Source organism: Duganella sp. CF458, assembly GCF_900113115.1.
Taxonomy (GTDB): Bacteria; Pseudomonadota; Gammaproteobacteria; order Burkholderiales; family Burkholderiaceae_D; genus Rugamonas.
In genome coordinates this window covers 57,672-115,342 of the sequence record NZ_FOOF01000012.1, presented here as the reverse complement: position 1 = coordinate 115,342, position 57,671 = coordinate 57,672, and the positions used below count along the sequence as shown (strand labels likewise).

Here is a 57,671-nt window from a genome sequence, read left to right as displayed (position 1 = left end):
GCGCCGGCCTGGCGCTGGGCGCGCGTGGCGGCAGCGTCCTTGTTGCACTGATATTGATGCCCCTGTATATTCCCTTGTTAATTCTCGGTAGCTCGTCAGTTGTAGCCGCCAGCGATGGTACCGGCAGTGCGCCCCACCTGATGTTGCTGGGGGCCCTGCTGGCAGGTTCGCTGGCCGCCGCACCATGGGCCACCGCCGCAGCGCTGCGGATCGCACACGAGTAGGACGGAGTTCATCTTATGAATCAACCATATTATTCCACCGCAAACGGCGCCAGGCGCCTCACGGTGTTCACCTTCGCCTCCCCGCGCAACTTCTATCACCTGGCCGGACACCTGATCCCCTGGTTCGCCGCGCTCGGCGTCTTAACAGGCTTGGCCGGCCTTGCTATTGGATTGCTGGTAGCGCCGGCGGACTTCCAGCAAGGCGACGCTTACCGCATCATCTTTGTCCACGTGCCGGCGGCGTGGATGTCGATGCTGATCTATATCGCGATGGCGGGATGGGCCGGCTTCGGCCTGGCCTACCGCACCGGAGTGTCTTCTATCATGGCCAGCGCACTGGCACCCACCGGCGCCCTGTTCACCTTCCTCACGCTGTGGACCGGTGCCTTGTGGGGCAAGCCGACCTGGGGCGCCTGGTGGGTATGGGATGCGCGCCTGACGTCGGAACTGATCCTGCTGTTTCTTTACCTTGGCTATATGGGCCTGCACGCGTCGATCGCCGACCCGCGGCGGGCCGACCGCGCGGCAGCAGTCCTGGCCCTGGTCGGCGCGGTGAACATCCCGATCATCTATTTCTCGGTTTATTGGTGGAACACCCTGCACCAGGGGCCATCCGTCACGCTTGGCAACGCACCCACCATGGCGACCGCCATGCTGGCAGCCATGCTATTGATGGTGGCGGCGTTCTGGTGTTACGGGATCGCGGTAGCGCTGCGCCGCGCACGCTGCATCGTGCTGGAGCGGCACGGCAGCGCTGCGTGGCTGCGCCGGAGGACAAAATGAATTGGCATGGTTTGCAGGACTTCCTGGCCATGGGCGGCTACGGCTCTTATGTATGGGGTTCATTCAGCGTGGTGTTCGGACTGATGATTCTTGAAGTGTGGGCGCTGGGACGGCGCGAACGCGCGACGCAGGCCGCTGTCGCCAACCATGGCGACGAGGGTGCGCCATGAAGCCGCGCCACCAACGCCTTGCCCTGATCGGCGCCAGCCTGGCTGCATGCGGCATCGCGGCGGCGCTGGTACTGTCGGCCTTCCGCGACAACCTGGTGTTCTTCTTCACGCCCTCGCAAGTGGTAGCGGGCAGCGCTCCGCGCAACGGCATCTTCCGCATCGGCGGCCTGGTGGAACAAGGCAGCGTGCGGCGCCTGGAGGACGGCCTGACTGTGAGCTTCGTCATCACCGACAACGTGCGGAAAGTGCCGGTGCATTACCAGGGCACCCTGCCCGACCTGTTCAAGGAAGGCAAAGGGGCCGTGGCACAAGGCCGCCTGGGCCAGGGCGCGCTGTTCCTGGCACAGGAGGTGCTGGCGAAGCACGATGAGAACTATATGCCGAAAGAAGCCGCGCACGCGCTGGAACAAGGGCGCGCGCCGGCATCCCTGAAAGGCTCGCAATGATCGCCGAAACAGGCAATTTCGCGCTGATACTGGCTTTGCTGCTGGCTGCCGTGCAGGGTTTCCTGCCGCTGGCCGGCGCACAGCGCGGCGACGTGCGTTGGATGGCGCTGGCGCGCCCGGCGGCCACAGGGCAATTCATTTTCAGCACGCTGGCGTTCGGCTGCCTGTTCTATGCCCTGTACGCCAACGATTTCTCGCTGCGCTATGTGGCGCAGCATTCCAATTCCCTGCTGCCCTGGCAGTACCGCCTGAGCGCGGCCTGGGGCGGACATGAAGGTTCGCTGTTGCTGTGGACCTGGCTGCTCTCTGCCTGGACCTTTGCCGCCGCCGGCCTGTCGCGACAACTGCCGAGCGAGGTGCAGGCGCGCCTGGTCGGCGTGCTTGGACTGGTGGCGCTTGGCTTCCTGCTGTTCCTGGTGCTGACCTCCAATCCCTTCCTGCGCGTGCTGCCGGCAGCGCCGGACGGCAATGACCTCAATCCTCTGCTGCAGGACGCGGGCATGATCGCGCACCCGCCCTTGCTGTATATGGGCTACGTCGGCTTCTCGGTGACATTTGCGTTCGCCATCGCAGCGCTGCTGGGCGGCCGGCTCGATGCCTCCTGGGCGCGCTGGTCGCGGCCCTGGGCCCTGGCCGCATGGAGCTTCCTCACGCTGGGCATCGCCATGGGCAGCTTCTGGGCCTATTACGAATTGGGCTGGGGCGGCTGGTGGTTCTGGGATGCGGTGGAGAACGCGTCCTTCATGCCGTGGCTGGTCGGCACCGCGCTGCTGCATTCGCTGACCGTGACGGAAAAGCGCGGCATCTTCCGTAGTTGGACCGCACTGCTGGCCATCCTGGCGTTTTCACTGTCGCTGCTGGGCACCTTCCTGGTGCGCTCCGGCGTACTGACGTCGGTGCATGCCTTCGCCACCGATCCGCGCCGCGGCGCCTTTATCCTGGCCTACCTGGCCGTGGTGGTCGGCGGCTCGCTGCTGCTGTATGCATGGCGTGCGCCGCGGCTGCGCCAGCGCACCGTATTCCCGCCGCTGTCGCGCGAATCGCTGCTGTTGTTGCAGAACGTCGTCATGCTGGCAGCAATGGGAACCGTACTGCTTGGCACGCTGTATCCGCTGATGCTGGACGCACTCGGCGCGGGCAAGATTTCCGTCGGACCGCCCTACTTTGAAAAAGTCTTTGCACCGATGATGTTGCCGGTGTTGCTACTGGTCGCCGCCGGTCCTTTCGCCAGCTGGCGTAACGGCACCTTGACCCAGTTGGCGCGACGGCTGCGCTGGCCGGCCGCCATTGCGCTTGGCGCCGGCACTGGCGCAGCGCTGCTGGTGCGCGGCTCGCTCATGTCCTCGCTCGGCCTGCTGCTCGCCACCTGGATCCTGCTCGGCACCGGCTGGCAGTTGCTGCAGCAACGCGGCAAGCTGGCGCGCCAGCCACGTTCGTGGTGGGGCATGCTGGCGGCGCACGCCGGCCTGGGCGTGTTCGTGATCGGCGTCACCATGGTCAAGGGCCATGAGCTGGTGCAGGACGTCGTACTGGCACCCGGCCAGCAAGCCTCGCTCGGGGAGTACAGCTTCACTTTGCAAAAGCTGGAAGATGCGCGCGGGCCGAACTACACCGCATTGCGCGCCAGCGTGAGCGTAGCGCGCGACGGGCAGGCATTGGCGCTTCTTCATCCCGAACAGCGCCGCTATACCGTGGCACAAGACACCATGACCGAGGCCGCCATCGACCGCAGCCTGCTGCGCGACCTGTATGTATCGCTTGGCGACTCGGCCGGCGACGGCAGGTGGCTGCTGCGCATACAGCTCAAGCCATTCGTCGGGTGGATCTGGGGTGGCTGCCTGCTATTCGCCATCGGTGGCCTGCTGGCGGCGTCCGACCGCCGCTATCGCAGTCCCCGCCAGGCGCGGCATGTTGCGGCCCCGCATGCGCCTTCTCTGGCGGGCATGCCCTTGCTCCAGGAGCCACAATGAAGCGCTTCATCCTTCCCATCGGCCTGTTCGCGGTGCTGCTGGCCTTCCTTGGCATCGGCTTGCAGCGCAACCCGCGCGAGCTGCCGTCTCCCTTGATCGGCAAGCCCGTGCCGCAGTTCTCGGCGCAGATGTTGGACAACCCTGCCGACACCATCTCTCCCGCCAAGATGCAAGGGAAAGTGTGGGTACTGAACGTCTGGGCCTCCTGGTGCGAAGGCTGCCGCATCGAGCACAAGGACCTGATGGACCTGTCGCGCGCCGTTGACGCGCCCGTGATCGGCTTGAACTACAAGGACCAGCGCGACGACGCCCTGCGCTGGCTGCAGAACAATGGCAACCCCTATCGCCAGATCGCTTTCGACCATGATGGCCGCATCGGCATTGATTTCGGCGTGTACGGCGTGCCGGAGACTTTCGTGATCGACCGCCACGGCATCATCCGCATGAAGCATATCGGCCCGTTGTCGGCGCCCGCAGCGCGCGAACGCGTTGCCCGCATGGTGAAGGAACTGGCCAATGGCTGATACCGCAAGCACCACCGCGCTGGAGGCACGTACCATGGCGCTCGCCGGTGAACTGCGCTGCCTGGTGTGCCAGAACCAGAGCCTGGCCGATTCGCACGCCCCGCTGGCTCTCGACCTGCGCGACCAGATCCAGCGGCAATTGGCCCAGGGCCGCAGCGAACAGCAAGTGGTGGACTTCATGGTACAGCGCTATGGCGACTTCGTTTTATATGAACCGCCGCTGAACCCCAGCACCGCCCTGCTGTGGTTCGGGCCCCTGCTGCTGCTCGCAGCCGGTGTCGTGGCGCTGCGAGGCTTCTGGAGGAGCAAGCAATGAGCATGTTCATCGCCATCATCGCGGTCATGTCCGCCATCGCGCTGGCTTGCATTGTGCCGGCGCTGCTGCGCCGCATCGAAGTCGCCGATCCGGCCCCGGCATCGGGCGACTTGATTGTCCGGCGCCCGCAAACCCGGCTTGCCTTGCTGATCTCCGTGCTGCTGCCGGTGGCGGCCGTCGCGATCTACATGCAGGTCGGCCGGCCCGACACACTGAATATGCCGCCCGAACTGATGGCAGCAGCGGCGACGCCAAGCGACCATGGCCCGTCGGAAGAAGACATTCCCGCCATGGTTGAACGCCTGGCCGAACGACTCCGCACACAACCCGGGGACATCGACGGCTGGCACATGCTGGCACGTTCCTACAGTGCGATGAACCGCTATTCCGATGCTGCCAAAGCCTACGGCCATCTCGCGACGCTCTTGCCGCAGGACGCCGGCGTGCTGGCCGACTATGCCGACGCGCTGGCCACGGCGCAAGACGGCGCCTTGAACGGTGAACCTGAACGCCTGATCGAACGCTCCCTCGCCATCGACCCGCAGCAACCGAAGGCGCTCGCCCTTTCAGGCAGTGCCGCCTTCGCTCGCGGCGACTTCGCACGCGCAGAGAAGCAGTGGCAAGCAGTCCTGCCGCTGATTCCAGGTGACTCGGAGTTCGCCCGCTCAACGCAGGCGGGAATCGCCGAAGCGCGAGCGCGCCAGGGTATCCCCGCAGCGACAGGCGAGGCGGCACCCGCACGTCTTTCAGGCACCATTCGCCTGGCCGCCGGCAACACTCCGCCGCATCCGGGCCAGACGCTGTTCATCTACGCCCGCGCAGCCGACGGCTCACCGATACCACTGGCCGCAATCAAGCGCCCGGTTGGCGACTTGCCGCTCCAGTTTGTGCTGGACGACAGCAACGCACTGGCAGCGGGAACGCGCCTTGCCGGGGCGGGTCAGTTGATCGTAGGGGCCCGCATCTCCGCCAGCGGCAGCGCAACGCCGCAAGAGGGAGACCTCGAGGGGCAAGCCGCGCCGGTTAGCGCGGGCAGCAGCGGATTGGTGATCGAGCTGGCCCCTCGCGCCACGGCGGCCAAATAGTTTCATGTCAGGCAAAGCGCTTAACCTGCGCTAATTTTTTGAAGCATCTTTCTCCGTAAAATGGTGAACAAAATGGAAAACAAAGAACCAGTCGCCACCAAGGCGCAAGAATTGAAGGTCTTCCTGTTCATGACGGTGGTCCTTGCCCCGATCCTCGCGGTAGCAACCGTAGGCGGCTACGGCTTCATCGTCTGGATGTACCAGATGCTGACCGGCCACCTGCCAGGCGCGTGACCATGGCTACAGAAATCCACATCGCCGGCATCATCGTCCACGTCACTCCCGCACAAGTTGCGGAGGTGCGCGGCCAGCTTGCCATCCTGCCCCGCTGCATCGTGCACGCCGCTGAAGCGGACGGTCGACTGATCGTCACCGTCGAAGCGGAAAGCGCGCCCCGCACACTCGACGCGATGGACGCCATCCGGGCCCTGCCCGGCGTCCTCAATGTCGCCCTGGTTTACCAGCATGCCGAACCGGCCAACTCAATGGACGAGGAAATACAATGAAACAAACTCGCCGTGATTTCATCACACAGACTGCCGCGATGACGGCAGCCGCCACCGCCGGCATCCAGCTACCGGCCGCCGCCTCCAATGTCGTCACCGATGCAGCCAAGACCCAGCTCAAATGGAGCAAGGCGCCCTGCCGCTTCTGCGGCGTGGGCTGCGGAGTCAACGTCGGCGTCAAGGATGGGCGCGTGGTCGCGACGCATGGCGACATCAACGCCGAAGTCAATCGCGGCGTCAACTGCGTCAAGGGCTACTTCCTGTCGAAGATTATGTACGGAGCCGACCGCCTGACCCAGCCCCTGATGCGCATGAAGAACGGGAAATACGCGAAAGACGGCGAATTCCAGCCGGTGTCGTGGAATGCCGCTTTCGACGAAATGGCGAAGCAGTTCAAGAAGGTGCTGAACGAGAAGGGCCCGACTGCTGTCGGCATGTTCGGTTCCGGCCAATGGACGATCTGGGAAGGCTATGCCGCCTCCAAGCTGATGAAGGCCGGCTTTCGCACCAATAACCTCGACCCGAACGCGCGCCACTGCATGGCGTCCGCCGTGGCGGGCTTCATGCGAACATTCGGCATGGACGAACCGATGGGCTGCTACGACGACATCGAAGTGGCCGATGCCTTCGTGCTGTGGGGCTCCAATATGGCCGAGATGCACCCGATCCTGTGGACCCGCATTACTGACCGCCGCCTGTCCAACCCGCACGTAAAAGTGGCCGTGCTGTCGACCTACGAGCACCGCAGCTTCGAGTTGGCCGACCAGCCGATTGTCTTCACGCCGCAGACCGACCTGGCAATCCTGAACTACATTGCCAATTACATCATCAAGAACAACCGCGTGCACAAGGACTTCGTCAACAAGCACACCCGCTTCGTGATGGGCAACAAAGACATAGGCTACGGCCTGCGCCCGGATCATCCGCTGCAAAAGGCCGCCGCCAATGCCGGCGACGTCGGCGGCGGCAAGCCAAGCACGTTCGAAGAATTCGCGAAGTTCGTCAGCGCCTATGATGTCGAATCCGTCTCGAAACTGAGCGGCGTTTCGCGCGACCGCCTGGAACGGCTGGCCGAACTGTATGCCGATCCGAAAACCAAAGTGACCTCGTTCTTCACCATGGGCTTCAACCAGCATACGCGGGGCACCTGGTGCAGCAACCTGCTGTACAACATCCATCTGCTGACAGGCAAGATCTCCTCGCCAGGCAACAGCCCGTTCTCGCTGACCGGCCAGCCTTCCGCCTGCGGTACCGCACGCGAAGTCGGCACCTTCTCGCATCGCTTGCCGGCCGATATGCTGGTCACGAATCCCAAGCACCGCGAGATCGCCGAAAAGATCTGGAAGCTGCCGCCCGGGACCATCCCCGACAAGCCAGGCTTCCATGCGGTGCTGCAAAGCCGCATGCTCAAGGACGGCAAGCTGAATGCCTATTGGGTCATGTGCAACAACAATATGCAGGCAGGACCGAACGTGATGGGCGAGATCTTGCCCGGCTGGCGCAATCCGGACACGTTTGTCGTGGTCTCCGACCCCTACCCGACCGCCAGCACCACCGCGGCCGACGTGATCCTGCCAACCGCCATGTGGGTGGAAAAGGAAGGCGCTTACGGTAACGCGGAACGCCGCACCCAATTCTGGCACCAGTTGGTGAGCGCACCGGGCGATGCACGCTCCGACCTGTGGCAGCTCATGGAATTCTCGAAGCGCTTCAAGATGGAAGAAGTGTGGCCGGCGCCACTGTTGGCCGCCATGCCCGCCTACAAAGGCAAGACGTTGTTCGATGTCCTGTACCGCAACGGCCAGGTCGACAAGTTCCCAGTTTCTCAGATCGAGGCCGGCTACCAGAACGATGAAGCCAAGGCCTTCGGCTTCTATCCGCAGAAGGGCCTGTTCGAGGAATACGCTAGCTTTGGCCGCGGGCATGGCCACGACCTGGCACCGTTCGACTCCTACCACCAGGCGCGCGGACTGCGTTGGCCGGTGGTCGACGGCAAGGAGACCCGCTGGCGCTATCGCGAAGGGCTCGACCCCTACGTCAGGAAGGGCGAAGATGTGCGCTTCTATGGCCACCCGGACGGCAAGGCGGTGATATTCGCGCTGCCTTACGAGAAGCCCGCCGAATCGCCGGATAAGGAATACCCGTTCTGGTTATCCACCGGCCGCATGCTGGAGCACTGGCACACCGGCACCATGACGCGCCGTGTGCCGGAGCTGTACCGCGCAGTACCGAATGCAGTCTGCTTCATGCACCCTGAAGACGCCAAGGCACTTGGCGCCCGGCGCGGTGACCTGATCGAGGTCAAGTCGCGGCGCGGCATGATACAGACGCGCGTCGAAACTCGCGGCCGCAACCGGCCGCCGCGCGGACTGGTGTTCATCCCCTTCTTCGACGCCAGCCAGCTGGTTAACAAGGTGACGCTGGACGCTACCTGCCCAATCTCACTGCAGACTGACTACAAGAAGTGTGCAGTCAGCATCCGCAAGGTCTAGGAGCCATGGCCATGAAAAAATTTGCATTCCTTCTCGCTCTCCTTCTGCCGCTGTCGCTGCTGGCCCAGGTACCGGCGCCGCGTGCGCTCGATAATATGCGCGGGCCGACGCCTCTGGCGGAGACCACCAAGCCGGCGCCGATGGTCAATCCGGACAACAGCGACATCCGCCGCGTACGTAACTACTCCATGCAGCCGCCGGTGATCCCGCACAAGATCGAGGGCTACCAGACCGACAAGAGCGCGAACCGTTGCATGATGTGCCACGCCCGTACCCGCACCCAGGAAAGCCAGGCGCCGATGATCAGCGTGACGCATTTCCAGAACCGTGACGGCAACTTCCTCGCCGAACTGTCGCCACGACGCTACTTCTGCCTGCAATGCCACGTGCCGCAGGCGAATCTCGAACCGCTGGTGCCCAACCAGTTCAAGGACGTGGACACCATGCTGAATCCAAGCGCGCCAGGCGCGCCGGCCAAGCACAAATAAGGAGGCGCCATGTTCAGGTTGATCAGAAATTACTGGAACGTCCTGCGCCGCCCCAGCTTGCACCTTAGCCTGGGCTTCCTGGTGATCGGATCCTTCGTTGCCGGCGTGGTGTTCTGGGGCGGTTTCAACACCGCCATGGAAGCCACCAATACCGAGAAGTTCTGTACCGGTTGCCATGAGATGCGAGACAACGTCTATCCGGAGCTGCAGCGCACCATCCACTTCTCCAACCGCACCGGCGTGCGCGCCAAGTGCTCCGATTGCCACGTTCCGCATGAGTGGACCAGCAAGATCGCCCGCAAGATGCAGGCCTCCAAGGAAGTATGGGGCAAGGTGTTCGGCACCATCGACACCCGCGAGAAGTTCGAGGCGCACCGGCTCCAGCTTGCCGGCAATGAGTGGCGGCGCATGAAGGCCAACAACTCGCTCGAATGCCGCAATTGCCACCAGTTCGATTCGATGGACTTCACCCGCCAGAGCAAACGCGCGGTGGATGCCCATTCGACCCAGCTGGCCAGCGGCGAAAAGACCTGCATCGACTGCCACAAGGGCATCGCGCACACCCTGCCGGACATGTCAGGCGTCAAATAGCTTGCGGTAGGCAGAAGGCGAGCTCTGGAAGGCGGCGCGGAAGTGCAGCCTTAACGACAGCGCGCTGCCAAAGCCGGCCGCCTGCGCCACGGCTTCGATGGAAGCATCGCTGGTCTCGAGCATGCGTTGGGCATGCGCCAGGCGCTGGTTCAGCAACCATTGCTTGAACGAGGTGCCGGTGGCCTGGCGGAAGTGGCGGGTGAAATTGCGGCGGCTCATGGCGGCGCGTTCCGCCAGTGCATCCAGGCTATGCTCTTCCGCGAGGCGATGCTGCACCCATTCCAGCACTTGCGCCAGGCGGCTATCGCTGGCAGTCACCGGGAGCGGGCGATCGATGAACTGGGCCTGCCCGCCCTCGCGATGTGGCGCCACCAACAAGCGGCGCGCCACCATGTTCGCGTAGTCCGCGCCCTGCAGCTTGCGCAGCAGGTAGAGCGAGCAATCCAGGCTCGCAGCGGCACCGGCCGACGTCAGCACATCCCCCTCGTCCACATACAAGACTTCCTCATCGACCTTCACTTGCGGGCAGCGCTCCGCCAACCGGCCGGCAAACGCCCAGTGCGTGGTGACGGTCCGGCCGTCAAGCAGGCCTGCTTCGGCCACTGGGAAGGCGCCCAGGCACAAGCCGACAATGGTCGAACCCCGCGCGTGGGCACGCCGTAGCGCCTGCAGCAATGCCGGCGGCGAAGGACGGCAGTCGTCATGCCAGGTCGGCATGATCACGATGTCCGCCCCGTCCAGGGCACGCAGGCTCCTGGTGTTTGCGATGTCGAATCCGGCGGTCGTGCGCATCGGGCCCTTCTCGGCTGCGCACACCGTCACGTCGTACAAATGCTCGGCGTGCGGCCCGCCGAAAACCAGGCAAGGCACGGACAGGTGGAACGGCGTAATGCCGTCGAAAGCGATAATGGCCACTTTTTTACGCATGGCCCGATTATATCGCATATTGTCTCCCGGGCCACTTTTGCAAATTTGTCCCTGGGCCCAGAATCTCTTCCATCAACAACCCAAATGGAGGAAACACCATGCCACGCCGCGCCCTGATCGTGATCGACGTTCAAAACGAATACTTCACCGGCAAGATGCCGATCGAATACCCACCGGTACAGCAATCGCTGCCCAATATTGTCCAGGCCATGAAGGTGGCGCGCGAAAGCGGCGTGCCGGTGGTGGTGGTGCAGCACGACGTGCCTGCCGGCGCGCCGATTTTTGCGGTGGGATCCGACGGCTGGCAGCTGCATCCGGAAATCGCGGCACTGGGCGCCGACCTTGTCATCAACAAGAAGCTGGCCAGCAGCTTCGCCGGTACAGTCCTGGCGCAATGGCTGGCTGACAATGAGATCGACACGCTGACGATTGCCGGCTACATGACGCACAACTGCAACGCCTCGACCATCATCGAGGCGGCGCATATGGGGCTGGCGGTGGAGTACCTGTCCGACGCCACCGGCTCGCTGCCCTATGAGAACGCAGCCGGTAGCGCGACGGCGGAAGAGATCCACCGCATCTTCAGCGTCGTGTTCCATTCCAACTTCGCGGCCGTGACGACCACGCGCGAATGGGCCGACGCCGTCAGCGCCAGGCGCGCGCTGGCCAAGGACAATATCTACTTGTCCAACTCGCGCGCCCGTGAGCGTTCTGGCCGCGCTGCGCCGGTCTGACGCATCCGTTGTCCAGCCTGCCTGTGCCCATCGTTCTATCCTTCGAACGTATCATGGGCACATGGTGCACGCTGCCCGCGCCCGCGCCCTCGCTATCGGCGCGGGGCAAGCGCAACAAGGGCTTTGCCGACCTGCGGCGGCATACCGACACTGACACTAATCAACACTTCAATGATCCTGGGACTCTCCGGCAGGATCTTCGGCATGTTCTGACGTCATGCGACTACTCGATATACGGCTCAGCGCTTGAGAGCTTACCTACCAGGAAAGCGTCAGCCACCGCCTGCAGCGGCGTGAAGTCGAGGTCCGAACGGCGATTGGCGACGAGGCGCCGGAAATGCTCGTACATCGACGGGTATTCGCGCTCCGGTTCGTCCAGCACTACCTTGCCATTCACTTCCATGATGCGGCCGCCCAGGTGAAGAGCCATGGTGTCGCCTGCGACCGAATCGACGAAGATGCTCCAGGTTTGCTGGCCCGTCTGCAGGAAATCGAACTCCGCATCGATCGGGATGCCCCGTTCACTCACCATCTCCAACTCAGCCTGGATCGGCGCGCTGCAATTCGATGGCACGTGCAAGGCCGCCTTGCGCACCAGCGCACAGCCGCCCAGCAGGTGCGTCAGGATCGACAAGGCGTTGATGCCCGGGTCGAACACGCCCATGCCGCCAGCCTCGAAGATCCATTTCTGGCCTGGATGCCATTGCCGCACGTTTTCCTTCCAGCGGATCCGGACCGATTTGATGGGCCGCTCCAGCATCCAGTTGCGCGCACTTTCCACCGCGGGTGCGAAGCGCGAATGCCAGCCTGCCAGCGCCGTCACACCGTGTTGTGCAGCCATCGCAGCAATAGACGCGGCATCCCCGAGCGTTGCAGCCGGAGGCTTCTCGAGGAACACATGCTTGCCAGCCGCAATCGCCTCGCATGCCAGCTGGTGGCGTACCTGCGGCGGCGTGCAGATCGCCACCGCCTCGATTTCCGGATGGGCTGCCAACATGCTGCCCATATCCGGGTAACGCAACACGCCTTCCGGCGCGCTGGCCGGGGAGCAGCCGGCCACCAGCTCCAGCCCCTGATTGCCGCGAATCGCAGGGAGATGCTGGTCGACTGCGATCTTACCCAAGCCGACCAATCCGATTTTCAATGCCATATCCAAACTCCGTTTAGCGGCCAATATCGACACGATACACCGGTGTCAGCTTCACGCCGCGCAGTTCCGCCAACTGCGCCCGGCCGTTGAAGGCCGGCCGGTGTTCCTTCGGCAGGTAGATCGGCGCGTCAGCCCGCAGCGGCAGCACGGTCAGCGTCAGTGCTGCATGCTCGCTTGCAGGCAGGTTGTGCAAGCCAAACTGCCAGCGCTGGCCGTTGTAATACCAATCGTCCACCATGCGCGTGCCGTCGAACAGGCGTGCCACATCGCCGGTGAAGTCAATCTCCAGCAGCGCCGCGTCGACACCTTTCGGACGGGTCGGGCCGAGCGACAGCTGCCATGCGGCGGAGTTGCCGAAGACTTCAGCGTCCGGCTGGATCGCCGCCCTGGCGTTGCCGCCAATTTTAATCGGCGGGACCGGCTGTGCGGCGCGCAGCTCGCGGGAGGACACCGACAGGCTCTGTTCCGGCAGCGTTGCCTCGACAATCTGGAACAGGCCATCCTTGCCGCCGTCCTTGAGCGCCGTACTGCCCTTGAGCGGCAAAGGCAACGCCGGGAACACTGCAGCGCGGAAGGCTGGCTTGCCCGCCGCGCGCAACACCAGTCGTCCATTGGCGAAGTGGGCCTGGCTATCGCTGATAACCAGGCGGCGCGCGCCCTGCAATTGACCAATCGCCATTTGGCGTGCCTGCTGTTGCGACAGGACCAGCACCGTCACCGGACGCTTGCCGGCACAGTCCAGCCTGAGCGCGGCATGCAGGCCAGGCTGGATGCCATCCACCAGCACGCCCGCCTCCGCATCGGCCAGCCGCCCGCGCGGCGCCTTGACACAGCTGCGCGACACACCGTCCAGCACGAACTCGGGCGCGATGCCATCCTGCGCCGCGAAGACGTACACACTGCCTTCCTGGCCACGCTCCAGCCGCGCAATCGGCTGGACGGTGGCGTATTGCAGGCGGTAGCCATCCAGGTCGAAATTGATCGGCCAGAAGAAGTAGCTGCCGGTCGCGATATCGAGCGGCCGGCGCGGCAGCGTGACGGTTTGCCCGGCCAGCCGGATCGAGAACTGCACCTGCTTCTGCAGCGGCAAAGCATATTGGCGGACGTGGCTGTTGTAGAACAGGAAGGCCTGGTCGCCCTTGCTGCGCACCGACCAGCGCGGCGCCGACAGGTCAGCCGGATCAGCCGGCACATTGACCGGCCTGCGCACCGTCATCGGCGCCAGCCGGGCGCCGAAATCGTTCATGAAGTAATGGAAGGGCCGCAGGTAAGCCAGCACTTCGCGCTGCTGCCCGTCGGGTCCCAGCGGCGCGTTGAAATCATAGTTGATCGCCGGCGTATCGTTATAGCCGCCAGTGCGCGTGCTCTCTTCCATGGTCGTCATGCCGACCGGATTGCGGCCGCCATGGAACATGTAGTAGCCCATCAGGTTGACGCCTGAACCCATCTGCACCGGCAGGGTCGACGCGATATCATCCGGCGACACCAGCGTGCGGCGGCGGTACATGGCCGGCAGGCCGGCACCGTATTCCGCCCCGAGGAAGGGCGTGCGCTCCATATCGGTTTCCGCCGTGCCTTGCTGCGTGGCGCGTGTCTGCGCACCCAGGTCGCCGCTGACGCGCGTGTCGAAGCGGAAGGCATAGGTTTCCTTCGGTGGCAGTTCGGTGGTGCTGGTGGCCCAGGGTTCGTCCTGGTAGCCGCCGAACACCGGCACCACTTCGCCGGACGGATACAGCGTCTGGTCCCAGCCGGTCACGGTGTAGAATGGCACATCGATGCCGGCCTTTACCGCCATGCCCTTCAGCGTGGCAATGTGCTGGGCGCCGCGGTTGGGGCCGGCCAGGTTGTATTCGTTTTCGATCTGCGCGCCGATCACCGGGCCGCCCTGCTTCCACAACAGCCCGTCGACCTGCCGAGCGATCTCGCGGTAGAAGCGGTCCACGTACTTCAGGTACTGCGGATCGTCCTGACGCGTCGGCATGGCGTCGACCACCCAGTCGGGAATGCCGCCGTAGCGCACTTCAGCATGCGACCACGGGCCGACGCGAATCCACACCTCCAGCCCGGCCTTGTTCGCCAACTGGATGAAGCGCCGCAGGTCGCGGTTGCCGCTCCAGTTGAACTTTCCTTCTTTCTCCTCGTGGTGGTTCCAGATGATGTAGCTGGCCACCACATCGATGCCGGCCGATTTCATCTTGGCCAGTTCGGACTCCCAGCTTTCCACCGGGCTGCGCGAGTAATGGAATTCACCCATGACCGGCAACCAGGGCTGGCCGTCGCGCGTCAGGTACTGGTTGTTGATGCCAAGGGCATGGCCGCCTGGTGCGACAGCCGTGCCCATCTTGATATGGCCGGACAAAGGCGCCGGCGCGGGGGCGCTGGCATCGACTGCCAGCACCTGCCCGGCCTGGGCCGCGTGCACGAACGCCATCGCGGCCAGGCAAAGTGTGTTACGGATCATCTGCATGCCTCAATCAAAACTTGTAGCTCAGGCCCAGGTTGTAGCGGCGGCCATATTCCATCACGTTCTGCATGTACGAATTGTTGGACTGGGTTTCCACCACTTTCTGGTTGGTGATGTTGTCCAGGCCCAGGCGCAACTGCAACTGAGGCGTCAGCCATTTCGAGAAGTTGGCGGAGACGTAGGTCTCGGCTGGATTCTCGATCATATAGCCGGCAGTCCAGCGCGGCATGCGCACGAAGGCGCTATGGTAGTTGGCGGACAGGCGCGCTTCGTAGCCTGCCTTTTCGTACCACAGGGTCAGGCCGCCGTTACGCTTCATCAGGCCCACCATCGGGTAGTCGTTGGTGTACTCCTGGATGTCGCTGTCGTTGTACGAGAAGTTCGCGGCCACGCCCAGTCCGTCGAACGGCGCCGGCAGGTTGGTGAAGGCATGCTGGGCCACCAGCTCCAGGCCCCGCACATTGCCACCCTTGCCGTTCACTGAGCGGGTCAGGGTTGCTGCGCGGCCGTTGACGGTGGTGTTGTCGGTGGTGATGCCGATATAGTCGGACACCCTTTTGTAGAACACGCCAGCCGACAGCAGCGATCCCTTGTCGAAGTAGTACTGCCACGACAAGTCGACCTGGTTCGACATCATCGGCAGCAAGCCCGGGTTACCGGCGCTGCCGGTGACCGGCTGCTGCGAACCGGGATTGGTGTCGATCGCCAGTTGGCGCGAGGCGCGCATCTCATCCATCGGCGCACGCGACATGGCGCGCGCAACGCTGAAACGCATCTGCTGCTTTTGCGACTGGTCCAGGTTGAAGATCAGGTTAACGCTGGGCAGCACGCGGGTGTATGATGCGCCGCCCTCCGCCGCGGTTGGCGCGGCGCCGTTGATCGACTCCATGCCGCTGCCGGTCTGGCTGGTGTGCACCACGCGCACGCCGGCATTGCCGCGGAAGGTCTTGCCGAACAACTCGCCTTCCAGGTCTGCCTGGGCGTAGACGCTGCTGTTCTTTTCCTTGACCTTCCAACCGGCCAGCAAGTCGTTCGCGCTCGGTGTGCGGCCATCCCGGCTGAACGCGTCGGCGCCCCACAGGCGGGTGGCGGTGCCAGTAAAATCTTTCAGTACGATGAACGGCGCGAAGCCGGACACGCTCACCGTGTCGTAAGCCGAAACCGGGATGGCCGTAGCGGAAGCCAGGTTCCAGGTGGCCTGGTGGTATTTCTTCTCGCGGTCGGCGAAGCGCGCGCCGAACTTGATGCGGTTCACGACGCCGGCATCGAGCGGGCGCCAAGCGCTCAATTGCGCGGAACTCAGGCGGTCGTCGACGTGGCCGTCGGTATCGACGTACAGGGTCGGGTTGCCGAAGGCTGCCGGATTGCCGGAATCATGGCTGAAGCTGAAGTCCTGGGTTTCGTCGCCGGTGAAAGCCCATTTGATGGTGCCATTGTTCAGGGCGGACTGGCGCACGTCGCGCCAGGCGCTGTCACGGCCGGCCGAGGAAGTGGCAACGTCGGCATCCACCTTCCACTCGCCGACGTTGAATTTGCCGTTCAGGCCCGCAGCCAGGTTGTCCATGTCCTGCGTCCACAGCGTGCTGTTGGTGGTCAGGCCGACGTTGTTCACAGTGGCACCGACCACATAGCCGTTGCGGATATCGAGGTTCGAATAGTTGGCGCTTTGCCAGCCATCCCAGTTCCCCAGGTCGCCGGTCCAATGCGACATGGCAGGTTCGCGGATCCTGTTCTTGGCGTAGTACACGTCGGCGGTAATCATCGCATCCGGGCTGGCCTTCCATTCCACCTTGCCCAGCACGCTGCCACGCTCATTGGTGCCGCGCTTCAGTTCAGTCTCAAAGCCCCATGGCGTCTTGTCCACCTTGCCGTCACCATCGATGTCGGCCGAGTGGTCTTGGTTGAAGCCCCAATGGTTCTTGCGCTTCTCCACCGAAGGCTGCTTCTGGTAGCTGAATGCCAGCGCCACGCCAACGTTCCTGTCGGCGAACTGGTCGATGTAGATGCCGCCCAGGCGCGGACGGACCGACTTCGCATCGAGGTCGCGCGCTTCCTCGTAGTACAGCGCGTCGGCCTTCAACGAAGCCCGGCGGCCGTTGTACTTGAGCGGCGAAACGGTCTGCAGGTCGATGCTGGAGGCGACGCCGCCTTCGACCAGGTCGGCATTCTGGGTCTTGTAGACGATGGCACCGGACAGCGACTCGGATGGAAACTGCTCGAAACGCACTGCCCGATTCGGCTCGGACGATGCCAGCTCGCGGCCATTCAGGGTCGCCCCGATGAAGCGCTCGCCCATGCCGCGCGCCACGATCTGGCTGGCATTGCCGCGATCCAGGCCGGCAGCCAGGCCAGGCAGGCGGGCCAGCGATTCGGCAATGGTGGTATCGGGCAGCTTGCCGATGTCTTCGGAAGCGACGACTTCCACCATGCTGTTCGAGTTTTCCTTGACGCTCAGCGCGCTGCGCACCGACGCGCGAATGCCGGAGACAGTGACTTTCTGGACCGATGGTTCCTCGGCCTGCTGCGCAAAGGCAGCGGGAATTGCAGGGAGCAGGAACAACGACTTCACCAGCAAACTGATTTTCTTCTGCTTCATGATTCTTTTATCTTCTCCGTAGTTCTTATGTGATTTTTTGTGTTACCAGAGTGCCCCATAGATAACGGCCAGCAGCACGCACACCACGGCCGATCCGATGGCAAAGCCGCGATCCACCCGGAACAGTTGGCGGTCGACCACCATGGCCTTTGCCTCGCCATCACGCCTTCCCATCAGGCTGATCAGCACCATGCCGGCCACGACGGCCCAGAACACCAGGAACATGCGGTCGATGAAGGGGATCTCGTAGATACCGCTGCCGTTGTCGGCAGCGAAGCCGATCGGCGCCAGGAAGTGCAAGTCCATCATCGTTGGCAGGAATTTGAGGATGATGGAGAACACCAGTCCACCCACCGTTGCAAACATGGCGGCCGCATTGGTCGCCTTCTTCCAGAAGAAACCAAGCAGGAACATGGCCAGGATGCCCGGCGAGACAAAGCCGGTGTATTCCTGGATGTACTGGAACCCGCCCTTCTTGTCGATGCCCAGCATCGGTGCGATCAGCACCGCAATTGCCATCGACGCCACCACGGTAAGGCGGCCGACCCACACCATGCGTTCTTCGCTCGCTGCGGGTGCAAATTTCTTACGATAGATATCCAAAGTGAAAATGGTGGCGATGCTGTTTGCCTTGCCGGCCAGCGAGGCCACCACCGCTGCGGTCAGGGCCGCAAACGCCACGCCGCGCAAGCCGTCCGGCAGCAATGCCAGCAGGGTTGGATAGGCGCGGTCAGGATTCAGTTCGCCACCCTCGCGCAAGGCACCGCCCAAAGCGCCCGCCTGGTCCAGGGCGAAGGCCGCGATACCGGGCAGCACCACGATCACGGGCATCAGCAATTTCAGGAAGGCGGCAAACAACAGGCCTTTGCGCGCGGTCGGCAGGTCGGCGCCCAGCGCGCGCTGCGTGATGTACTGGTTGCAGCCCCAGTAATTCAGGTTGGCGATCCAGATGCCGCCCAACAGGATGCTCAGTCCCGGCAAATCCATATAGCTCGGGTGATCGCGCGTCAGCACCATGTCGAAGTGGCCGCGGGCACGGGCGAACAGTTCGGTCGTTCCATGCAGCGCACCTTTGCCACCGCCCAGGCTTGCCACCAGGTCGAGTGCGATCCAGGTGGTCACCAGGCCGCCGATCACCAGGCACACCACCTGGATCACGTCGGTGTAGCCGATCACCTTCATGCCGCCCAGGGTAATGACTGTCGCGAACACCGCCAGGAACAGCATGCAGGCACCCACGCTCAAGCCGGAAATACTGCTGATCGCGATGGCGCCGAGGTAGAGGATGGAAGTCAGGTTGACCACGATGTACAAGCCAAGCCAGAACAGCGCCATGGTCATCGCCACGCCCTTGCCATAGCGCTGCTCGAGGAACTGCGGCATGGTGTAGATGTGATTCTTCAGGTAGACCGGCATGAAGAACACGGCCACGATCACCAGCGTGGCCGCCGCCATCAGCTCATACACTGCGATGGCCATGCCGATCTTGAAGCCGGAACCGCTCATGCCGATGAACTGCTCGGCGGAGATATTCGAAGCGATCAGCGAAGCGCCGATAGCCCACCAGGTCAGCGAGCCTTCGGCCAGGAAGTAGTCGCGCGAGGCCGAGCCGGAGCTGCTGTTCTTACGGCGGTAGACCCAGATGCCGTAAGCCGCGACCACGGCAAAATAGATGAGGAAGACTACGGAGTCGAGCGAAGTGATTTTCATGGGGATGCGTCTCTGTTTGCAAAAGTATGGGGAAACATTTGCTTATCATTAATATGTGTAGATTAACGAATCGGCTATTCCGTAGATATGAGGAATAACCATTAAGCTATGATTTTATGGAATAGCTCAGCCAATTGAATGCCCCGCACGAATGAGAATGAGAATCATTCTTGTTGATTTTGGTAGTCAAACTCCATAAAATTCGCCTCTCCGGTGTTTATTCGACAAGTTGAGGGGTTATGGAGTCTTTCGAGGGACCTGTTGATTGGAGCGCGATGTTCGCGGCGCACCGCCCGGCGCTGCAACGCGCCGCCTTCAAGGTGCTTGGCAATGTCGAACGCGCCCAGGACGTGGTGCAGGACACTTACCTGAAGCTGTCCGAAGCCGGCCATGCTTTCGACGCCCGCCAGCCGCTGGCCTACCTGTTCCAGGTGGTGCGCAACCTGGCCATCGACGCGCAGCGGCGCGCGGCGCTTGAAGCCAGGGTATTCGTCGATGAAGAAGACGGCTTGCAAGTCCCGGCTGGCGCCGGCACCCCCGAGTCGCTGACGGTCAGCCGGCAGGATTTGCGCATCGTGGCCGCTGCCCTTGCCGCCCTTCCCGATCGCACGCGCCAGGCGTTCGAACTGCACCGGCTTGGCGGCCACACCCAGCGCGAGATTGCCGAACAGTTTGGCGTTTCGGTCACCCTGGTCAACTTCATGATCCGCGATGCGATGACCGCCTGCGCCAACGCCTTGTATCAAGCAGGGCGATAAAGTCCGGCGTCACTTTCCTGTCATATACAATGCCAGCTTGTACTCATCGGCATTGTTTGTTTCCATGACAAATCCTCGCGAAAACAATCCGGTCTGGCAGGCTGCGCTGGACTGGGTGCTCCGTGCACATGCGCAGCCAATTGACGCAAGCACCGCGTCGGACCTGACTGCCTGGCTGGAGCGGGATCCTGCCCACCGCAAGGCATATGAAGAAGCGTCGCGTGTCTGGCTGCTGACCGGGCTCGTGCCGCCGGCTGAACAGCCGGGCGAATAAAAAAACCTGACATTCTCTTAAACATTCCCAAGCCTGCTTCGTCATCGTAAATGAGAATCATTCAGTAAAGCTGAATGGTGCCATTTCTACCGACGAGAGGAAGCAGCTTGATGGAACTACTGATACTCGCCCATGCCCCGAACCGCGTTCTGGAGCAGGGATTCCTGGCTGCCGTAGCTGAACTTCAGCTGAAGGCAACCATCCTGACCGACTGCGTCAGGGAGCATATCGTTCGCGCCAAGGACTCGCCGCTGTACGGCGAAGCCGACCTGGCCGAGTGCGACGTTTTCAATCCGCTGGCCGTGGCGCGCTTTGTATCCGTTCATGGCAAGCGCTTCTCCGGCGTCGTGGCGGCCGACGCCGCGCTGCATGCTTCGGCGGCGATCTGCGCGGCCTACTTCGGGCTGCCGGGCCCGGCCTGGCGTAGCGCCCTGCGGCACGACCAGCGCCTGGATGCAGTGCGTTCACCGCGTCACCAGCGCCGCATCATCGATTGCACCGAGCCGGCCGGCGCGCTTGGCGCCGACTGGTTCCCCGCCACGGTGCAGGCGCTGGAAGGCGGTGCCGGGACGGGCGGTGCGCTGGTGCGCAATGCCGCCGAACTGCAGCGGCTATTGGAGCAGCTGCGCCATGGCTACGCACTGGTTGAAAAATACCGCGAAGACGAAGAAGTGTACGCGCTGGATGCGCTGGCGACGCCCGATGGTTTCACCATCCTGGGCGGCAGCCGCATTGAATTCGACCGCGACAACGTGCGTACCAAGCGCGTGCAGTCCTTCATGCAGCGCCCTCCCCGTTGCGACGAGCTGCTGCTGCAGTTGCTGGCCCATGAGCTGGGCAACGGCCGCCATCACATCGAATATGGCGTGTCGGGCGCCGGCGTGCGCATCCGTGAAATCCACAACGGCCTGCACGACGACGAATCCGAACTCGCGCTGGACGACCAGCTTGACGGCAAGCTGTTCGTCGAGGTGGTGAAGGCCAGCATCGGCACGCCGGTCAAGCCCTTGCACCTGCTGCATATCGACGCGCGACAGGCGCCGGCAATGGAAGCGGCGGCATGAACGTACCAACCCTGTCCGCTTCGCGCGTGATCGCCGACCAGGCGGCCATGCATGCCCTGCTGAACTGCCTGCTCAAGGAGTTCGCACTGCCGATGTCGCTGCTGGCCGATGACTGGCGCGAGCAGCCGCTCGGCCTGCCGTTCCAGCTCTATCGCCGCCTGCAATCACCGCAGGTGGTGCCGTTGATGATCCGCATGCCGGATGGCGTGCAGTTCATCGTGCTGGCCGACCGCAAGGATACGCTGGGCAGCCAGGTTTGCCTGTCGAGCGTATTCGGCAAGCGCCCCGGCATGCGTTGGCAAGTCCTGTCGCCTGCGCTGATGGCTGAATCCATGCTGGAAAGCTGCAGCGCGATCACGCAACAGGCCAACCCGGAATTGATGACGCAGATTATCGCCAGCCGCGACCTGAAACGCGCCGTGACCGCGCACTTCGCGGGCCGGGAGATCGCGCCGCTGTCGGACTATATCGCCAGCGAACAATGCCTGTGGTACGGCCATCCCGCGCAGGTCGCCCCGAAAGCCAGGCTATGGCCCGCATCGCTGCGCCAGGAAGAAGTGTCGCCGGAATTCAGGGCCGAGGTGCGCCTCCACCTGTTTGAAGTGCCGCTGGACGGGCTGTGGATCGCGGCCAACGGCATGTCGCAACAACAGGCGCTGGCGGCCTTTGCCGACCAGGACGCCGCCCGTCCGGGGCGCGCCATCATCAGCATGCATCCGATCCAGGCGGAGCTGTTCCGCGCCGACCCGCGCGTGCAGCGCCTGCTGGCGATGCAGTGCATCCGCGACCTGGGGCGCAGCGGCTTCCTGTCCCACCCAACGGCATCGGTGCGCACCATGTATGTGCGCGATCACGGTTACTTCATCAAGGGTTCGCTGAACGTCCGCATCACCAACTGCGTGCGCAAGAACGCCTGGTATGAACTGGAAAGCGCCCTGCTGATCGACCGCCACCTGCAACGCCTGGCCACCGAAAATGCTGCCACCACCGGCGGCCTCGATACGGTGCCGGAACCGGCTGCAATGAGCTGGTCCCCGCCCGGCCTGCCGGCGGAAGACAGCATCTGGTTCCGCGAACAGACCGGTGCCATCCTGCGCCGGAACTTCTGCCTGGAAGAAGGCGAACGGAATTGCCTGATGGCCGGGACCATGTTCGGCCGCGACCTCAGGCTGCAATCGAACGTGCTCGCCTTCCTGGAACAGCAACTGGGCCACTCTCCAGGCGACGAGCAGCTGTTGCGCTGGTTCGCAAGCTATGCGGCGTTGCTGCTGCGGCCAGTGATGAACATGTTCTTCCACCACGGGGTGATCTTCGAGCCGCATCTGCAGAACACGGTGCTGGTGCACCGCGACGGCCATCCGGCGAAGGTACTGCTGCGCGACTACGAGGGCGTCAAGTTGACGGCGGAACACGGCATGCAGGCGGTTCCTGGCGAGATGCACCCTCGCGTGCGCCAGTCGCTGGAGTATCCGCGCGCACAGGGCTGGAAGCGCATCACCTACTGCCTGTTCGTCAACAACCTGTCGGAAGCCATCCTGGCACTGAGCCACGCGCAGCCCGCCCTGGCGCCTGCGATGTGGCAACTGGTGCGGGAGGAACTGGAAAGCATTCGCGCCACGTTGCAAGCGCCGGCGCCGGAGCTCGATGACCTGCTGGCCGGTGCCGCCATCCCGTGCAAGACGAATTTCCGAATCAGGCTTGCCGCAGCCGCCGACAAGTTCGCCGGCTATGTGCAACTGCAGGCGCCATGGGAGGTACCGCAATGACGAACTTGCCGCAAGCTGTCGCGGCGAAGGCACGCACCCTGGCTGCCGCGGCGGGCGATCCCGTCAGCGCCTTCATTTACGACCTGCCGGCCTTGCGCCGCCATGTGCAGTGGATGAAGTCCTGCCTGCCGTCCGGCGTCGAGCTGTATTACGCCATCAAGGCCAACAGCGAGGCGCCGATCCTGCAAGCCCTGGAGCCGTTTGTGGACGGTTTCGAGATTTCCTCCGGCGGCGAGATCGCACGCGTGCGGCAATGCAGCGGCACGCATAACTTCGTCTTCTCCGGGCCCGGCAAGCTGAATTCGGACCTCGAGCAAGCGATGCTGAACGGCGTGGAAATGATCCATGTCGAGAGCCTGGATGAAATCCGCCGCCTCGACAAGATTGCCGCGCGCATGGGCCGCCGCCAGCCGGTCCTGGTGCGCATCAACCCATCGCTGCCGCCGCAACTGGCCACCAAGCTGTCCATGGCCGGTGCGCCGACGCCGTTCGGCATCGATGAAAGCGAGCTGCCGGCAGCCGTTGCGCTGGTGGAGCAATGCGTGCACCTGGAACTGCATGGCTTCCACGTGCACGCCATGTCGCACCAGCTCGACGTGGCGCGCCATATCCAGCTACTGGACTGGTACCTCGACAAATGGCCGCAATGGAAGGCACTGGCCCGCAACGGCGAACGGGTGCGCTGCCTGAATGCGGGCGGCGGCATGGGCGTGAATTACCTGCAGCCAGCGCAGTTCGACTGGCCGCAACTGTGCCGCCACTTGGCACAGCGCCTGGCGGCGGATACGCACGCGCCGCGCCTGCGTTTCGAACCAGGCCGCTTTGTCAGCGCCTTCTGCGGCTACTACCTGATGCAGGTGCTGGACCTGAAGCATAGCCACGGCAAAGGCTTCGCCGTCTGCCGCGGCGGCACCCACCAGTTCCGGCTGCCGGCAGCACAGGCTCACGACCATCCGGTACTGCACCTGCCTGCCGCAACATCCGCCGCTGCGGCTGCAGGCGAGACCGAATGGACCGTGGTCGGCCAGCTTTGCACGCCAAAAGACGTGCTGGCGCGCGACGCCGCCCTGCCCGGGCTGGCCATCGGCGACCTGCTGTTGCTGCCTCTGGCAGGCGCCTACGGCTTCAATATTTCGCACGCCGATTTTCTCTGTCATCCGCGCCCGGACCAGGTTTTCCTGGACCAGGCCGAATCCGAAACAACTCTACAATGGAGTGAAACTCATGCTGCACACGCTTGTTCCTGAACGCGCGGGAAACCGGTCTTTGCTCGATAGCCAGGCCGCTCGCGAATCCAACGCCCGCTCCTATCCGCGCCGCCTGCCGCTTGCCATCCAGCGCGCGGAAGGCATCCATGTGACCGACATGGATGGCAAGTCCTATTACGACTGCCTGGCTGGTGCCGGCACGCTGGCCCTCGGCCATAACCATCCGGTTGTGGTGGACGCCATCAAGGCAACCCTGGACCGGAAGCTGCCGCTGCATACGCTGGACATCACCACGCCGCTGAAGGAAGCCTTCGTCGACGAATTGTTCGCCAGCCTGCCGCAGGAGTTCGCGCAGGATGCGCGCGTGCACTTCTGCGCTCCGACCGGCGCCGACGCCATCGAGGCCGCGGTCAAGCTGGCCAAGATCGCCACCGGCCGCAGCGGCGTGCTGTCCTTCCACGGCGGCTACCACGGCTCCACCCATGCCACCATGAGCCTCAGCGGCACCCTGCACCAGAAAGGCGACATTCCGGGCTTGATGCCCGAAGTGCAGTTCCTGCCTTACCCCTATTCCTACCGCTGCCCCTTCGGCGTCGGCGGCGAGCAGGGACACCAGCTCAGCGCGCGCTACATCCGCAACCTGCTGGGCGATCCGGAAAGCGGCGTGCGCCCGCCTGCGGCGATGATCCTGGAAGTGGTGCAGGGAGAAGGCGGCGCCATTCCCGCGCCGCTTGAATGGCTGCGCGAGATGCGCCGCATCACCGAGGAGCACGGCATCCTGCTGATCATCGACGAGGTGCAGACCGGCTTCGGCCGCACCGGCAAGCTGTTCGCCTTCGAACATGCCGGCATCGTGCCGGACATCCTGGTGCTGTCCAAGGCCATTGGCGGCAGCCTGCCCTTGTCGGTACTGGTCTACCGCAAGCAGTTCGACTGCTGGAAGCCAGGAGCCCACATCGGCACCTTCCGCGGCAACCAGCTCGCCATGGCCGCCGGCCTGGCCAGCCTGCAATACATCCGCCGCGAACAATTGGTCGAACAAGCAGCCAAGCGCGGTAGCCAGCTGACGGCGCTGCTGCAGGCGCTGCAGGCCGAAGTGCCGCAGATCGGCGACGTGCGAGGGCGCGGCCTGATGATCGGCGTCGAGATCGTCGACGGCCAGGGCAAGACCGATGCGCTCGGGCTGCCGCTGGCCGACCCGGCGCTGGCCAGCGCCATCCAGCGCAAGTGCTTCCAGAAGGGACTGATCCTGGAACTAGGCGGCCGCCACGGCGCCGTGGTGCGCTTCCTGCCGCCGCTGATCATCACCGAGGCGCAGGTCGACATCGTCGCCGGCATCTTCGCCGAAGCGGTACGCGAGGCCGCCTGCGCACCGGAATCGGTCAGCGCCGCCGCATGAGCATCTGGTCGTCCGAAGCTGCCGCGCGCTGGCTGGTCGCCGCTACCGCGCTCCTCGGCACGGTGACGGTCAGCCTGAACAACACCGCGCTGAACCCGGCCATCCCGCAGTTCATCACGGTGTTCGGCATCGACGCCGTGGCGGCAAGCTGGGTCATCACGGCGTTCATGATCTGCATGGGCATGACCATGCCGGCGACAGCCTGGCTGGGCAACCGCTTCGGCAAGAAGCGTGTCTACCTGACCGGCCTGGCGCTGTTCCTGGCCGGCTCCTGCATCGGCACCCTGGCGCCATCGATGGCGTGGGTGATTGCGGCACGCTGCATCCAGGGCGTGGCCGGCGGCCTGATGATCCCCCTGTCGCTGGCGCTCGTATTCGAGGTCTATCCGAAGGAGGAACGCGGCCGTATCAGCGGGTGGTGGGGCATGGCCGTGATGCTGGCTCCGGCCGTGGGCCCGCTGGTCGGCGGCCTGCTGGTGCAATTCAGCAGCTGGCACGTGCTGTTTGCCTTCAACATCCCGGTGGGCCTGGCCGGCTGGATCATCGGCTGGCATTGGCTGCCCTCGCCGGCGGCGCGCACGCCGCTGAAATTCGACTGGCAGGGCTTCCTGCTGGCGACGCTGGGCGTGGGCATCCTGCTGGCAGCCTTGAGCCGCGTGAAAGGCGTCGCAGGCATCAGCGATCCCTTCAACATTGCCCTGGTCGTGGCAGCCCTGCTTTGCTTGGCGTGCTTCGTGCGGGTGGAACTGCGCCAGCCGGCCCCGCTGCTCAACCTGCGCATCTTTGCCGAGCCAAGCTACAGCTTGAGCGTGGTGGTGGTAGCGGTCCAGTCGGTGGGCATGTTCGGCAGCGTAGTACTGCTGCCGCTGCTGGTACAGACGGTGCTGGGCCACGGTGCCGGCTGGAGCGGCCTTGCCCTGTTTGCCACCGCTGTGACGGCTGGCCTGTGCTCCACGCTGGGAGGACGTCTTCTGGACAAGCATGGTCCGCGCGCCGGCGTGGCGGCAGGCCTGGTGTGCAGCGCGTTGGCAACCATGGGGCTTGGGCTGGCTGGAGCACAGGCATCGCTCTGGCTGGTCGTGGCCCTGATGGCGGCGCGTGGCGTCGGGCTGGGACTGTCCTATATGCCCGTCACCACCGCCGGCCTGAATGCAATCCCGGAGCACCTGGTCACCGAAGGCGCGGCCATGAACAACATCCTGCGGCGCATCATCGCCTCGCTGGCCGTGGTGGCGGTGTCGCTCTACTTCGAACTGCGGCGCGCCCAGTTGGGTGACGGCACCGCACTCAAGGAAATCTTTATCGCAATCGGCCTGCTGCTGCTGGCAACCGTACCGGTCGCCCTGCTATTCCCGAAGCCCGGCAACGCGGCGCGTCCTGCGACGGCGGCCGCAGGCTCTCTTTAATCAATCGAACAACCGAACAAGGAACACTATGAATATTCTGGAAGCGAAGCAACTCGGCGGGTTGGCGGATGCCAACGGCATCGGTCCCGAATGGATCGCCGCCCTGCAATCGCCGCGCTATCGCCAAGTCGAACAGCGCGTGGTGCGCCAACTGCTGCAAGCCCTGATCTACGAAGGCGTGCTGGAATGCGCCTATGCACGGGCCCAATTCCTGTTGGAAGGCCGCAGCGCAGACGGCAAGGCCGTGCAATACCGCTGCCCAGGTGAGATGAAAACCAGCTTCGGCCTGGTCAAGCTGGATGGCGGCCCGGTCATCCGCGCCGCACGCAACGAGGAAGAGCGCCCGGCCACCCTGGCCGACGTTTGCGCCGAAATCCTTGGGCAGTTGCCGCCATCGGAGCGCATGACCGCCTTCATGGACGAACTCGAGCAAACCCTGCTGAAAGACCTGCAGGCGCAGGACCAGGCGCATCCCGCCCGCCCGCCTTCAGCCCGGCGCGATTACGACGAGCTGGAAGGCGACATCATGGACGCCCACCTCTACCACCCCAGCTACAAGTCGCGCATCGGCTTCTCGCTGGACGAGAACCGCCGCTACGGTCCGGAGTTCAAGCAACTGATCCAGTTGCAGTGGCTGGCCGTGCACCGCCGCCTGGGCCGCGTCAACCACTCGGCGCACACAGGGTACGAGACGCTGCTCAAGCAGGAACTCGGTGCCGGCGACTACGAGCGCTTTGCCGGCATGCTGGCGCAACAGGGCAAGGCCATCGACGACTACCTGCTGGTGCCGGTCCATCCATGGCAGTGGCAGCAGCGTGTCGCCATGCTGTTCCACCCCGAGCTGGCAAGCGGCGACGTCGTGGCGCTGGGCCAGGGCCAGGACAGCTACCGCGCGCAGCAGTCGATCCGCACCCTGGCCAACTACAGTGCCCCGCACAAGGCTTACGTCAAACTTTCGCTCAGCATCACCAACACGTCGACCAGCCGCATCCTGGCCGCGCACACGCTGATGAACGGCCCGATTATCGCCGATTGGCTGCACGGCCTGATCGCAGCCGACGCCTATGCCAGGGAGCTGGACTTCGTCATCCTCGGTGAAGTGCTGGGCGTCAGCTTCAACTACGACCAACTGCCGGAACACCGCAAGGGCAAGGCCTACGGCACCATGGGCGCCATCTGGCGCGAGAGCCTGCACGGCTATCTGCGCGAGGGCGAGGCCGCGGTGCCTTTCAACGGCTTGTGCCACGTGGACGAAAGCGGCCGCCCGCTGATCGATCCGTGGATCGAGCGCCACGGTGTGCGCGAATGGACCGGGCAACTGCTGCAAGCCTCGGTCACGCCCGTCATCCACATGCTGTTCGCGCACGGCATCGGCATGGAATCGCACGCCCAGAACATCATGCTGATCCACCGCGACGGAATGCCGGCGCGCATTGCACTGAAGGACTTCCACGACGGCGTGCGCTATTCGCCGCAGCACCTGGCCCGACTGGAACTGGCGCCTGAATTGGTGCCAGTGCCGGCCAGCCATGCGCGCATCAATCGCAACTCCTTCATCCTAACCGACGACCTGGACGCGGTGCGCGACTTCACCTGCGACGCCTTCTTCTTCATCTGCATGGCCGAAACGGCGATCTTCCTGGCACGGCATTACGCATTGCCGGAGCAGGAGTTCTGGAGCATGACCGCGCGCCTGGTGCACGACTACCAGCGGCGCCACCCGCAGCATGCGCAACGCTTCAAGGCATTCGACGTCTTCGCGCCCTCCTTCCAGGTGGAAGAACTGACCAAGCGCCGCCTGCTCGGCGACAGCGAGCCGCGCTTCCGCCAGGTGCCGAACCCGCTGCACCAGTTCCGGAACGCCGCGTGAAGCCGAACCAGCTCAAACGCAAGCTGCGGGCCGGCGCACAAGTGTTCGGCCTGTTCTGCTCCATTCCGGCACCCGCATCGGTGGAGCTGGCCGCTGCGGCCGGCTTCGACTTCGTGATCATCGACACCGAACATGTGCTGGTCAACCCGGAGACGCTGGAACACATGCTGCGCACCGCGGAAGCCGTCGGCATTACGCCGCTGGTGCGCATCGCCCGCGGCGACGGCAGCGATGGCAAGGAAATCCTGCGTGCGCTGGACGGCGGCGCCCAGGGCATCGTCGCACCCTGCGTGGAAAGCGCACAGGCGATGCGCCGCATCGTCGCCGCCTGCAAGTACCACCCGCAAGGCATGCGCAGCCTGAACGGCGGCCGTCCAGGCGCGTTCGGCAAGCACAGCCTGGCCGAGTACGTGGTGCGCGCCAACGAGGAAGTCATGGTGGTGCCGATGATCGAAAGCCTGGCCGGCGTGGGGAATATTGAAGCCATCCTCGACGTTCCCGGCGTCGACTTGGTGCTGGAAGGCGCGGCCGACCTGTCGCAGTCCTGTGGCCTGCCGTGGCAGATTTCGGCGCCGCCGGTACAGGAAGCGCTGCGGCAGGTGCAGCATGCCTGCGCCCGGGCCGGAATTCCCTATTGCGCCATTCCGCGCACCGATGGCGATCATGCCGCCTGGCGCAAGCGCGGCGTGACGGCGTTCGTGCTGGGCGACGAGCGCGGCATCGCATTCCGCGCGCTGCAGGCGAAACTCAATTCAATGACTCAAAACGAAACCCAAAGAGAAGGATGAACAAGTGAAGAACGAAGACCTTTTCCAGGCACAGGCGGCGCAGATTGTGCTGCAAGACCTGGTCGACTGCCTGCTGGCGGAACAATTTTTCGATATGAGCGGGCCTGCCCTGCTGTCGCCCGGGCAGGCGCGCGCGCGCTACGGCCAACATTTGCCATTGCCGGACATGCCGCCCGGCAGCCTGGTCTGGCAGTGGATCATTACCGAACAGCCGCTGCATAGCGTGCTGGTGCCGGTGCAGCGCGGCATCGTCCAGCCCTTGCAATGCCTGCCCGGCGCACAAGCGCAGGAACTGAGCCCGGACGCCGGCGGCCAAGGCTTCCAGGCCACCCGCCTGGGCCCGATCCGCTTCATGGAGCTGCTGCTGGCCCACGCACCGGACGACTTCATCCCACAGAATGCCGAGGGCGCCGCCCTGTTTCTGGAATGGGTACGCGAATCGGTGCAGCAGACAGCATGGTCGCTGGCGCACAAGGTCGACACCTCCAGGCTGCTGGAACGCAGCCCCGCGGCAGCCTTCCAGGTGCTGGAGCAATGCGCGTCCCTGCGCGACCGTCCCTTCCATCCGGTGGCGAAGCCGAAAAAGGGCTTCACGAAAGAGGATTATCACACCTATATGGCGGAATTCGGCAAGGAAGTGCCGCTGAACTGGGTTGCGATCGAGCGCGGCGCCATCGCCTCCGGCAACGGCATTGAAGACCCTTTCGCCACCAGGCCGGAGCAGTTCCTGCTGGACGAAGGCCAGCAAGCGCTGTTGCAGGAAGAACTGCGCCGGCGCGGCATCGCCGACAGCCATGTGGCGCTGCCGGTCCATCCCTGGCAGTTGCGCCATATGCTGCCGCAGATGCTGGGGCCGGAACTGCGCGACGGCGTCTGCGTCCCGCTCGATTTTTCGAACGGCGGCTTCCTGCCCACTTCATCGGTGCGCTCAATGGCCCCGGTGTCGGAAAGCCACCATTACCTGAAGCTGCCACTCGGGATCTACTCCCTTGGCGCTTCGCGCTACCTGCCGGCCATCAAGATGATCAACGGCCAGCGCAGCGAAAGCCTGCTGCGCCAGGCCATGTCCCTGGATAGCGAACTGGCGCAGCGTGTCTTCATCTGCGACGAAACCAAGTGGTGGTCTTACCTGCCGCAGCACGCCACCCTGTTCGACGAAGGCCCGCGCCACCTGTCGGCCATGGTGCGCAGCTATCCGCCGGCCTTGTTGGACGACCCCGAGTGCCGCCTGGTGCCGATGGCCGCCCTCGGCGTGACGCTGCCGCCCGAGGCCACGCACTTCTTCGATGAATGGCTGCGCTACCGCGGCCTGGCGGCGGAAGCCGGTCCTGTGCTGACGCTGTTCCGCGAGCTGTGCGACAGCTTCTTCGACATCAACCTGCGCATGTTCCGCCTCGGCCTGCTGGCCGAAGTCCATGGGCAGAACGCGGTGCTGGTATGGCGTTGCGGCCGCATGGAAGGGTTGCTGCTGCGCGACCATGACTCGCTGCGCATCCACGTGCCATGGCTGGAACGCCAGGGCCTGGCCGATCCGGTCTACAGCCTCAAGCCCGGCCACGCCAATACCCTGTACCACGACACGCCGGAAGACCTGCTGTTCTACCTGCAGACGCTGGCAATCCAGGTCAACCTGCGCGCCATCATCGAAGTGGCCGCGCATCGCTACAAGGCGCCGCCCGCGCAGCTCTGGTCCGTCCTGGGCGAATCGCTGCAGCAGGCCATTGAGCGCATCGACTTCCCGGTGGAAGCGCGCGCCATGCTGCGCCAGCGCCTGTTCGAAGCGCCGGCCTGGCCCCTGAAGCTGCTGATTCGGCCGATGATGGAGCGGGCGGCCGGCCCGGGCAGCATGCCGTTCGGGAAAAGCATGACCAGCAATCCTTTCCGCTCCTTGCAGGCGGCATGAGCGATGCACCACGTCCAGCCGAGGATCCAGGGCGTGTCGCCGGAGTTGCGCGAACTCTATGCTGGGATCGAGGCCTCCACCATCGGCCACCTGTGCGAGGAAGGCTATGTGCACGGTTTGCTGCCGCTGGCCCGCCCGATCCGGCTGATCGGCAATGCCGTCACGGTCAAGCTGCCCGCCGTCGACGGCAGCGCCATCCGCCCTGCCCTGATTGCAAGCCAGCCAGGCGACGTGCTGGTGATCGAGATGGCTGCGGGCGATGAGCATCGCGCCTGCTGGGGCGAACTGCGCACGCTGGCGGCCATCAAGAAGCAACTGGCCGGCGCGGTGATATCGGGTTGCGTGACCGACGTGCGGGCCTTGTCGGAGCTGGGCTTTCCGGTATTTTCACGCGCTGTCAGCGCGCTGACGACGCGCGCCCTGGATACCGGGGGCCAAGTCAACGTCCCGGTCACCATCGCCGGCGTCCAGGTGCGTCCCGGCGACCTGGTGGTGGGCGACGACGATGGCCTGTTCGTCCTTGATCCGGCGGCGGCGCTGGAAATCGGTCACCGGGCGCACGCCAAACAACGGGAGGAAGCCGCCAGGCGCCTGCAATTGCGTTGACTTCGACTGACTTGCAGATGATAATGAGAACCATTTCCAATTAGCCAGCCACCCGTGCACGCGCTGCATGCCAAGCCAGCCCTTGTCATCTGAGGAGCTTTCCGTGCAGTCGAATCAGCTTTTGCCGTTTAAGTACCGCCCGCTGGTGGCGGCCATTTTGCTTGGCGTCTCGGCACAGTCGCACGCCCAGCAGGAAGTGGGACTTGTCCTCGAACCTGTCGTGATCCTCGCTTCGCGCTCCAATATCGAGGCGGACAAGGCGCCGCAGACCGTGGTCGTCATCGACCGCAAGGAAATCGAACGGCAACTGGCCATTTCTGGCAACTCCTCCGATGTATTGAGCAGCATCCTGCCGTCCTATACGCCCAGCCGCGGCAAAATGAACGGTTCCGGTGAAACGCTGCGCGGCCGCACGCCGCTGATCCTGATCGACGGCGTGCCGCAATCGAATCCGGTGCGTCCGACCGGCCGCGAAGCCCACACCATCGACTACTCCATGGTGGAGCGCATCGAGATCGTGCAGGGTCCGAACGCCATCAATGGCCTGGGCGCCACCGGCGGCACCATCAACATCATCACGCGCCGCCCGGAAAAAGGCGCGATGAACCAGACCGTGGACGTACAGGTCACTGCGCCGACCAGCCACGTCGAAGGCGACACCCTAAGCTACAAGACCAGCTACCGCATCGACGGCCGCCTCGACAAGCTGGATTACCTGTTCGCGGTCTCCTATGAAGACCAGGGCCTCTACCTGGACGGCAAAGGCCGCAGCATCGGCGTCGACGTCACCCAGGGCGACCTGATGGACTCGCGCGGCTACGACGTGCTGGCCAAGATCGGCTACCGCCCGGACGACCAGCAAAAGCTGCAGTTCTCCGTCAACCGCTACCGCATCAAGTCCAAGGCCAACTACCTGGGCGTGGCAGGCGACCGCACGCGCGGCATCCCTTCCACTTCGGTCGAAGGCACGCCGCCTGGAGTGCCGGCCTGGAATGACGTGTGGACCAGCAGCGCCAGCTACAACCATTACGACCTGGCCGGGATGGAATTGTCCGCCATGGTCTTCAACCAGGAATTCGTGGGCTTGTTCGGCGCCGACAAATCGGCCACCTTCCAGGACGTGAAGATCGCGCCGGCCGGCACCCTGTACGACCAGTCGCGCGCGGTGGCATCCAAGTTCGGCAGCAAAGTCGGTCTGAGCAAGGCCGGCCTGCTCGATGGCCGCCTGAAATTGACTGTGGGCGTCGACACGCTGTCCGATAAAGGCAAGCAGGACATGTACCTGACCGGACGCACCTTCGTGCCCGAGTCGAAATACACCAACCTCTCGCTGTTCACCCAGGGCGAATTCAAGATCTTCGACAGCCTGACCCTGCACGCCGGTGTGCGCCGCGAGAACGCCGACCTGAAAGTGGACAGCTACCGCACCCTGGCCGCGTACAGGAATACCTTCGTCGAAGGCGGCAAGATCAAATTCAACGAAACGCTGGCCAATGCCGGCCTGGTACTGACGCCAGTCCAGGATGTCACCGTGTACGCCAGCTATTCCGAAGGTTTCGGCCTGCCGGACATCGGCCGCACCCTGCGCTCCATCAATACGCCGGGACAGAGCATCAGCAAGATGCGCAACCTGGAGCCGATCCTGACCGAAGGCATCGAGCTCGGCACCCGTGTGCGCAAGGGCGACTGGGAACTGGACGCCGCTTATTACCGCTCCGACTCGGATTTCGGTGCGCGCGTGATCTCGGTCAACGGTGTGTTCAACATGGCGCGCGAGAAGACCCGCCTGGAAGGCTACGATGCCAGCGCCAGCTACCGCTTCAGCAAGGCGCACCGCGCCAGCCTGGCCTACGCCTACACCAAGGGCCGCTACGACAGCAACAGCGACGGCAGCCTGGATGCTAAACTCGACGGCCTGAATGTGGCCCCCAACCGCCTGATCGCAAGCTGGAGCGCCAACTGGAGCGACAAGCTGGCCTCTTACGTCCAGGTGCAGCATGCCTTCAACCAGACCTTTGACGATCCGGCCAAGGAGTTCAGCGGCTATACGCTGGCCGACGCCTCCCTCAGCTACAAGCTGGGCAAAGGTGCACTGCGCGTCGGCATTGCCAACCTGTTCGACAAGGACTACATCACCTACTACTCGCAAAGCGCCCTGGTGGAACCGGCCCGCTACTTCGCGGGCCGTGGACGCAGCGTAACGCTAGGCTATTCGCTGGGCTTCTAAGCGCAAGCGCCTTCATAAGCGATGGTTCGAGGCGCGCGCGTTCCCAGATCGGGAAACGCTTCGCAATGAACGTAATCGGCGTCTTTGAACTCGATGGCGCTCTTGCACTGGGTTTCCTTCACCGCAGGCAGCGAAAGCTTGCCTGCGCGCTGGATTTTTCCGTCCGGCTCAACCCAGAAACGCTTCCCGCCGTATTCGAACAGCAACTGGGTGTCGCGCACAGCGACCGGCGTGGCGTCGACCGGTATCGGCCAGCGCCGGATCGCCTTGCCCGAGGCGTCCAGTTCAGCGGCCTTTTCGGAAGTGAGCCGACCCTTGCCGAACGGTGGAAGCTTGTCCACCTTCATGATGGCAATCACGCCGCAAGGATGATCTTCGACGGACTGGTAGCCCGCGACTCGCGAAACATCGCCTTCGAACCAGAAAGGTAAAGGCTCTGCCGCGAGTGCGGGGACCGAGGCTGCCATCAAGGCAAGGAACAGGTAACGCATCCAACTCTCCGGAGATCAAAAATCGCCGGATCTTAGCATGTCGATAATGCCTACTCCGCTTCGATTGCCACCTTCTGGCTCGCCCAGTAGCCGTAATCGACGTGGATGTTTTCCATCAGCTCAAGCAGGCTGGTAGCCTGGTCGGTCAACAACAGCATCCATTGCGAAAAGAAATTACCCTGCTTTTCCGCCATCTTGGACATGGTGTTGGCATGGCGGATCAAGGCATAGTCCTCGGCCAGGATGGCGCAGCCCTGGCGCCAATCGAGGTTCTGCTGGTGCAGGCGCTGCATGACGGCAGCCTGCAACTGCAGCCATTCGCTCCAGACCTGCGGGTCGCCAAGCCGGCTTGCCAGCCCGGCCGACAATACACTGTTGTGCACCATGCGTGCCGCCTGCCGCTGCACCAGCGTATGGGCCTTCATCGAGACAGCCAGCGGCGCCGGTCCATTGGATTCACGCACAGCGGGAGCGCCAGGCTTGTCGATCGCTTTCAAGCCAACCGAAACGGGAAGTTTGCTCATATCGTCCTCCATTCGCAGTCAAGCGCACAGCCGGTCGAGCATGGCGTGGATCGCCTTGATCTGCACCGCTTCACGCGAGTAATAGTCGGGGGCTTGCGGATTCAGGCTGGTATAGCCCCACCAGTCCCAGCACCCGTCCGGGTTCTGGACGGTGTCGTTGTCCGTTCCCTCGGCCTGGGGATAGAGCACGATGATGTCGTTGCTCTCGGCGATGTGGTTGTAGCCTGTGCTGGTGAAATAGCGATTGCCGTACGGCGGCTGGTTGGCGATGTCGGCCCGGCCGTTGACGTAGTCGGTGTAGTTGTAGCCTTGCTTGCAGCCGTGCAGCGCGATGTGCACGCGCGGCTCCTTGACCCGCCCTGCCGCGACGCTGGAAGGGATGTAGATGTAGCCGAACTGGCTCATGCTGGCCCGGTCCTTCGCGTCGGCAAAGAATTCGGTCTGGTCGAAGCGCAGCAACTGCCCGGCCAGGCTTTCCGCCGCGGGCTGCAAGCCGCTGTAGATGTGGCGCAGGATATCGTGCGACTGCATGAAGCCGCCGTTGTTGATGTAAGGCGGCTGGTTGGTCGACAGCGCGGAATCTTCAGGGTTGTCGGTGATGATGCTATGCCCCGCATGCACGCCGTCGACATAGCGGATGTTCGCCGGCGGCACACCCAACAGCTCATAGAACTTGCGGGTGCGCGCCACCACGTCGGAATCGACAACGTCGTCCGCGCTGCCGGTGAAGATGTAGAGCCGGTCATCAGCCAGGTTGCTCACCGCGTCGATCCGCCCTGCCCTGGCAGTGTCCTGGGCCATGCCGGCCAGCGTGTGCGCGTCCGGCGCCACCTGCGGGATCAGGGGATTCATGCAGATGTACAGGGAGTTATCGATGCAAGCATCCTCCGCCGTCATCATCTCGTCCGGCCGGAAAACTTCAGCGCACCGGAACGGCCCGCCGGCAATGATGCCCGCGCCCGCGAAGCTTGCCGAATGGGCCAAGTGAAGCTGCACAGTCATGAACGCCCCCGACGACAAGCCGGAGATCGAATTGTTTCGCCTGGATGCCTTGTAAGAACCGAGTTGGACGACCTTGCTGCTGGAGCTTGCGATCATTCTGAGCCTCCTAATGAAGGGGAACGCCACGACGGCGTCAGGCGACTATATCGTCACGAAGATCGTCTGCAATTGAGTTCGCGCAAACCCCTCCAGCTTAGCCGTGGAAGGGGCGGCAAAGTGCGCGCTTTGTCACGATTGGCTTTCGGCGCACATGATCTTTTTTCACGCGGAAGGCTTGCGGTAGCCCGCTTCCATCCACGCAGTCGCGCTGGCGACGCTCAGCTTGAAGTTCGGCGCCACGCGCACTTGCGCCTGTTCTTCGCCGAATGGATCGAAGGCTGTCAGGGTCGCGTAGGGATCGTCTTCGTCCGGGGTGATGTCGAGGTTGACGGTGATGTAGGCCGCGCCCTCCGTATGCACGCGCACGCTGCGGTGCAGTTGCGCGTGCAGTTGCTGCTCATGGCGGCGAATCACTTCGCTGGCAGTCTTGACCAGGGTATTAAAGGCATTCACGTCCAGCGGTTTGGGATTCTTCTTGTCGCGGCCCATGGTCCAGGGACCGACCAACGCGGGTTCCGCTTCGCCATCCTTGATCATTGCAACGGCCCAGCCGTCATCGTCTTCGTTCTTGATGACGCGCGCGGTCCAGCCATTGTCCTGCCAGACGCGGTCTTCCTGCACCAGCACTTCCTCTTCCATCAATTCATCGAACATCGCGGCTCCCGTGTTAGCTTATTCAAAATACTGTGATTATATACAGTTCTTTGTTTCCAGCAAGTAGCTTCAGGTCAATAGCGCCCTGCGGCCAGGTCCGCCATGTATTGCTCATACTTGCCGCTTTCCTTCAGCTTGCGCAAGCCGCGGTTGAAACGTTCGAGGTAGCCGGCATTCGCGGCGTCGGCGCGCCGCATGATCAGGCGGTATTGGGTGGTGTTGTAGCGCCCCGCAGCGACTGTGATGCCGGCGGCTTCCTCCGGTTTGAATTTGGTGCGCAGGATATAACGGCCCACGTCGAGGCTGGCCGGGACCACGTCGACGCGCCCCGCCACCAGCTTGCGCAGGTTGAGTTCTTCGTTCGGTGCGCGATCGAGGCGCACGCCCGGGACTTCCTCGAAGCGGTATTCGTAGCCGGCCACGCCGCCGATGCGCAAGCCGGCCAGGTCGGCATCCCTGGTCCAGGTGAAGTTGTAGCCTTTGCGGTGGAAAAACACGGATTGGGCTTCAAGCACGGTATCGCTGGCCAGGAACTCCCGCGCGCGCTCGGTCGAAGGCGGTCCCACACTCCAGACCAGCGAGCCGTTGACCAGGCCCCGCTGCGCCTCGGCATAGGCACGCGGCCAGGGGCGGAACACGTATTTGACCGTGATGCCTTCCAGTGCAAAGGCTTCCGTCACGATGCGCGACACGGCGCCGTAGTGCGGCAACGATTCGGACAGGTAAGGCAGCCACTCGCCATTACTGAGCGTAATGGTCTCCGCCCGCGCCCACGGTGCGGCCAATATGCAAAACAGGAGTGCCTTCCAGTTCATCGCGCCAGCATAGCGCAGAAAACAGCAGGCCCCCGGATTCCCGGCCTAGTCTTTGCCGAGCGCCCACTGCCCCGCCCCGCCCAGCGCGGTTGCAGTCACCACCAGCAACAGGAACAGGGCATGCAGGTTGCCCAGCACGGGCGCACCGTGAATCCAGCCAAGCACGATTGGCAAGCCGACAACCAGGGTCAGTACCGCACTGGCATAAGGCATCAGCAGGCCGATCATGATCAGCGCGCCGCACAGCATTTCGGTCAGGTGCAATGCCCAATGGCCGGCGCCATTGAATGTCGATGGGAAGGCGGAATGCCGGATAGCCTGGAAGCCCATGAGGATGGCCATGCCGCCAATGGCAAGGCGCAGGAAAAAACGGGACGCGTCGAGACGTGTTTTGGAAACTGCCATTTAATTCTCACGAATGTTTGGAAAAGGGACGCGGTGAAGCGCAGGAAGCATACTTTACTTCTTCGGGTTGATGATTTGCTTCAGCAGCACGAAGACTTCGTGGTGGATTGCCCGCTCGTTGGCCTTGAATTCGACATCGGCCTTGATGTAGGCAGGCTTCTTCAACTCGGCCTGCTCGGCGGGCGTTGCCTTCGGAACGCTTGGGTAGAGCTGGGCGCCGCTGTTGTAGATGTTGTTCAACACCTTCTGTCCGTAGCTGGACTGGTAGAAGCGCGTCATCTCCGTCACCGTCTCCGGGCTCAAGAGGCGGGCCACAGGCGTTGCCAGCCCGGCGTAGATGGTTTCCGACGGCGTCGCAGTCACCTTGTCCATCACCTTCTTGCGCTCGGCTTCAGACGGATAGCGGCTCATGCCAGCGGTCATGCGCATCATCTTTTCAGCTTGCATCGCCACCAGCAGGTCGTGCGTGGCTTTTACCTGCCTGGCATCCGGATTCGGGTTGGCTGCCTGGGCATTAAAAGCAAACGAAGCGGCAAACGAGACGGCAAACAATATTGCAGAGATCAACTTCATATCAATTCCTTTGCTGAGTATGAAAACAAAAAGCCCCGAGTCTCCTCGGGGCTTTTCGCTTGAATCTGGCGGAGGCGGTGGGATTCGAACCCACGATACAGGTTTTGCCCGTATGCTTCCTTAGCAGGGAAGTGCCTTCGGCCACTCGGCCACGCCTCCTCGTTGATATGTTACTGCGTCAACGCGACCGCAATATTAAAGACCGGGACCGCTTTGGTCAAGGTAAATACCGCAGTTTTTTTGGAAATATTTACTCTTTTTCCAACTCGAAGGCTTTGTGCAGTGCACGCACGGCCAGCTCCATATATTTCTCGTCGATCAGGACGGAAATCTTGATCTCGGAGGTGGAGATCATCATGATGTTGATGCCCTCTTCCGCCAGGGTCTTGAACATCTGCGACGCCACGCCAACGTGCGAACGCATGCCCACGCCCACCACGGAGATCTTGGACACTTTTGCGTCACCCACCAGGGTGTGGTGGCCGATCTCGCCCTTTTCGTTGTGCAGCACATCCATCGCCTTCTGGTAGTCGTTGCGCGACACGGTGAAGGTGAAGTCGGTCTTGCCGTCCACTGCCTGGTTCTGGATGATCATGTCGACTTCGACATTGGCTTCGGCCACCGGGCCCAGGATGTGGTAAGCGATGCCTGGACGGTCTGGCACGCCCAGCACGGTGATTTTGGCTTCGTCGCGATTGAAGGCGATGCCGGAGATAACTGCTTGTTCCATGTTTTGGTCTTCCTCAAACGAAATCAGGGTGCCCGAGCTGGCTTCTTCCGCCAGATCCATCAGCGGATCGGTCAGCGAGGACAGCACGCGGGTCGGTACGCGGTAGTTGCCGGCAAATTCCACCGAGCGGGTTTGCAGGACTTTGGAGCCCAGCGAAGCCAGTTCCAGCATCTCTTCAAACGTGATCGCTTTCAGGCGGCGCGCTTCGGAAACCACGCGTGGGTCGGTGGTGTAGACGCCGTCGACGTCGGTGTAAATCAGGCATTCGTCCGCCTTCAGCGCGGCGGCAATTGCCACGGCCGAGGTATCGGAACCGCCGCGGCCCAGGGTGGCGATGTTGTCGTTCTCGTCCACGCCCTGGAAGCCAGTGATGATCACAATGCGGCCCTTCTCCAGGTCTTCGCGCACGCGGCCGTCTTCGATCGACTGGATGCGGGCTTTGGTGAAGGCGGAGTCGGTCTTAATCGCTACTTGCCAGCCGGTGTAGGAAATGGCGTCCTTGCCGATCGCTTGCAGCGCCATCGACAGCAGGCCCACGGACACCTGCTCGCCGGTGGAGGCGATCATGTCCAGTTCACGTGGGTCGGGCGGGTTCTGGATTTCCTTGGCCAGGGCAATCAGACGGTTGGTTTCGCCGGACATCGCCGACGGTACCACGACCACCTGGTGTCCCGCGTCGTGCCATTTGGCGACGCGACGCGCGACGTTCTTGATGCGTTCCGTCGAGCCCATCGACGTGCCGCCGTACTTGTGAACGATTAAAGCCATGCTGATTTTTCCGCATTGATGTGATAAAGGGAGCCCTTTACTCTACATGTTGCGTTGCAAAATCTCAAGTCAAAAAGTACATACACTCATACCTATTTGGCATAAGTTCATATGTCTAGACAGGTGTCAGCGATAATTATTTGGTTTCCCAGCGAAACACCAAACGATGCTCCGGGCCGGAGCTCAGTTTGCGGCAATCCATGCCGATACCGGCGGCATACAGGATATCGCCGGGGATCGATACCATCGGCAGCCGCTCGCGCTCCCAGGCGGGAATGCCGAGGGTCTGGTAGTGCTGCTTGAGGGTGCGCGTCGGGCGGTTGCGGGCGGGCTTGAGCTTTTCACCGCCGCGGCGCACCTCAATTGTCAGCATCTGCTGGCGCAGCCAATCGGGGTCCAGTCCCAGCGGGGCCAGTTCGACATGCAAAGTGCCGCCGTACTCGGGGAAGTCGATGCTCGATTCGCCATTCCAGCGGAAGTGGCGCTGGCCCTCCTCTACTTCCGGCTTGCGCGGCACGAGGTAAAGGCGGTCGCGGTGGCGGCGCACTTCGCAATCGGGATGGGTGACCTTGAGGTTGGCGTCGTCGCGCGCAGTCAATGCCTGCTCCTGCATTTCGGCCAGCCAGTTGGTGGACGGCAGGCGGATGCCACGCTCGGCGAACCAGTGCCGCAGCAGGTTGGCGACACGGTCGGGGCTGAGCACGCGCACGCGTGCCATGTCCAGGCCGGCGGCAGCCTCGGTGGCCTCGCCGCCCGCCAGGCATTCCTGCAGATCCTCGACCGCCTGCTCGGTCAGCAGGCGCTGGGCCGCCTGGGCGTGGCGCGCACTGCGGGCGAAGCGTTCCTGGTAGCCGGGATAGGCCTGCGCCAGCTTGGGCATGATCTCGTGGCGCAGCGCATTGCGGGCGTAGCGCAGGTCCGCGTTCGATTCGTCTTCGATATGGCTGATGGCGTGCTCGCGCACATAGTCTTCCAGTTGCGCGCGGCTTACCTGCAGCAGCGGGCGCGCCAGCAGGACTTCGCTGGTGCCGAGCAGGCCGGCGGCGCGGTTGGAGGCGTCCATGCCGGACAGGCCGGCAACGCCGGAACCGCGCAGCAGCTGCAGCAGGATGGTTTCGGCCTGGTCGTCCAGGTGGTGGGCTGTGAGCAGCAGGCGGACCTCGTGCTCCTTGCAGAGCGCGCCCAACGCTGCGTAGCGGGCTTTGCGGGCTGAGGCTTCGCTGCGGTCGTCGAGGGTGACGCGGCGGCTGGCGAAGGTGATGTTGAGGCGATCGCACTCAGCGCGCGCGTGGGCTTCCCAGGCGTCGGCGTTGGGGCTCAGGCCGTGATGGATGTGGAAGGCGTAGGTTTTGCGTCCGCTCGCTGCCGCGAGGTGGAGCAAGGCGCTGCTGTCCAGGCCTCCGCTGTAGGCGATGGCGATCGGGCCTTGCGGGAGGCCGGCGAGGGATTGCTGGAGGATTTGTTGGGGGCGCATATTTCTAAACCGGCAAACCAGGGTCTGACCCAAGGGTCAGACCCTGTACGCGGCCGCCACAGGGCGGGTCTGACCCTTGGGTCAGACCCAGATTTGCTGGTTTTATTCGGAAGCAGTGGTTTCTTTGAACTTACCGTAGCTCATCAGCTTTTCGTGACGGGCTGCCAGCAGGTCCTTGGTCTTTACGCCCTGGAACTGGCGCAGCGAATCCGCCAGCGCGCGTTTCAGCATCTTGGCCATTTCCTTCGGATCGCGGTGTGCGCCGCCCAGCGGCTCGGTAATGATCTTGTCGACCAGGCCAATCGCTTTCAGGCGATGCGCGGTCAGGCCCAGCGCTTCAGCTGCATCGGATGCACGCTCGGAAGTCTTCCACAGAATCGAAGCGCAACCCTCAGGCGAAATCACCGAGTAGGTCGCGTACTGCAGCATCAGCACGGTGTCGCCCACCGCAATCGCCAGCGCACCGCCGGAACCGCCTTCACCGATGATGGTGGCGATCAGCGGCACTTTCAGTTCGGCCATCACGAACAGGTTGTGGCCGATCGCTTCCGACTGGCCGCGCTCTTCCGCGTCGATGCCAGGGAATGCACCAGGGGTGTCAACAAAGGTGAAGATAGGCAGGTTGAACTTCTCGGCCAGCTTCATCAGGCGCATGGCCTTACGGTAGCCTTCAGGCTTCGGCATGCCGAAGTTGCGCATGGCGCGTTCTTTGGTATCGCGGCCCTTCTGGTGGCCGATCACCATGCATGGCTGGCCGTTGAAACGGGCGAAACCGCCAACGATGGACTGGTCGTCCGCATAGGTGCGGTCGCCGTGCAGTTCGTGGAAGTCGGTGAAGATCTCGTTCACGTAGTCCATGGTGTATGGACGCTGCGGGTGACGAGCAATCTGGGAAACCTGCCAAGGAGTCAGCTTGGCGTAAATGTCTTTGGTCAGCTGTTGGCTCTTCTTGGCCAGGCGGTCGATTTCTTCGGAAATGTCGACGGCCGAATCGTCTTGTACGAAACGCAGCTCTTCAATCTTGGAATCCAGTTCCGCGATCGGTTGCTCAAAGTTGAGGAAAGTCGTTTTAATCATTGTACCTCCAAGGTTTTTTGCCTCCCTGACAACATTGTAATAACGGTTGCCAGTGAGAATTTGCGCTATTTTACCGGAACCGGATCAAGGCTACGCCATAAATACCACGTGGCGACCGTGCGGAAGGGCTCCCAGTTGGCCGAAACCTCGCGCGCATCGCTGCGCGACACGGGCTCCCCGGAAAAATAATTCTGGCTGATTCCACTAATCAGCCGGCTGTCGTCAAGCGGCAGCACGTTGGGTCGGAGCAAATTAAATATCAAAAACATCTCCGCTGTCCAGCGCGTAATGCCGCGAATTTGCACCAGTTCAGCGATAACCGCTTCGTCATCCATCTGCGCCCATTGGGCGGCATGCACCTTCTTATTCTTGAAATGGTCGGCCAGATCCAGGATGTATTCGGCCTTGCGCTTTGAAAGGCCGCAGCCCGCCAGCGCAGCGGCGCCGGTTTTTTGCACGGCTGCCGGGGTGAATTTAGGACAGGTTTCCAGCAGTTTGGCCCACGCCGCATTGGCGACCTGGGTCGTGACCTGCTGGTTGACGATGGCGCGCGCCAGGGTAATAAACGGGTCGTCATGGCCGACCAGGTGCAGATCGCCGAACTGGGGGATCAGGCGGTTCATGATGCGGTCACGCTTCATGAGCTCTGCCTTGGCTTCCTCCCAATACGGCGGCACCGGGGCCTGATCCCCGTTTTCCCTGGATAGAACCATTACGCGCGGCGCCAGTTCGTGGTGCCGTCAGGCTTGTCTTCGAGGACGATGCCGGCTGCCAGCAGATCGGCACGCACCTTGTCGGCGGTAGCGAAGTCGCGCGACTTCTTGGCAGCGGCACGGCTGGCGATGGCGGCTTCGATTGCCGCTTCGTCCATGCCCTCGCCTTCCGCGCCTTTCGGGGCGGCCTTGCGGTATTCCTCAGGGCTGCGCTCCAGCAGGCCCAGGACGGCGGCCAGGCCTTTCAGCTGACGCACGGCGGCCGGCGACTTGGTCTTATTGACCTCCGACGCCAGGTCGAACAGCACCGACACCGCGATCGGGGTGTTGAAGTCGTCGTCCATCGCCTCGGCGAAGCGCTTGGCGTTGTCTTCGCTCCAGTCGAGCGGCTGGCCGTCGCCTTCCACGCCATCCAGCGCGGTGTACAGGCGGGTCAACGCGCCGCGCGCGTCGTCCAGGTGCACGTCTGAGTAGTTCAGCGGGCTGCGGTAGTGGGCGCGCAGGATGAAGAAGCGCACCACTTCCGCGTCGAACTGCTTCAATACTTCGCGGATGGTGAAGAAATTACCCAGCGATTTGGACATCTTCTCGCCATCCACGCGCACGAAGCCGTTGTGGACCCAGTAGTTGGCCAGCGTCTTGCCGGAAGCGCCTTCCGACTGCGCGATTTCGTTTTCATGGTGCGGGAATTGCAAGTCAGCGCCGCCGCCGTGGATGTCGAAAGTCTCGCCCAGCAGGGAGCACGACATCGCCGAGCACTCGATGTGCCAGCCCGGACGCCCCTTGCCCCACTTGGAATCCCACTTCACCTCTTCCGGCTCGGATTCCTTGGCGGCCTTCCACAACACGAAGTCCAATGGATCGCGCTTGCCGATGTTGACGTCCACGCGCTCGCCTGCGCGCAGGTCGTCCAGCGACTTGCCCGACAGCTTGCCGTAGCCTTCGAACTGGCGCACCGCATAGTTAACATCGCCGTCCGCAGCCTTGTAAGCCAGGTCCTTGGCTTCCAGCTTCTCGATAATGCCCAGCATCTGCGGCACGTATTCGGTGGCTTTCGGCACGTCGGTCGGATTCAGGATGCCGAGCGCCTCGCAATCCTCGTCCATGAACTTAATGAAGCGGCCAGTCAGTTGGCCGATCGTTTCATTGTTCTCGACCGCGCGCTTGATGATCTTGTCATCGATGTCCGTGATATTGCGCGCATAGCGCACATCGTAGCCCGACGCCTTCAGCCAACGGTAGATGACGTCGAACGCCATCAACATGCGGCCGTGGCCCACGTGGCAGTAGTCGTAAACGGTCATGCCACAGACATACATCCGGACTTTGCCCGCCTCAATGGGTTTGAACGACTGCTTTTCGCGTGCAAGCGTGTTGAAAATCTTTAAATTGCTCATCGGACTAGAAGTAAACGGGTCACTGGTGCGAAGCGCCTGGGGCGTCGCACCGGTGCTCGGTGTGTACCAGGGGGATGTTTGGTCCCTTTGTTATAGTTCTACTTTGTTAGAATGGAACGTCTGGCGAAGTATAGCACTGAAAAATTCGCGCACGCGAGTCGCAATTCTTATAAAGGAAACAAGAATGCAGAAGAAATGGATTGCCCTGCTGGCCGGCCTGCTGATTGGCAGCGCCGCGGCAGCTGCCGACAACCCGCAAGTGTCGATCAAGACCAATCTTGGCGAAATCATTGTAGAACTGGACCAGGAAAAGGCCCCGATTTCGAGCGCCAACTTCCTCGCCTATGTGAAGAGCGGCTTCTATAAGGACACCATTTTCCACCGCGTGATCAATGGCTTCATGGTGCAGGGCGGCGGCTATACGGCCGACCTGAAGTCCAAGCAGCCACTGCGCCCCGACATCAAGAGCGAAGAAAAGAACGGCCTGTCCAACCTGGCCTACACCATCTCGATGGCGCGCCACGATTCGCCGAATTCGGCCAATTCGCAATGGTTCATCAACGTGGTGGACAATATCGGCCTGGACTACCCGAACATGAAAGGCCACGGCTATGCGGTCTTCGGCAAAGTCATCCAGGGCAAAGAGACCGTCGACAAGATCAAGGTACTGCTGGTGGACGACAAGCCAGGCTTCCAGAACATTCCGGTGCACCCGGTGGTGATCAAATCGGCCACCGTCCTCAAGAAGCGCATCGTACCGCCTGAACCACCGGCACCACCGCCACCACCGCCGGTTGTCGAACCTGCACCAGCCCAAGAACCTGCCCCGGTACAGGAGCCCACTCCTGTTCCGCAACAGGAGCCTGTAAAATAACGCTTTTTTAGAAACACAAAAGGACAACAAGATGACCACCATCACCATCACCACCAACAAAGGCACCATCGTTGCCGAGCTGGACGCGGAAAAGGCACCGAAGACCGTTGAGAACTTCCTCAACTACATGAACGCCGGCCACTACAACAACACCATCTTCCACCGCGTGATCGACGGTTTCATGATCCAGGGCGGCGGTTTCGAGCCAGGCATGAAGCAAAAGCCAGCCGACCAGACCGTGGAAAACGAAGCCAAGAACGGCCTGAAAAACGAGCCATACACCCTGGCCATGGCACGCACCTCGGCACCGCACTCCGCATCCGCACAGTTCTTCATCAACGTGAAGAACAACTCCTTCCTGGACTACCCAGGCCAGGACGGCTGGGGCTACGCAGTGTTCGGCAAAGTCACCCAAGGCACCGAAGTTGTCGACGCGATCAAGGCCGTGAAAACCACCCGTTCCGGCATGTTCTCCGACGTGCCAGCGGAAGACATCATCATCGAAAAGATCGAAGCGGCGTAATTTGATTCTCTTCGTATCAGACCTGCATTTGCAACCGGCGCGGCCGGTGCTGACGGAAGCGTTCCTGCGCTTCCTCGACGAGCATGCGCTGGGCGCAAAGCAGCTCTACCTGCTGGGCGATATCTTTGAATATTGGGCAGGCGATGATGACCTGCCGGAACCCTTCCACCAGCAGATTGTGTCCGCCCTGCGCCGCCTGAGCGACGCGGGCGTACAGCTATTCTGGATCGCGGGCAACCGCGACTTCCTGGTCGGCGAAGCCTTCGCCGCCGCAGCGGGACTGACCCTGCTGCCCGAAACCTGGGTGATCGACGCCTACGGCCAGCGCATCGTGCTGGTACACGGCGACGCCCAGTGCACGCAAGACGTGAAGTACATGGCCTTCCGCGCGCAAGTGCGCCAGCCTGAATGGCAGCAGCAATTCCTCGCTATGCCGCTGGCCCAGCGCAAGCAGATCATTGCCGGCCTGCGCGAGCAGAGCAAGCAAGGCCACGCCGAGAAGTCCTACGACATCATGGATGTGACGCCCGAAGCGATCGCCGAGGTGTTTGCCCAAACCGGCACCACGATCATGATCCACGGCCACACCCACCGCCCCGCCCTGCACGAAGTTGCCGGCACGCGCCGCTACGTGCTGCCGGACTGGGAGCCGGAATCCACGCCCCCACGCGGCGGCTGGATCTCTATCGGCCTTGACGGCGCCATCGTACGCCACGCGCTGGACGGCAACGTCCTCTAATGCCGACGGCCTAAACTTCAAGCCGCATAATTTTTGGCTTCCTGTCTGCGGAATGCACAACGCAAATCCAAGTGACCTTGGCCTTCTGAAATGCTGGGCTCTTCAATCACTAGCACGTCGTACTTTAAACTCTGTACGACGATTACTGAGGTGACCTGCTTCCTAGTTTAGTACGACGCCGAGCTGGGGCTGCGGTTTGCCAGAGACAAGCCTCGTTCGAACCATTGTGCGGTACCACTACCTTTCGATGATACCGTCCAAGCGCCTTTCCTGATCCTCAGCGACAATTTCACCAACCCACTCTGGAGACAAGTCTGGATTCCGCCTAAAGCTATCCAAAAGTAACTCCGCGCCTTGCACGTTCATCTCCCGGGATTGGAAATAAACAAATCCATCTTGGATTGACAGCAACTGCCCGGCAACACTGCCGGAAGAGACCACATGCACATGACACTCAAAAAGCAAGAAGATGAAAATAAGCTGAGCGATAAGTAGTTCAAGCTTTTGGTCCTGCCTTTTACTCGCTCCAAATTCAAATAGTAGAGATCGGGTCTCGCTAAGCCGCTCAGCGCCTTCGACCCGAAGAAATTGCCCTAAGAAATTTTCCTGGACCGCATCTAAGTAAGTCGAATTATCAATCTGCAGAATTTTCCATTTTCCTTTCGGGAGCCACCCCGCCACATGCTCGGAAAATTTGAACAGCATATGTGAATCCTTGGGCGCTGCATAATTTAACCATCCGCCCGTGTTATTACCATTCAGTTGATTATCGGTTATTTGATTCCACTCCCCAATCCGCATGTCAATCTGCGACAGACAACTATTTACGGTTTCAATCGTTACGAACTTCATCTCAAGATCCTTTCGAGAATCTTACCGCCATCTCATTCAAAATTTTGTGGAATTTCATTCCCATCCGGGAACGGATCCTGGAAAATATTCCCAGGCACGAAAAGTAAAAGAAGCGCCCAAGCTGGATTCGGTGGAGGTGGCACTACAGGAGGCGGTGTACGGTTCGGACTAGGGCTAGCATTTGAGCTAGGTTTACCTTCTGGCGTACTGGAATTGGGTTGATTCGTAGGCCCAGGGTGCGCCTGGTCTGGAGTCAGCGGCTGGCCACCCATACCATACCGACTCCACTCGCCTTTAGGAGTTTTAGTCTTCCAATAAGGTTCACTGGTGCCTTTTGGCCCACCGTTGCCCTCGGTAGGCACATATCGGCAAACGTTTCGCCCGCCAGACTGCTTTGGCCCATAGTAAGTACCAGGCTTCTGTCCAGCCCCAGCTGGTGTCCAAGGCCCTCCCGGAACCTCAGGGCCTGGCACTGGCATTTCCGACAACCCAAGCGGATCTGAGTAACTTAGCGGATTCCCCCCAACGTAAGCATAAGTGTTGATCCCTCCAGCAAGTCCAATCGGATCGCTTTGCAAAAAACGATGTTTAGCTGGCGAATAGTAACGCGCTCGATAGTAGTACAGTCCAGTTCGGTCGTTCTCCCTACCAGTAAACTGGAAGGGGTTCCCGTCTAAAGTACTTGCTTCGCTGTTCCCAAATGCGTCGTAAGAATAGTTCACGACCGTATTCCCGGCCATGTCCCTCAATTCCAAAACTGAACCAATATGATCTACAAGATATGTATCCATTCGGAATGAAGAGCCGTTTGGCACAATTCTTTGCAGCCGCTCGTCCAAGGCACCCACGACGTACACGGCTTTGACTTGCGAATCAAGCCCCCGCTCTTGCACAATATCTAGTTGATCATATACGTATTTGGTCGTTTCGCCGTTGATAGACTTTTGGCGACGCCGCCCCAGTCCGTCGTAGCTGAATTGAGCGATCAATGCGCCGTCTAAAGTGCGCATTTCAACTAGCTGATTCCTCGAATTCCAGACATAAGAAACCGAAGCATCCGAAGTCAGATTTCCGTTTTCATCATAGCTTAGCATTACACCGCTAGCAGCAGACATTTTCGCTGCTGCATCGTACGATACATCTACCAACTCGGCGGACTGCATTGATTGAACCAAGCTTCCACCCTTTTCGACGATCCTGCCATCTAAGTCGTACTTGTAGGTCAAATCACCGATGGAACCTCCATCCGCGCCCAGATAGGTGACAGAAGACAATTGGCCAACCTTACTAAAATCATTCTCACGAGCCATGCCGCTGAAGAAGGTTGTCTTAGTACGCCGCCCAGCGCCATCATATTCAAAGCCCACCTTACGAACATGGTTGCCATTGATTGCATCCGACGCCTGAGAAATTCCTTCCACATAGTTTCGTGCGGTATAGGTATAAGTCAGCGTCGGCTGCCCTAATACCGACATTGTTTGGCGGCGACCGTCGGGATAGTATGTATAGTTCACACTACCGTCTGGGGTGGCCTCCCTCGTGATGTTATTAAACCCATCATAGGTTCGTGTAATCTGTCCGTTGGCGGAATCGGAAATTTGCGTGACCCGGTTTCCTTGATCATACGTGTATGCAACTGTGCTCTGGTCTGCATAGGTGACAAGTGTGAGACGGCTAAGCGCATCATACTGGAACTGAGTCTGTTGACCCTTCCGATCAATTGTTTCCTTAACGTTATGCGCTGGATCATATGCGATCGAATCGACCTGACTAACCGGATTTATCTGCTGTGTGGTCGCGTTGCGCTTGTCGAATCCGAAACTATGCTCGCCTCCCTTCGCATTGCGAACTAGCGTTGGGTTGCTGTTTCCGTCGTATTCCATGAAGGTGGTATTGCCGATGCCATCCGTTACAGCACTCACACGATTTAGCGCATCCAGTTCGGCTGAAGTATGGGTACCTGCAGGAGAAATGGTAGCCGTCACCCGCCCAACCGCATCAGATACCCTTCCCGTTACACGACCGAGCGGGTCGGTTACTTGAACGAGGTCAAAGCCGTCATATTGATAGGTCGTGAGATTGCCGAGAGCGTCTTCGGATGCAACCAGTTGACCCGAGCCGTTATAGTTTCCTTTGAAAAGCACACCATTATCATCTGAGACCTGCACGAGATTACCTGCACCATCGTAGTTGCGCCTAATTACCCTGCCAGTTAGATCCTTAAAGGTATCGACATTCCCAAAGTCGGCCGTGTAAGTGGTTTCCGTCGAGACCGCACTCGCAGTGCCTGCGAGCAGCGTTTTGCGAGACATGTTGCCCTTCACATCGTACTCATACGCAGTCTTCCGGCCAAGTGGGTCGGTTACCGACAGCAACAGATTGCTCGTGGGCGCGTACTCGTACGTGGTTACCTGCTGTTCCGACAAACCCAGCGCCTGGGTAATAGACGTGATATAGCCCGCGGAGCCGAACACCATGCGCTTCACCACACCTCTCTCATTCGTGATGTCGGTTTGCTTAACACGGTTGCTCGCGTCCACAGTGTAGGCAAACAGATTCGTGGTTCCATCGGCGTAGGTCTGCTTAGCTACACGGCCATTGCCATCGTACTCATTCGTCACCATCATATTGCCGCGCTTATCCTGCACGGTCAGCATGCGGTGCATGGAATCGTAAGTGAAGGCTTCAAAGTTATTGAGCGGATCGATTACCTTGACCAAGCGGCCTTGCGTGTCGTACTCGTACTTTACGGTACGCCCAATATTGTCAGTAGCCTGCGTAATGCGGTTGGCCGAATCATATTGCAGGTCGACTGTCCGACCGGATGGCGAAGTGATACGAGTAAGATTGTCGTTCGTCCGAGTGAACGTCAACGCATTGCCGTACCGGTCAGTCATCGAAAGTGCCGCGGCATGGCGGGCAGACCCTGAATTCATCGACTCGGGGAAGCAAATATGGCTTCCATTCATCATGGAGAGATCCCAGTAACACTCGTTGGTGCTACCACGCTTCAGAGTCGAACCATAGTAGCTAGTGGCGGAAGACTTATGTTCATAGACTGCATCACCAAAGCCAGTACCAGACGAAATACGGTTGTAGCGAACCCTTCCGCCGTCCGGCAAGATCAGCTCCTGGTAGGTCCATGGATTGGTATCTCCGACCAAGAAGATGTCATACGCGAGGTTAGTACCAATACCAAAGGCCCGTGAGGCAGCATCGCGCGGGCGATAGGTACGCGAAATCTGAATCGGCATGATGTCGTTAATTACGAGGTCAGTACCCGAATTCAGGAATAAACCGGTCCCGCAGTCGACCGGATCGCCGGCGCAGCCTTTCGGGGGCGGCGGCTGATTATCCGGACATGTAGCGCTAGGACCTACCGAACCATTGCCATCGCAACTACCTGGCGCCGGCCCATCGGTCGGTGCATTGCCTGGCAGCGAAATCATCGCGCCAGTGAACTCATAGATCTTTACGCCTGCATCAGGAACGGCCTGTTTGCCATCTTTGCTGATGGTACCCTGTCCGTACACATACCAGCCTTTGCCTCGGGCGTCGTAGTTCCAGAAGTCCACGCGGCTGCCTGGCGCCAGCCCGTTGAAATTCGGATAAATCAAGCGCGCGCCCTGCAGCGCAAGGCCGCTTGCGCTGGTCAGAGTCGCGCCGCCAGGCTGAATCGTGAAGTAGACAGGCACACCAACGTTTGGCAGCGGGAACGGTGGACGGTCGATAGGAATCGCCGTCATATTCAGTTCAGTGACGATCTTGCCGTTGTGGTCGCGGATGATTGTGCCTGCTGGGATGCGCAGTTCCAGTCCCGGAATACGTCGCGATGTCAATACGACTTCGCCTGCGGTAGGCGAAGTCAATGCCACATTACCGGCTGGATCGAGGCGGGTGCTCCAGATCGTGTAGTCCAATATATTGGTCTGCTGCGCCTTGACGTCAACGCGCACTTGGTAATAGCCGTACTGCCCCTTGCCCTCTCCCCCACCATCGATAACCATCGGCTGTGTGCCAGGGGTGAGGTTCGTCAGAAGGAAGCGGCCTGTTTCATCCGTCAATGCGATCTGATTACCGATCTGCACCTTTGCATTACGTAGGGCGCGGCCATGGGCCGTAAGAATTTGTCCTGCAAGAGCGGTAACGCCGGGAGGGGCCTTCAACGGCGGCAGCTTCTGCAATGGGCTCGCTCCGCGCTTGGACTTCCAGTCACCCTTGAAATGACGTCCGTCCGGAAGCCAGAATTCGCTGTCGCCATTCTTGGCAGCTGCCGTCAAGGCCTGGCGCTCCAGCGACGGCGTGGCACCAACTGCATGCATCGCTTCCAGCGAAGTGCTCGATGCACTTGGGACAATTGAGTCCGGCGCGGCATGATTTTCCGAGTTGCCGTTGGATGGCGTAGAGGGTTCACCACTATTGGTGTTGCCAATCAGGCGGGCAGTCGTAAAGCCAAACGAATGGAAGGCCAAGGCCTTGCCGGTCCAGGACTTGACGCCATCAAGGAATAGGTTGTATCTGCTGTCCGGCAGCAGGTCAATTGAAGGTTTCACAAATGCGAGCATGCCCTGCTCTACCGGCACAATTTTCACCGGCACGGCGCCATGCGGCCCGATCAACGTGACAGTCGATGCATTCAGCGATGACACCGCCATCGGCTGGTTGAAACGAATGACGACGGGTTGATCGACCGGTGCAGATGGATCGTTGGCTTCTGGTCTCGTTGCCATGATCGCGGCAACCTCTGGCGCCTTGGCTGCCCGAATCGCCTCCGTCGTTGCAGTCTTCGACATTGCACTAAATCGCTGTGACGCAAATTCGTATAGCTCACCGTCTTCGCGAGCTTGATTCTCGCCGTCGAGTCCTTGCGAAAGCAAGACATCGGCCGATGGGAGCAGCGTCGCAATATGGTTCAAGCGCGGCGCATCGAGTTTCGGATTAAAGCGCTCGATCGACTTCGTCACCGGATCGTAGATCTCGGCCTCATAGACCGCATTTCCGCGTGCGTCCGCACCGCCTGCGATCAGCAGGCGCCCATCCATCAACACTGTCGCCGTATGGCCCCTTCGCGGAAGCAGCGCGGACTCCTCCGGCGCGCTGAAACTGCTGCTGGAAATATCAAAGCGCTGGAGGGTCGACATCACTTGACTAGAGCCATCCAAGCCACCAATGACCAGCACGGCTCCGTCGGGCAGCAGCGTCGCCGAATGTCCAGTACGCGCAGTGAAAAGTTGATCCCGCACTACCTGCGACCTACCATCGGACGAAATAAAGGTCGCAATAGTAACCGTTTTACCGTTCTTGCTTTCACTTCCTAGCAGCAGCCATCGCCCATCAGGCAGCAGTGTTGCCGATTGTCCCCGTGATGCGGCTGGTGCGGCGGGATATGCAAAGGCGTGGGCATTCGATGCTCCGGACGCTGCCGCAAATGCCGGAAGCTGTCCAACGGCAGAAATTGCGAGCAACGCCGGGAACAGCCCCGCAATCATCCATTTCAGCATGCGCGGCTTGCCGGAGCGAATAGGTGCTGCAGGCTGCATATATTCCTGATTTGCCACGATGATTTCTTCTTGTGGAGTCATAGCTATTCTTCGTGTTCGTTTACTGAAGCTGCACGTTGACCTGGCCGGTCGTCGTGCCACTCGGGCCGATAAAGACTGTGTACGTGCCTGATGTCGCGAGCGCCGGCAGATTCAAAGTTGCGTTCGACGCCACCGATGTCGAAGTCAACGAACTGCCATTCGGATTGAATACGATAACGCTTGCCGAAGACGAGAAAGCACCGTCGGTAAATCGCAATGTGTAGGCCTGGCCGGCAACGCCATTGAATGTAAGGCGAGCATTCTGCCCAACGCGGGTGATAGAAACAGTCATCGCAGGATCGTTCTTGACCAAGAGTCCCGGCACATCAGCCGAAAGCCAAACAGTGCTCGCTACACTTACAAAGTTCGCGGCTTTCACGACGACCTTGTAGGTTCCGTTGCTCGGCAAGGCTGGCACGTCATTGCTGTTATTGCCGCCCCAATTGTCATAAAAGAGCTGGGTTCCATCAGGATTGATGACGAAGTAGTAGATGCTGTTCGAAGCCGGGTCAGTACTAGCGCCCGTATAACCAAGTCCCAGGGTCTGCCCTGCCACACCGGTGAAACTAAGGGCCGCACGTTGACCTGGTACGAGGCTGACGGATGCGCCAGCGCCATTAATTGCGATCGCGCCAACTGAGTCGTCTGCAATCGTCACAATCGCAGCATCTACCTTGCCGGTATTGGTGGACTCCGGATTGAACCAGATGGAGTACGTACCAGATGCTGGAAGCGGCCCGGTATCGAAGTCCTGCGACGTCGAAATCGAAGTGGTGTTCAGGGTCGATCCGTCCGGCTTGTACATGGACACCGAGACCGTGCTGGCGAAGGTCCCTCCACGCAGCTTGAGCCAATAGCGCTTCCCGGCCACGCCATCAAACGTGACGTAAGCGTTCTGTCCGATACGAGGGATGTTCACACTCAACGGCGCCGCATCCGGAACAAGGGTCGCCGACACGTCAGCGGACAACAATAGTGACAGGCTCGACGTCGCAAAAGTACCGGACTGAACCACGATTGTGTAGGTGCCGCTCACAGGCAGTATCGGCAAGTTGTTGCTGTTGCTGCTGCCCCAGTTATCCCAGAACAGCTGGCTTCCATCAGGTTTAAGCACGGTGTAGTACATGGACTGCGACGCCGGATTGGTCGTGACATTGGCATACCCCAGACCCAAGCGTTGGCCGGCAATACCGTTGAACGTGATCATGGCACGCTGGCGAACGGCGAGTGATATAGGTAATGCTGCACCGTTGATCTCAATCGGACTAACAAAGTCAGCAGGAATAGTGACAAGCTCTACATCGACCTTGCCCGCATTCGTAGAATTAGGATCAATCCAGACGACATAAGTACCCGATACCGGCAGTACGCCCATATCGAAGTCCTGCGACGTAGATATAGAAGTGGTGTTCAGCGTAGAGCCATCCGGCTTGTAAATGTAGACCGTTGCCGTGGCAGGGAATGTCCCATTGCGCATCTTGAGCCAGTAGTGCTGGCCAGCCACAGCATCAAATGTAAGGCGCGCATTCTGACCGATACGCGAGATGTTCACATTCAATGGCGCTGCACCCGGAACGAGAGTCCCCGCCACGTCAGCGGACAACAGTAGGGACAGGCTCGATGTTGCAAAAGTACCGGACTGAACCACGATGGTGTAGGTGCCGCTCACCGGCAATGTCGGCAAGTTATTGCTGTTACTGTTGCTCCAGTTATCCCGGAACAGCTCACTTCCATCGGGCTTAAGCACGGTGTAATACATGGATTGCGATGCTGGATTGGTCGTGACGTTGGCATACCCCAGGCCCAAATGCTGGCCTGCGGTGCCATTAAAGGTGAGCAAGGCGCGCTGACGGACGTCGAGGGCGAGAGGCAGTGCTGCACCGTTGATTTCTATCGGCCCGGTAATGTCCGGTGCCACTTGATTGATCTGGACGTCGACCTTCCCCGTCACCGTGGACGTCGGGTCGATGAAGATGGCATACATACCGGTCGTAGGCAACGCCGGGATTTCGAAATTCGCCGCAGAAGTACCGATCGAGAAACTCGTCAGCACAGTTCCATCAGGCTTCACCACATTGACGTTTGCAGAAGTGATCGTGCTGCCGTTAAACGCCAACCAGTAGCGTTCGCCGGCGACGCCATTGAAGGTCGGGCGGAAGTTCTGGCCGACGCGGGAAGAAACCATACTCGTTGTCTGACCGAATACAAGCTGCCCAGGGATATCCTTGGACAACCAGACGTTCAAGCTAGCGGACGAGACGGTTGGTGGATCGACTAAAAGCGTATAGATGCCTGTTACCGGCAACATGGGCAAGTTGTTGCTGTTGTCATTACTCCAGGTATCGCCGAATAAATGCGATCCGTCAGGCTTGAAGACTTTGTACGCCATCGAAGCAACAGGATTCATCGCGAGGTTCGTATATCCAAGTCCGAGATACTGCCCTGCTTCGCCATTAAACGTGTAGTAACCGTTTTGCGCAGCGCTCAAGTTGACCGCTTTCGCTGGGCCATCGACCAGCAGCGCGCCGGTATCTGCGGCCTTTAATTGCAAATCAACTTTGCCTCCGGCAGACGCGGACAACACCATCGTGTACGTGCCGTAGACAGGTAGCGCCGGGAAGTCAAAAAAGTAGTTGTTATTAATATTGGTAGTTGCAACGGTTCGTCCGTCCGGGCTATAGACCGCCATTGCAGGCGAACTCGAAAAAGTCCCTGCGCTCGACAACAGCGAAAGCATTTGCTTCACATTGCCTTCGAACAGCAGGATTGCTTTCTTGCCAGCCGTACCGATCTGTACTGTCTGCGCGGCTCCCCCTGCTACGAGCCGCCCTGTATGAACGATATCGGCCGCAGATACTCCTGGAGGCAAAGCGTAAAAGTCATTGGCACTGACTGCCTTGCCCATTGCGGTGGTTACGGAGATCTTGCCGGAGGCAGCAATGGTTGGGACTGAGGTGACAATTTGGGTAGGACTAGCACTACTTGTGATAGCCGCATATTCGCCGATCTTTACCTTGTTCGCAGCTGGCTGGGCGCCAAAATTGGTTCCCGTGACTGTAATCGCGGTTGCCGCCGGCCCCATAGCCGGCGAGAACGATGTAATGGTTGGCGTTTTGGCTGTCGCTATCACGAATTCGGAACTGCTGGTCGCCGTTCCGTTCGCATTGGACACGCTGATCTTCCCTGTACTCGCGTTCGCAGGAACTGCAACAGTCAGCATAGTCTTCGTCGCGCTCAGGACCACGGCGGATACACCGTTAAAGGTCACGGCATTGTTCGTGGCGACTTCGCTGAATCCGCTGCCATAAATCGAAACCTGAATTCCACCAGCCCCCGAATTCGGAGAGAATTCGGAGATGACGACACCGCCCGCGACAATGCGTTTTACCGAGAGGATGTTTCCGATCTCATCATAGCGGTAAGCTGTCCCGCTTCCGTCGGAGGACGTGGCCTGGACCAGCCTTCCGGCTTCGTCATAAACGTAGCGGATCTGGTCGGCCAGCGCTGGCGTATTGGCTTGCACTGCCATTGCGATCAGGAGCGTAACAAGCAGCCTCCAGGCTACCGCGAGAACCGACCGCCCCACGTCTCTCTCCAATATCTGTCTTCCAGCCAGACCCAGCAACATTCGCAACCTCTTCAATCGAATTATTAGAAGTGTATAATTTCCATTTGGAAATTTTTGGCCTGAAGTGTTGCACAGCAAAGGGCAAAGATCAACAGATTTTCTAAAGTGATAATTGGATAGAATCTTCGATGTTAAAAAGATTGAAGCACGCGCGAATTCACCACGTTATGTTGCTTATCTTCGCGGGATTCGCGCTCTTCGCCACCACAAAGGCGAGTGAAGGCTTGCCGAAACTTCGCGAACTTCCTATTGAACAGGACGAAAAAGAACGCCAATCCCAAAGCCTGATCGCGTTGGGTAAGAAGC

50 protein-coding genes and 1 tRNA gene (2 of these 51 cut by a window edge) are annotated in these 57,671 nt (G+C 61.3%); 30 read left to right on the top strand and 21 right to left on the bottom strand.

From position 1 onward, the window contains the following. The 13 genes from ccmB to BM269_RS19190 all read left to right on the top strand — a co-directional run. On the top strand, positions 1-224 hold the 3' end of the coding sequence (gene ccmB / locus BM269_RS19250; protein ID WP_090440551.1) for a heme exporter protein CcmB. Its footprint begins 445 nt before the window's first position; 224 of the gene's 669 nt are visible here — the last part of the coding sequence; the start codon falls outside the window, past its left edge; the stop codon is at positions 222-224. 15 nt (positions 225-239) lie between these two features. Next, a complete protein-coding gene (gene ccmC / locus BM269_RS19245; protein WP_090440548.1) occupies positions 240-1,007 on the top strand; it encodes a heme ABC transporter permease CcmC in 768 nt (255 codons plus the stop codon). Then, the gene (ccmD, locus tag BM269_RS19240; RefSeq protein ID WP_090440545.1) at positions 1,004-1,177 is read left to right on the top strand and encodes a heme exporter protein CcmD; all 174 of its coding nucleotides are present in this window, start codon (positions 1,004-1,006) and stop codon (positions 1,175-1,177) included. Before ccmC ends, ccmD begins: the two co-directional genes overlap by 4 nt. Then, a complete protein-coding gene (gene ccmE / locus BM269_RS19235) occupies positions 1,174-1,623 on the top strand; it encodes a cytochrome c maturation protein CcmE (protein ID WP_090440543.1) in 450 nt (149 codons plus the stop codon). The genes ccmD and ccmE overlap by 4 nt, the downstream gene beginning before the upstream one ends. Next, a complete protein-coding gene (locus BM269_RS19230) occupies positions 1,620-3,593 on the top strand; it encodes a heme lyase CcmF/NrfE family subunit (protein ID WP_090440539.1) in 1,974 nt (657 codons plus the stop codon). Before ccmE ends, BM269_RS19230 begins: the two co-directional genes overlap by 4 nt. Continuing rightward, entirely contained in the window at positions 3,590-4,117 is a 528-nt protein-coding gene (locus BM269_RS19225; protein WP_090440536.1) for a DsbE family thiol:disulfide interchange protein, read from the top strand. Before BM269_RS19230 ends, BM269_RS19225 begins: the two co-directional genes overlap by 4 nt. After that, complete coding sequence (locus BM269_RS19220) at positions 4,110-4,433, top strand: cytochrome c-type biogenesis protein (protein WP_090440533.1); 324 nt, start codon at positions 4,110-4,112, stop codon at positions 4,431-4,433. Before BM269_RS19225 ends, BM269_RS19220 begins: the two co-directional genes overlap by 8 nt. Further along, positions 4,430-5,518 carry a tetratricopeptide repeat protein gene (locus tag BM269_RS19215; protein ID WP_090440531.1) on the top strand — a complete coding sequence of 363 codons (1,089 nt, stop codon included), beginning with the start codon at positions 4,430-4,432 and terminating at the stop codon, positions 5,516-5,518. The genes BM269_RS19220 and BM269_RS19215 overlap by 4 nt, the downstream gene beginning before the upstream one ends. A gap of 72 nt (positions 5,519-5,590) precedes the next feature. Next, on the top strand, positions 5,591-5,752 hold the full coding sequence (gene napE / locus BM269_RS19210; RefSeq protein WP_090440820.1) for a periplasmic nitrate reductase, NapE protein: 162 nt from the start codon (positions 5,591-5,593) through the stop codon (positions 5,750-5,752). 2 nt (positions 5,753-5,754) lie between these two features. Continuing rightward, complete coding sequence (locus BM269_RS19205; protein ID WP_090440528.1) at positions 5,755-6,024, top strand: chaperone NapD; 270 nt, start codon at positions 5,755-5,757, stop codon at positions 6,022-6,024. Continuing rightward, positions 6,021-8,516, top strand: a complete 2,496-nt coding sequence (gene napA, locus BM269_RS19200) for a periplasmic nitrate reductase subunit alpha (protein ID WP_090440525.1) — start codon at positions 6,021-6,023, stop codon at positions 8,514-8,516. The genes BM269_RS19205 and napA overlap by 4 nt, the downstream gene beginning before the upstream one ends. Positions 8,517-8,521: 5 nt before the next feature. Next, on the top strand, positions 8,522-9,004 hold the full coding sequence (locus BM269_RS19195) for a nitrate reductase cytochrome c-type subunit (RefSeq protein WP_090440522.1): 483 nt from the start codon (positions 8,522-8,524) through the stop codon (positions 9,002-9,004). 9 nt (positions 9,005-9,013) lie between these two features. Further along, entirely contained in the window at positions 9,014-9,595 is a 582-nt protein-coding gene (locus BM269_RS19190) for a cytochrome c3 family protein (RefSeq protein WP_090440520.1), read from the top strand. On the opposite strand, the gene BM269_RS19185 is transcribed toward BM269_RS19190, so the two are convergent. Further along, entirely contained in the window at positions 9,581-10,540 is a 960-nt protein-coding gene (locus BM269_RS19185) for a GlxA family transcriptional regulator (protein WP_229204705.1), read from the bottom strand. The two genes, BM269_RS19190 and BM269_RS19185, sit on opposite strands and share 15 nt — an antisense overlap. Positions 10,541-10,620: 80 nt before the next feature. Between BM269_RS19185 and BM269_RS19180 the strand changes: the two genes are divergently transcribed. Next, positions 10,621-11,256: a cysteine hydrolase family protein gene (locus tag BM269_RS19180; protein WP_090440514.1), complete on the top strand. Its 636-nt coding sequence runs from the start codon at positions 10,621-10,623 to the stop codon at positions 11,254-11,256. A gap of 223 nt (positions 11,257-11,479) precedes the next feature. Here the strand turns inward: BM269_RS19180 and BM269_RS19175 are convergent, their stop codons facing one another. Genes BM269_RS19175 through BM269_RS19160 form a run of 4 tightly spaced genes read right to left on the bottom strand, consistent with a single transcriptional unit; the run spans position 11,480 to position 19,176 of the window. Then, on the bottom strand, positions 11,480-12,412 hold the full coding sequence (locus tag BM269_RS19175) for a Gfo/Idh/MocA family protein (protein ID WP_211482726.1): 933 nt from the start codon (positions 12,410-12,412) through the stop codon (positions 11,480-11,482). Between the two features lie 7 nt (positions 12,413-12,419). Then, positions 12,420-14,873: a beta-galactosidase gene (locus BM269_RS19170; RefSeq protein WP_229204704.1), complete on the bottom strand. Its 2,454-nt coding sequence runs from the start codon at positions 14,871-14,873 to the stop codon at positions 12,420-12,422. 7 nt (positions 14,874-14,880) lie between these two features. Further along, positions 14,881-17,466, bottom strand: coding sequence for a TonB-dependent receptor (locus BM269_RS19165; RefSeq protein ID WP_090440508.1), 2,586 nt, complete (start codon positions 17,464-17,466; stop codon positions 14,881-14,883). Between the two features lie 42 nt (positions 17,467-17,508). Beyond that, positions 17,509-19,176, bottom strand: coding sequence for a sodium:solute symporter family transporter (locus tag BM269_RS19160; protein WP_090440505.1), 1,668 nt, complete (start codon positions 19,174-19,176; stop codon positions 17,509-17,511). Between the two features lie 239 nt (positions 19,177-19,415). Between BM269_RS19160 and BM269_RS19155 the strand changes: the two genes are divergently transcribed. From BM269_RS19155 to BM269_RS19100, 12 genes are all read left to right on the top strand, one after another. Further along, entirely contained in the window at positions 19,416-19,934 is a 519-nt protein-coding gene (locus BM269_RS19155) for an RNA polymerase factor sigma-70 (RefSeq protein WP_090440500.1), read from the top strand. A 64-nt stretch (positions 19,935-19,998) separates the two neighbouring features. Continuing rightward, positions 19,999-20,208, top strand: a complete 210-nt coding sequence (locus tag BM269_RS19150) for a FecR/PupR family sigma factor regulator (protein ID WP_090440496.1) — start codon at positions 19,999-20,001, stop codon at positions 20,206-20,208. Between the two features lie 110 nt (positions 20,209-20,318). Beyond that, positions 20,319-21,272, top strand: coding sequence for an ATP-grasp domain-containing protein (locus BM269_RS19145; RefSeq protein ID WP_090440493.1), 954 nt, complete (start codon positions 20,319-20,321; stop codon positions 21,270-21,272). Then, positions 21,269-23,038, top strand: coding sequence for an IucA/IucC family protein (locus BM269_RS19140; RefSeq protein ID WP_090440490.1), 1,770 nt, complete (start codon positions 21,269-21,271; stop codon positions 23,036-23,038). Before BM269_RS19145 ends, BM269_RS19140 begins: the two co-directional genes overlap by 4 nt. Next, positions 23,035-24,285, top strand: a complete 1,251-nt coding sequence (locus BM269_RS19135) for a type III PLP-dependent enzyme (protein WP_211482725.1) — start codon at positions 23,035-23,037, stop codon at positions 24,283-24,285. Before BM269_RS19140 ends, BM269_RS19135 begins: the two co-directional genes overlap by 4 nt. Further along, complete coding sequence (locus BM269_RS19130; protein WP_090440484.1) at positions 24,263-25,645, top strand: diaminobutyrate--2-oxoglutarate transaminase; 1,383 nt, start codon at positions 24,263-24,265, stop codon at positions 25,643-25,645. The genes BM269_RS19135 and BM269_RS19130 overlap by 23 nt, the downstream gene beginning before the upstream one ends. After that, on the top strand, positions 25,642-27,051 hold the full coding sequence (locus BM269_RS19125; RefSeq protein WP_090440481.1) for a DHA2 family efflux MFS transporter permease subunit: 1,410 nt from the start codon (positions 25,642-25,644) through the stop codon (positions 27,049-27,051). The genes BM269_RS19130 and BM269_RS19125 overlap by 4 nt, the downstream gene beginning before the upstream one ends. 28 nt (positions 27,052-27,079) lie before the next feature. Continuing rightward, positions 27,080-28,921, top strand: coding sequence for an IucA/IucC family protein (locus tag BM269_RS19120; RefSeq protein ID WP_090440478.1), 1,842 nt, complete (start codon positions 27,080-27,082; stop codon positions 28,919-28,921). Further along, a complete protein-coding gene (locus BM269_RS19115) occupies positions 28,918-29,709 on the top strand; it encodes an HpcH/HpaI aldolase family protein (RefSeq protein ID WP_090440475.1) in 792 nt (263 codons plus the stop codon). Before BM269_RS19120 ends, BM269_RS19115 begins: the two co-directional genes overlap by 4 nt. Before the next feature lie 4 nt (positions 29,710-29,713). Further along, positions 29,714-31,612 carry an IucA/IucC family protein gene (locus BM269_RS19110; RefSeq protein ID WP_211482724.1) on the top strand — a complete coding sequence of 633 codons (1,899 nt, stop codon included), beginning with the start codon at positions 29,714-29,716 and terminating at the stop codon, positions 31,610-31,612. A 3-nt stretch (positions 31,613-31,615) separates the two neighbouring features. Further along, on the top strand, positions 31,616-32,218 hold the full coding sequence (locus BM269_RS19105) for an RraA family protein (RefSeq protein WP_090440472.1): 603 nt from the start codon (positions 31,616-31,618) through the stop codon (positions 32,216-32,218). A 103-nt stretch (positions 32,219-32,321) separates the two neighbouring features. Continuing rightward, positions 32,322-34,445: a TonB-dependent receptor gene (locus tag BM269_RS19100; protein WP_229204703.1), complete on the top strand. Its 2,124-nt coding sequence runs from the start codon at positions 32,322-32,324 to the stop codon at positions 34,443-34,445. Here BM269_RS19100 and BM269_RS19095 read toward each other — a convergent pair. The 13 genes from BM269_RS19095 to cysS all read right to left on the bottom strand — a co-directional run bounded on the left by BM269_RS19095 (position 34,442) and on the right by cysS (position 45,167). After that, positions 34,442-34,936, bottom strand: coding sequence for a hypothetical protein (locus tag BM269_RS19095; RefSeq protein WP_090440465.1), 495 nt, complete (start codon positions 34,934-34,936; stop codon positions 34,442-34,444). The two genes, BM269_RS19100 and BM269_RS19095, sit on opposite strands and share 4 nt — an antisense overlap. A gap of 50 nt (positions 34,937-34,986) precedes the next feature. Next, complete coding sequence (locus BM269_RS19090; protein ID WP_090440462.1) at positions 34,987-35,460, bottom strand: hypothetical protein; 474 nt, start codon at positions 35,458-35,460, stop codon at positions 34,987-34,989. An 18-nt stretch (positions 35,461-35,478) separates the two neighbouring features. After that, positions 35,479-36,558, bottom strand: a complete 1,080-nt coding sequence (locus BM269_RS19085; protein ID WP_090440459.1) for an extracellular catalytic domain type 2 short-chain-length polyhydroxyalkanoate depolymerase — start codon at positions 36,556-36,558, stop codon at positions 35,479-35,481. Positions 36,559-36,723: 165 nt separating this feature from the next. Next, positions 36,724-37,215, bottom strand: a complete 492-nt coding sequence (locus BM269_RS19080; protein WP_090440456.1) for a hypothetical protein — start codon at positions 37,213-37,215, stop codon at positions 36,724-36,726. A 74-nt stretch (positions 37,216-37,289) separates the two neighbouring features. Then, positions 37,290-38,030: a substrate-binding periplasmic protein gene (locus tag BM269_RS19075; RefSeq protein ID WP_090440452.1), complete on the bottom strand. Its 741-nt coding sequence runs from the start codon at positions 38,028-38,030 to the stop codon at positions 37,290-37,292. Positions 38,031-38,075: 45 nt separating this feature from the next. Continuing rightward, positions 38,076-38,435, bottom strand: coding sequence for a hypothetical protein (locus tag BM269_RS19070; protein WP_090440445.1), 360 nt, complete (start codon positions 38,433-38,435; stop codon positions 38,076-38,078). A 54-nt stretch (positions 38,436-38,489) separates the two neighbouring features. Beyond that, the gene (locus tag BM269_RS19065) at positions 38,490-39,008 is read right to left on the bottom strand and encodes a DUF2059 domain-containing protein (protein WP_090440442.1); all 519 of its coding nucleotides are present in this window, start codon (positions 39,006-39,008) and stop codon (positions 38,490-38,492) included. Between the two features lie 66 nt (positions 39,009-39,074). After that, positions 39,075-39,167: transfer RNA gene (locus tag BM269_RS19060), tRNA-Ser, on the bottom strand. 91 nt (positions 39,168-39,258) lie between these two features. After that, a complete protein-coding gene (locus tag BM269_RS19055; RefSeq protein ID WP_090440439.1) occupies positions 39,259-40,506 on the bottom strand; it encodes an aspartate kinase in 1,248 nt (415 codons plus the stop codon). 136 nt (positions 40,507-40,642) lie between these two features. Beyond that, positions 40,643-41,980, bottom strand: coding sequence for a tRNA lysidine(34) synthetase TilS (gene tilS, locus BM269_RS19050; protein WP_090440436.1), 1,338 nt, complete (start codon positions 41,978-41,980; stop codon positions 40,643-40,645). Positions 41,981-42,082: 102 nt separating this feature from the next. Beyond that, entirely contained in the window at positions 42,083-43,057 is a 975-nt protein-coding gene (locus tag BM269_RS19045; protein ID WP_090440433.1) for an acetyl-CoA carboxylase carboxyltransferase subunit alpha, read from the bottom strand. 65 nt (positions 43,058-43,122) lie between these two features. Beyond that, complete coding sequence (locus tag BM269_RS19040; protein ID WP_090440430.1) at positions 43,123-43,770, bottom strand: DNA-3-methyladenine glycosylase family protein; 648 nt, start codon at positions 43,768-43,770, stop codon at positions 43,123-43,125. After that, complete coding sequence (gene cysS / locus BM269_RS19035) at positions 43,770-45,167, bottom strand: cysteine--tRNA ligase (RefSeq protein WP_090440427.1); 1,398 nt, start codon at positions 45,165-45,167, stop codon at positions 43,770-43,772. The genes BM269_RS19040 and cysS overlap by 1 nt, the downstream gene beginning before the upstream one ends. Before the next feature lie 184 nt (positions 45,168-45,351). Between cysS and BM269_RS19030 the strand changes: the two genes are divergently transcribed. The 3 genes from BM269_RS19030 to BM269_RS19020 are packed head-to-tail and all read left to right on the top strand — an operon-like array spanning position 45,352 to position 47,303. Next, complete coding sequence (locus BM269_RS19030; protein ID WP_090440424.1) at positions 45,352-46,041, top strand: peptidylprolyl isomerase; 690 nt, start codon at positions 45,352-45,354, stop codon at positions 46,039-46,041. A 31-nt stretch (positions 46,042-46,072) separates the two neighbouring features. Next, positions 46,073-46,564 carry a peptidylprolyl isomerase gene (locus tag BM269_RS19025; RefSeq protein ID WP_090440421.1) on the top strand — a complete coding sequence of 164 codons (492 nt, stop codon included), beginning with the start codon at positions 46,073-46,075 and terminating at the stop codon, positions 46,562-46,564. Between the two features lies 1 nt (position 46,565). After that, positions 46,566-47,303, top strand: a complete 738-nt coding sequence (locus tag BM269_RS19020; RefSeq protein ID WP_090440418.1) for a UDP-2,3-diacylglucosamine diphosphatase — start codon at positions 46,566-46,568, stop codon at positions 47,301-47,303. A 237-nt stretch (positions 47,304-47,540) separates the two neighbouring features. Here BM269_RS19020 and BM269_RS19015 read toward each other — a convergent pair whose 3' ends face one another. From BM269_RS19015 to BM269_RS19005, 3 genes are read right to left on the bottom strand one after another with little or no spacing between them, the layout of a single operon-like run. Next, positions 47,541-48,155 (bottom strand): hypothetical protein, encoded by a 615-nt coding sequence (locus BM269_RS19015; RefSeq protein ID WP_090440415.1) that lies wholly within the window; start codon positions 48,153-48,155, stop codon positions 47,541-47,543. Between the two features lie 32 nt (positions 48,156-48,187). Beyond that, the gene (locus BM269_RS19010; RefSeq protein WP_090440412.1) at positions 48,188-53,737 is read right to left on the bottom strand and encodes an RHS repeat-associated core domain-containing protein; all 5,550 of its coding nucleotides are present in this window, start codon (positions 53,735-53,737) and stop codon (positions 48,188-48,190) included. Positions 53,738-53,756: 19 nt separating this feature from the next. Beyond that, positions 53,757-57,365 (bottom strand): IPT/TIG domain-containing protein, encoded by a 3,609-nt coding sequence (locus BM269_RS19005; protein WP_139232799.1) that lies wholly within the window; start codon positions 57,363-57,365, stop codon positions 53,757-53,759. A gap of 128 nt (positions 57,366-57,493) precedes the next feature. On the opposite strand from BM269_RS19005, the gene BM269_RS19000 reads away from it, so the two are divergent. Then, positions 57,494-57,671 carry the start of a cytochrome-c peroxidase gene (locus tag BM269_RS19000; protein ID WP_090440406.1) on the top strand. It continues 950 nt past the right edge of the window, so only the first 178 of its 1,128 coding nucleotides appear in the window; it begins with the start codon at positions 57,494-57,496; the stop codon falls past the right edge of the window.

Excerpts from the sequence above, each read along its gene's own strand:
- ccmC (WP_090440548.1), top strand. The coding sequence starts at position 240 with ATGAATCAACCATATTATTCCACCGCAAACGGCGCCAGGCGCCTCACG.
- ccmD (WP_090440545.1), top strand. The coding sequence starts at position 1,004 with ATGAATTGGCATGGTTTGCAGGACTTCCTGGCCATGGGCGGCTACGGC.
- ccmE (WP_090440543.1), top strand. The coding sequence starts at position 1,174 with ATGAAGCCGCGCCACCAACGCCTTGCCCTGATCGGCGCCAGCCTGGCT.
- BM269_RS19230 (WP_090440539.1), top strand. The coding sequence starts at position 1,620 with ATGATCGCCGAAACAGGCAATTTCGCGCTGATACTGGCTTTGCTGCTG.
- BM269_RS19225 (WP_090440536.1), top strand. The coding sequence starts at position 3,590 with ATGAAGCGCTTCATCCTTCCCATCGGCCTGTTCGCGGTGCTGCTGGCC.
- BM269_RS19220 (WP_090440533.1), top strand. The coding sequence starts at position 4,110 with ATGGCTGATACCGCAAGCACCACCGCGCTGGAGGCACGTACCATGGCG.
- BM269_RS19215 (WP_090440531.1), top strand. The coding sequence starts at position 4,430 with ATGAGCATGTTCATCGCCATCATCGCGGTCATGTCCGCCATCGCGCTG.
- napE (WP_090440820.1), top strand. The coding sequence starts at position 5,591 with ATGGAAAACAAAGAACCAGTCGCCACCAAGGCGCAAGAATTGAAGGTC.
- BM269_RS19205 (WP_090440528.1), top strand. The coding sequence starts at position 5,755 with ATGGCTACAGAAATCCACATCGCCGGCATCATCGTCCACGTCACTCCC.
- napA (WP_090440525.1), top strand. The coding sequence starts at position 6,021 with ATGAAACAAACTCGCCGTGATTTCATCACACAGACTGCCGCGATGACG.
- BM269_RS19195 (WP_090440522.1), top strand. The coding sequence starts at position 8,522 with ATGGCCATGAAAAAATTTGCATTCCTTCTCGCTCTCCTTCTGCCGCTG.
- BM269_RS19190 (WP_090440520.1), top strand. The coding sequence starts at position 9,014 with ATGTTCAGGTTGATCAGAAATTACTGGAACGTCCTGCGCCGCCCCAGC.
- BM269_RS19185 (WP_229204705.1), bottom strand. The coding sequence starts at position 10,540 with ATGCGATATAATCGGGCCATGCGTAAAAAAGTGGCCATTATCGCTTTC.
- BM269_RS19180 (WP_090440514.1), top strand. The coding sequence starts at position 10,621 with ATGCCACGCCGCGCCCTGATCGTGATCGACGTTCAAAACGAATACTTC.
- BM269_RS19170 (WP_229204704.1), bottom strand. The coding sequence starts at position 14,873 with ATGCAGATGATCCGTAACACACTTTGCCTGGCCGCGATGGCGTTCGTG.
- BM269_RS19165 (WP_090440508.1), bottom strand. The coding sequence starts at position 17,466 with ATGAAGCAGAAGAAAATCAGTTTGCTGGTGAAGTCGTTGTTCCTGCTC.
- BM269_RS19160 (WP_090440505.1), bottom strand. The coding sequence starts at position 19,176 with ATGAAAATCACTTCGCTCGACTCCGTAGTCTTCCTCATCTATTTTGCC.
- BM269_RS19155 (WP_090440500.1), top strand. The coding sequence starts at position 19,416 with ATGGAGTCTTTCGAGGGACCTGTTGATTGGAGCGCGATGTTCGCGGCG.
- BM269_RS19150 (WP_090440496.1), top strand. The coding sequence starts at position 19,999 with ATGACAAATCCTCGCGAAAACAATCCGGTCTGGCAGGCTGCGCTGGAC.
- BM269_RS19145 (WP_090440493.1), top strand. The coding sequence starts at position 20,319 with ATGGAACTACTGATACTCGCCCATGCCCCGAACCGCGTTCTGGAGCAG.
- BM269_RS19140 (WP_090440490.1), top strand. The coding sequence starts at position 21,269 with ATGAACGTACCAACCCTGTCCGCTTCGCGCGTGATCGCCGACCAGGCG.
- BM269_RS19135 (WP_211482725.1), top strand. The coding sequence starts at position 23,035 with ATGACGAACTTGCCGCAAGCTGTCGCGGCGAAGGCACGCACCCTGGCT.
- BM269_RS19130 (WP_090440484.1), top strand. The coding sequence starts at position 24,263 with ATGCTGCACACGCTTGTTCCTGAACGCGCGGGAAACCGGTCTTTGCTC.
- BM269_RS19125 (WP_090440481.1), top strand. The coding sequence starts at position 25,642 with ATGAGCATCTGGTCGTCCGAAGCTGCCGCGCGCTGGCTGGTCGCCGCT.
- BM269_RS19120 (WP_090440478.1), top strand. The coding sequence starts at position 27,080 with ATGAATATTCTGGAAGCGAAGCAACTCGGCGGGTTGGCGGATGCCAAC.
- BM269_RS19105 (WP_090440472.1), top strand. The coding sequence starts at position 31,616 with ATGCACCACGTCCAGCCGAGGATCCAGGGCGTGTCGCCGGAGTTGCGC.
- BM269_RS19095 (WP_090440465.1), bottom strand. The coding sequence starts at position 34,936 with ATGCGTTACCTGTTCCTTGCCTTGATGGCAGCCTCGGTCCCCGCACTC.
- BM269_RS19090 (WP_090440462.1), bottom strand. The coding sequence starts at position 35,460 with ATGAGCAAACTTCCCGTTTCGGTTGGCTTGAAAGCGATCGACAAGCCT.
- BM269_RS19085 (WP_090440459.1), bottom strand. The coding sequence starts at position 36,558 with ATGATCGCAAGCTCCAGCAGCAAGGTCGTCCAACTCGGTTCTTACAAG.
- BM269_RS19080 (WP_090440456.1), bottom strand. The coding sequence starts at position 37,215 with ATGTTCGATGAATTGATGGAAGAGGAAGTGCTGGTGCAGGAAGACCGC.
- BM269_RS19075 (WP_090440452.1), bottom strand. The coding sequence starts at position 38,030 with ATGAACTGGAAGGCACTCCTGTTTTGCATATTGGCCGCACCGTGGGCG.
- BM269_RS19070 (WP_090440445.1), bottom strand. The coding sequence starts at position 38,435 with ATGGCAGTTTCCAAAACACGTCTCGACGCGTCCCGTTTTTTCCTGCGC.
- BM269_RS19065 (WP_090440442.1), bottom strand. The coding sequence starts at position 39,008 with ATGAAGTTGATCTCTGCAATATTGTTTGCCGTCTCGTTTGCCGCTTCG.
- BM269_RS19055 (WP_090440439.1), bottom strand. The coding sequence starts at position 40,506 with ATGGCTTTAATCGTTCACAAGTACGGCGGCACGTCGATGGGCTCGACG.
- tilS (WP_090440436.1), bottom strand. The coding sequence starts at position 41,980 with ATGCGCCCCCAACAAATCCTCCAGCAATCCCTCGCCGGCCTCCCGCAA.
- BM269_RS19045 (WP_090440433.1), bottom strand. The coding sequence starts at position 43,057 with ATGATTAAAACGACTTTCCTCAACTTTGAGCAACCGATCGCGGAACTG.
- BM269_RS19040 (WP_090440430.1), bottom strand. The coding sequence starts at position 43,770 with ATGGTTCTATCCAGGGAAAACGGGGATCAGGCCCCGGTGCCGCCGTAT.
- cysS (WP_090440427.1), bottom strand. The coding sequence starts at position 45,167 with ATGAGCAATTTAAAGATTTTCAACACGCTTGCACGCGAAAAGCAGTCG.
- BM269_RS19030 (WP_090440424.1), top strand. The coding sequence starts at position 45,352 with ATGCAGAAGAAATGGATTGCCCTGCTGGCCGGCCTGCTGATTGGCAGC.
- BM269_RS19025 (WP_090440421.1), top strand. The coding sequence starts at position 46,073 with ATGACCACCATCACCATCACCACCAACAAAGGCACCATCGTTGCCGAG.
- BM269_RS19015 (WP_090440415.1), bottom strand. The coding sequence starts at position 48,155 with ATGAAGTTCGTAACGATTGAAACCGTAAATAGTTGTCTGTCGCAGATT.
- BM269_RS19010 (WP_090440412.1), bottom strand. The coding sequence starts at position 53,737 with ATGACTCCACAAGAAGAAATCATCGTGGCAAATCAGGAATATATGCAG.
- BM269_RS19005 (WP_139232799.1), bottom strand. The coding sequence starts at position 57,365 with ATGTTGCTGGGTCTGGCTGGAAGACAGATATTGGAGAGAGACGTGGGG.